The organism is Paragemmobacter kunshanensis, from assembly GCF_011059185.1.
In the GTDB taxonomy this organism is placed as follows: domain Bacteria; phylum Pseudomonadota; class Alphaproteobacteria; order Rhodobacterales; family Rhodobacteraceae; genus Paragemmobacter; species Paragemmobacter kunshanensis.
The window spans coordinates 1-56758 of sequence record NZ_JAALFE010000002.1 but is presented as its reverse complement, the minus strand read 5'-3'; the positions used below and the strand labels follow the sequence as shown (position 1 = coordinate 56758).

Genomic DNA, 56758 nt, shown 5'->3' with positions numbered 1-56758 from the left:
TGCAGGAGATCTGGCCCGATGTGAAGGTGACCATCGGCCCCGTCCGCGATTACGGCTGGTTCTACGATTTCGACCGGGCGGAGCCCTTCACGCCCGATGACCTTGGCCAGATCGAGGCCAAGATGAAGCAGATCATCAACGCCCGCGATCCCGTGCGGACGGAAATCTGGGCCCGCGCCGACGCGCTGGCCTATTACGAAAGCCGGGGCGAGCCCTACAAGGTGGAACTGGTCCACAAGATCCCCGAGGATCAGGACCTGCGGATGTATTGGCATGGCGACTGGCAGGACCTCTGCCGTGGCCCGCATTTCCAGCATACGGGGCAGGTTCCGGCGGATGCCTTCAAGCTGACGCATGTGGCGGGGGCCTATTGGCTGGGCGACAGCACGCGCCCCATGCTGCAGCGCATCTATGGCGTGGCCTTCAAGAACCGCGACGATCTGAAGGCCCATATGACCATGCTGGAGGAAGCAGCCAAACGCGACCACCGCAAGCTGGGCCGCGAGATGGGCCTCTTCCACATGCAGGAAGAGGCGCCCGGTCAGGTCTTCTGGCACCCGAACGGCTGGACCATCTACACCACGCTGCAGGATTACATGCGCCGCCAGCAGCGCCGCGATGGCTATGTGGAGGTGAACACGCCGCAGGTGGTGAACCGCAAGCTGTGGGAAGCCTCGGGCCATTGGGAAAACTACCGCGAGAACATGTTCATCGTGGAAGTGGACGAAGAAGGCGCGCGCGAAAAGGTCGTCAATGCGCTGAAACCCATGAACTGCCCCTGCCATGTGCAGATCTTCAACGTGGGCCTGAAATCCTATCGCGACCTGCCGATCCGCATGGCCGAATTCGGCTCCTGCGCGCGCTATGAACCGTCCGGCGCGCTGCATGGGATCATGCGGGTGCGCGGCTTCACGCAGGATGACGCGCATATCTTCTGCACGCTGGATCAGGTGGAAGCGGAATCGAAGAAATTCATCGAATTTCTGGCGAAGATCTATTCCGACCTCGGCTTCGACAAATGGCGCGTGAAGCTGTCCACCCGCCCGGAAAAGCGCGTGGGGTCTGACGAGATCTGGGACAAGATGGAAGCGGCACTCGCCAATGCCTGCATGGCCGCCGGATACCCCTATGAACTCTTCCCCGGCGAAGGCGCCTTCTATGCGCCGAAGCTGGAATTCGTGCTGACCGACGCCATCGGCCGCGACTGGCAATGCGGCACCCTGCAACTCGACCCGAACCTGCCGGAGCGTCTGGATGCCAGCTATATCGGCGAGGATGGGGCCAAGCACCGCCCATTCATGCTGCACCGCGCCTGCCTTGGCTCCTTCGAACGCTTCATCGGCATCCTGATCGAAAACCACGCCGGGAAACTGCCCTTCTGGCTCGCCCCGCGGCAGGTGGTCGTCGCCTCCATCGTGTCGGATGCCGATCCCTTCGTCGAAGAGGTGGTGACGGCGCTGACCCTTGCCGGGGTGCGGGCCGAGGCGGACATGCGCAACGAAAAGATCAACTACAAGGTGCGCGAACATTCCGTGGGCAAGGTGCCGGTCATCCTTGCCATCGGGATGAAGGAGGTGGAAGAACGCACGGTTTCCGTCCGCCGCCTGGGCGAGACGCGGACCGAGACCATGTCGCTTGACGCGATCGTGCAGGAAATGGCCGCCGCCGCCCTGCCGCCCGACATGCGCTGACCCTTGGGGAAAAAGCTGCCCAAGGGTGGCTTTTTCCCTTGCCCGCCTGATTCGCGCGAGGGGCCACAAACCGCCCGCGGGACAATTATCCCCTTGTTTCATTGGGTTGCGGCCCGCCCCTGCCGGTCGCAAGGGGGGTTGATTTTATAATGCGCTTTGGCATGATTTTCCCAGTGACGACAGACTTTCGACCGCCTCCTGCAACGCACAGGCCGGACCTAGGAAGACATGGGCGCACGGCCTGACGGCAATTCCGCCGCAGGGGGTTTTGAAATGGAGAAGCGGAATGCCGACCGGCACCGTTAAATGGTTCAACACGACAAAGGGCTATGGCTTCATCGCCCCGGATGATGGCGGCAAGGATGTTTTCGTCCATATTTCGGCGGTGGAACGGGCCGGGCTCAAGGGGCTGAACGACAACCAGAAGATCGGTTACGAATTGCAGTCCGGCCGCGACGGGCGGGCCTCGGCTTCCGACCTGAAACTTCTCTGATCCCGCAAGCCATTGAAATCAAAGGGCCCGCTTCAGCGGGCCTTTTGCCCTAAAGCAGCTTTGCCTGCACCGCATCGTCCCAGCCGAGGTGCCACTCCGCCCCGTTGCGAAGGATGGGGCGTTTCATCACCGTGGGCTGGGCGGCGATCTGCGCCTCTGGCTCCGACGCTTTCAGGAAATCGTTGAAGGCGCGGTAGGTGGTGGAGGATCGGTTGATCACCCGGTCGCCGAATTCCGTAACGATTTCAGCAATTTCCGCATCGCTCAACGGCTGTGCCCGCACATCGCGGAAGGTCACCTCATGGCCCGCCGCCTGCAGCGCCTTCTGCGCCTTCTTGCAGGTATCGCAGGTCGGAATGCCGTAAAGGATCATGTGCCTTGCCCCCTTCAAACCCCGTGCCACAGCCGGTGCAGACGGCCAGTGCAGCAGCCCGTGCATACGCCGCGCACGCCCGATTTGCCAGTGGTTAACCCAAACTTACCCCACAACCGCCCGCGTGATCGCCACCCCGCCCCAGGCCGACAGCGCCGTCAGCACCGTGCCCCAGAGCGTGTCGGTCGCCACCATCTGCCAGTGCCAATCCTTCATGATGGCATAGGAGGTGAATTCATAGGTGCCATAGGCCATGGCCCCGATGATCGCCGCCGGGATCAGCACCGGCGCCCCCGTCCGCAGCGCGGGGAGGGAGACGAGGTAGAGAAGCCCCGCCACATAGGCGAGGTAGAAGGCCGCCGCCGGAAGCGCGCGGATGTTCTCCAGCATCAGCGGGCCGATATGGCGCGAGAAGAGCGGCTTCATCACGAGGGTCAGCATGATCGCGTCGAGGATCAGGAAGATCGCGGCGGTGGAGAGGTAGAGGACGGCAATCTGCATGGGGCGGCTCCTTGTGGAGCGGATAGGTAGCGCGGCGGGCTGTGGGGGGAAGGCTTCGCAATCGTTTGTTAACCAACGACTGTCATCCTGGCTGGACAGATGGGTTGTTCATATGGGATACGTATAGCGTATGATTCTGGGTTTCGCGGACCGCGACACGGAGCGGTTGTTCCGATTGGAGCGGGTGGTGCGCTTTCAGGCGGTGGAACGCGTGGCGCTGCGCAAGCTGGCCATGCTGGATGCCGCCACGCGGATCGAGGATTTGCGCGCCCCTCCCGGCAACCGGCTGGAGGCGCTGCGGGGCGACAGGGCGGGCCAATGGTCCATCCGCGTCAATGATCAATGGCGGCTCTGCTTCCGCTGGAGGGATGGGAATGCTTCAGACGTTGAACTCACCGACTACCACTGACGCGCTGGAGCCTGTCCACCCCGGCGAGGTGTTGGCCGAGGAATTCCTTGTCCCCAAAGGCCTCAGCGCGGCGGCGCTGGCGCGGCATATCGGCGTGCCTGCGAACCGCGTGTCGGAAATCATCGCGGGGCGGCGCAACATCACGGGCGACACGGCGCTACGGTTGGCGGCGGCCTTCGGGACGTCGGCGGAGTTCTGGATGGGCTTGCAGATGCGATGGGAATTGGCTGTGGCCGCGCGGCGGGGGTTGGGGGACCTGCGGCCTTTGTGACTGCGCGGCGGCGCGGTTTGGACCGCGATCCGCCCTACAGCCTTAATCCTTTGTGAAGGCTTATGCGCGATGCAGGGGCATGCCGTTCTATCTTCGCCCCCGCCTGCCCGGCGCCACCATCTTCTTCACCGTTACGCTGCAACAGCGAGGCAGCGATTTGCTGTTGCGTCACATCGATGATCTTCGGGACGCGGTCCGCGTGACACGGAGGGAACGGCCCTTTGATGTCGATGCCTGGGTGGTTCTACCGGACCACATGCATTGCATCTGGCGCCTGCCGGAAGGGGACAGCAGCTATTCCGTCCGCATGGGTGCGATCAAGGCGCGCTTCTCGATGGCGGTTCGTAGGGCGGGGTTCACCCCGCCACTGCCTCAGGTCATGCACGATGGCGGGGTAAACCCCGCCTTGCGCAAGGGGCAGGTCGGGATCTGGCAAAAGCGGTTCTGGGAGCATCACATCCGCAATCCGGCGGATTGGGAGGCGCATATGCAATATTGCTGGATGAACTCGGTGAAGCACGGCCTTGCCGCCGAGCCGGAGGATTGGGCTTTTTCTTCCTTTGCCAAACCGGGCGCGGCCTTGTCGGGCCATCGGCGGGGTGAACCCCGCCCTACAGGCGATTTGCAAAGGCGGGGTGAACCCCGCCCTACCTGACCCACTCCCTGACCACACAGCCCGGCCCGTCCTCCCGCAACCGGCGTTCCCAGATCACCCGCCACGCCCCCTCGTCGAAGGCGGGAAAGAAGGTATCCGCCCCTTCCACCTCCATATCCACCTCGGTCACCAGCAGCCGATGCGCGAGCGGCAGGAGCGCGTCATAGATTGCCTGCCCGCCGATCCCGTAGATGCGGGCATAGCCCGCCTCTGCCGCCATCGCGACTGCCGCCTGCGGGGTGGGGGCTACCGTCTCCCACACCGATGCATCGCGGGAGACGACGATGTTCAGCCGGTTCTTCAAGGGCTTGAAGGGCAGGCTTTCCCATGTCCGCCGCCCCATGATGACCGCGCCCCCGGTTGTTTCGCGCTGGAAGGCGGCGAGGTCTTCGGGCGCGTGCCAGGGGATCGTGTTCCCCTTGCCGATGGCCCCATTGCGGGCGCGGGCGACGATGAGGGTGATCATGCCGCCCCCCTCATACCGCCACGGCCGCCTTGATCGCGGGATGGGGGTCGTAGCCCGTGATCTCGAAATCCTCATACCGGAAATCGAAGAGAGAGGTGACGGGGCGGGTGATGCGCAGGGTGGGCAGCGGGCGGGGATCGCGGGCGAGTTGGGTGGCCACCTGCTCCATATGGTTGGAATAGATATGCGCGTCGCCGATGGAATGGATGAAATCGCCCGGCTCATAGCCCGTGACATGGGCGAGCATGACGAGGAGGAGGGCGTAGGAGGCGATGTTGAAGGGCACGCCGAGGAACATGTCGGCGCTGCGCTGGTAGAGTTGCAGGTGGAGTTTGCCGCCGAGGATGCGGACCTGCCACATCGTATGGCAGGGGGGCAGCGCCATCTGCGGCACGTCGGGCGGGTTCCAGGCCGAGACGATCAGGCGGCGGGAGTCGGGGCTGCGGCGGATCATGTCGAGCAGCGTTTCGATCTGGTCCACCCCGCCGAAATCGCGCCACTGGCGGCCATAGACGGGGCCGAGATCGCCGTTCTCATCGGCCCATTCGTCCCAGATCGTGACGCCATTGTCGTTGAGGTAGCGGATGTTGGTATCGCCCTGCAGGAACCAGAGGAGTTCGTGGATGATCGACTTGATGTGGAGTTTCTTGGTGGTGACGAGGGGGAAGCCGTCGGCGAGGGGATAGCGGGATTGCAGGCCGAAATGGCTGATCGTGCCCGTTCCGGTGCGGTCGGAGGAGGGGATGCCCTGGGCAAGGACGGTGCGGAGCGCGTCGTGATATTGCTGCATCGGGTCTGATCGGGCCTGTCTGGGGTGGATGAGTCGCGCGCCCACTATATCTTGCGGTGGCACTGGGCGCGACCGGCTGTGTAATGTGGCGGAAGGAAAAGGAGGGATGCGATGGGCATTCGGTATCTGCATACGATGGTGAGGGTGAAGGATCTGGAGGCGTCGATCGCCTTCTACCGGCTGTTGGGGCTGGAGGAGACGCGGCGTTATGACAATGAGGGGGGGCGGTTCACGCTGGTGTTCATGGCGCCTCCGGGGCAGCCGGATTGCCCGGTGGAGCTGACCTATAACTGGGACGGGGATGAGGGGCTGCCGAGCGACAGCCGCCATTTCGGGCATCTGGCCTATGAGGTGGATGACATCCACGCGATCTGCGCGCATCTGCAGGCCAATGGCGTGGTGATCAACCGCCCGCCGCGGGATGGACGGATGGCCTTTGTGCGGAGCCCGGACAATATCTCGATCGAGTTGTTGCAGAAGGGTGGCGCGCTGGAGCCGGTGGAGCCGTGGAAGAGCATGGCGAGCGTCGGGCATTGGTGAGGCCGTGGCGGGGGGACGGGCGTCCCCCCGCCCCCCCCTTGGCGCCCATGTTCTCCGGCGGGGCGTGAGAGGGTGAAGGGGTTTTGGGTATTTGGGCCGAGACGAAGGGGCGGTCAGAAGGTCCAGCGGGTGAGGATGTCGGGGCCGCAGGGGATGGTTTCGGCGAGGATCGGGCGGGGGGCATCTGCCAGGGCGTGAAGGCCGAGGGGGCCGAGGACCGGGGTGCCTTCGGCGCCGATCAGGCAGCCCGCCTGGAAGAGGGCGAGGTCATCGACAAGGCGGGCGCGGATGAGGGCGGCGGCGAATTGGCCGCCGGCCTCGATCAGGATGCGGGTGAGGCCTTCGGCGGCGAGAAGGCGGAAGGTTTCGGTGAGGTTCAGGTGCGCACCGTCCGTCGGGCAGGCGATCAGCCTTGCGCCGGTGGCGGCCCATGCGGCGCGGGCGGGTTCGGGGGCGGCGGGGCCGTGGAGGACCCAGACGGGGTGATCCTTGGCGCTGCGGGCGAGGCGGCTGTGGGGCGGGGTCTTGAGGGCGCTGTCGGCCAGCAGGCGCAGGGGTTGGTGGGTAGCACCCATATCGCGGGCGGTGAGATCGGGGTCATCGGCCAGCGCCGTGGCGGAGGAGGTCAGCACCGCGTCATGGGTCATGCGCATCAGGTGGACGCGGCGGCGCGCCTGTGGCCCGGTGATCCAGCGGCTTTCGCCGGTGGCGGTGGCGATGCGCCCGTCCAGCGTGGCGGCGAGTTTCAGGGTGACGACGGGCAGGCCTTGGGTGATGCGCTTGAGGAAGCCTGCCTGAAGCGCGCGGGCGCGGGGTTCGAGCAGGCCTTCGGTCACCGCGATCCCGGCCGCGCGCAGGATCGCGTGGCCGCGGCCTGCCACGCGGGGGTCGGGGTCGGTTTGGGCGGTGACGACGCGGGCGATGCCCGCGGCGACAAGGGCCTCGGCGCAGGGTGGCGTCTTGCCGTGATGCGCGCAGGGTTCCAGCGTCACATAGGCCGTGGCCCCGCGCGCCGCGGCGCCCGCCTGATCCAGTGCCATGCGTTCGGCATGGGGGCGGCCGCCCGGCTGTGTCCAGCCGCGGCCGATGATGCGGCCCTCCTTGACCAGAACGCAGCCGACCGCCGGATTGGGCCATGTGCGCCCAAGCCCCCGCGCCGCCAGCGCGAGGGCATGGGACATATGGGCGTCGTCGGTCACTCGTCCGGGGTTGCGCCGGGGCGCAGTTCGCTGACGAATTTGTCGAAATCGTCGGCGGCCTGGAAGTTCTTGTAGACCGACGCAAAGCGCACATAGGCGACCGTGTCGATCCGGGCGAGGCTCTCCATCACGATCTCGCCGATCACCTTGGAGGAGATGTCGGTCTCGCCAAGGGATTCCAGCCGCCGCACGATGCCCGAGATCATCTGGTCGATGCGTTCGGGGTCGATGGGGCGCTTCTGCATGGCGATGCGGATGGAGCGTTCCAGCTTTGCCCTGTCGAAATCCTCGCGCTTGCCGGAGGATTTGATGACGACGAGATCGCGCAGCTGCACGCGTTCATAGGTGGTGAAACGCCCCCCGCAGGCCGGGCAGAAGCGCCGGCGGCGGATGGAGACGTGATCCTCGGCCGGGCGCGAGTCCTTCACCTGGGTGTCGATATTGCCGCAGAATGGGCAGCGCATGGCCCCCTCCTTGCTTGTTATGGTTTATGCCTGCCTCATGCCGGGGTGTTTCCCCCGGTTCGGCCCAAACTATAGGGGCGGGGGCGAGGTTTCGGCTAGGGGGAAGTTGATGGCCCCATATGCAGGGGGCGCGATGTGTGGCGGCGGGGACTCAGGGGGGGCAAACGTAAGGCGGGGTTCACCCCGCCATGCCGTTCAATAGTGATACCGGCACTGGAGGATGACCAGCGTCTCACCCTCCACCCGGTAGACCAGCCGATGTTCACGGTCGATGCGGCGCGACCAGAAGCCGGAATAGTCGCCACGCAAGGGCTCAGGCTTGCCAGTCCCCTCAAACGGATGCCGCTGGCATTCGCGGATCAGGCGGTTGAGTTTCGCCAGCATGGCGCGGTCACGCTCCTGCCAGTGGACGTATTGCTCGAACGCGTCGGGGAGGAAGAGGACCTTCACTCTTTCTCGAATGCCTCAAGCTCTTCCATCGTCTTGACGATGCCCGGAACGCTGGCCTTGAAGTCCGCAATCGCCCGGTCGAGCGCCGCCTTGTTGGCGGGCGAGGCGGTCAGGTAGGTGGTTTCGTCCATGCTGGACCAGTCTTCCAGACTGACCATGACCACGGGCTTCCCGCCGGCACGGGTGACGATGACGGGTTCATGGTCATCATTCACGCGGTCCATGACGGCAGAGAGATTGGCGCGGAGTTCGGTGGAGGTGAGGGTTTTCATGGGAAGAATGTACGTGATGGCGTACGTTTTTGCAAGAGAAGGGCATCAGCCTGGACGGGAAACCCTATGGCGCGGCGCAACTGCCCTTTTGCCAGCTGAAACTGGTCAGATCGTAACACCAGCCGCGCATGGCCATCGCATCTTCGAGGACGAAGGCCGGGGTGGTGACCGTGCCGGAGGCGCATTCCAGCCTTGCGACGATCTCTTCTCCCTTCAGCACAATGACACCGCCTGATGGGTTTATGTCATCCGGGTTTCGATCGACGGACGCCCAGACCTCGTAAAGATATCCCGCGTTCGGAAAGCCGACCGAGGACCAGATCGACCCGCCCACACCGGGCCAAGGGGTGACGGTTCCGGCAGAGATGGGAACGGAGAGTTCCAACTCCCACGACCCCGGTTGGCCAAGGCGGTAGGTGAAATCCTCCGCGCCGATACAGGCCTCGATGCGGCGGCCATCCGTGGTGGGGCAGTCGAGATAGGTTTCGCCGATGCAGGCGGCATGGCTGGCCATGGGGAAGAGGGCGATCAGGACGGGCAGAAGATGCATGGAGCGACCTGTGAAACCGACGTCATGCGTGCAGACCTTCCGCGGTCTTCCCTTGAGGGACAGGGCGCCCGGTGGGGCGCCTTGTGTTTTCGCGGCGGTGGCGGGGTGAACCCCGCCCTACTGGTCGAGGAAGCTGCGCAGCTTCCGGCTTCTGGACGGATGTTTCAGCTTCCTGAGCGCCTTCGCCTCGATCTGGCGGATGCGTTCGCGGGTCACGCTGAACTGCTGGCCCACTTCCTCCAGCGTGTGGTCGGTGTTCATCCCGATGCCGAAGCGCATGCGCAGGACGCGTTCCTCGCGCGGGGTGAGGGAGGCGAGGACGCGCGTCGTGGTTTCCTTCAGGTTTTCCTGAATGGCGCTGTCCAAGGGCAGGATCGCGTTCTTGTCTTCGATGAAATCGCCAAGCTGGCTGTCTTCCTCATCCCCGATGGGGGTTTCCAGGGAAATCGGCTCCTTGGCGATCTTCATCACCTTGCGGACCTTTTCCAAGGGCATCTGGAGCTTTTCGGCCAGCTCCTCGGGCGTGGGTTCGCGGCCGATCTCGTGCAGCATCTGGCGGCCGGTGCGCACCAGCTTGTTGATCGTTTCGATCATGTGGACCGGGATGCGGATCGTGCGCGCCTGATCGGCGATGGAGCGGGTGATGGCCTGACGGATCCACCAAGTTGCGTAGGTGGAGAATTTGTAGCCGCGGCGGTATTCGAATTTGTCCACGGCCTTCATCAGGCCGATATTGCCTTCCTGAATGAGGTCAAGGAATTGCAGCCCGCGGTTGGTGTATTTCTTGGCGATGGAGATCACGAGGCGGAGGTTCGCCTCGACCATTTCCTTCTTGGCCTGACGCGCCTCTTTCTCGCCCTTCTGCACCTGGTTCACGATGCGGCGGAATTCGGAGATGTCGACGCCGATATACTGGCCCACCTGCGCCATCTCGGCGCGCAGGTCTTCCACCTTGTCGCGGGATTTCTCCAACAGCGCCTGCCAGCCGCGCCCGGCCTTGTTGGCCATGCGGTCCAGCCATGTGGGATCAAGCTCGTATCCCTGATATTCGTCGATGAATTCGCGGCGGTTGATGCGGGCGGCATCGGCCAGCTTCACCATGTTGGAATTGATCGCCATGATCTTGCGGTTGATGCCGTAAAGCTGATCAATCAGCGCCTCGATCCGGTTGTTGTGCAGATGCAGCGCGTTGACCAGCGTGACGATTTCCGAGCGCAGCTTCTGATAGGCGGCCTCGTCCGAGGCCGAATAGCTGGCGGTTTCCGACAGGGTGGCCGACATGCGCAGATCCTGCATTTCGGCCAGCCGCGCGTAATCGCGGGCGATGATTTCCAGCGTTTCCAGGACCTTGGGCTTCAGCGCGGCTTCCATCGCGGCCAGCGACATGTTGGAAGCCTCGTCATCCTCATCCTCTTCCTCGGCGCGCATGATGGGATTGCCATCGGCATCGAGTTCGGGTTCGGACGAGGCCGCGCGGCGCGGGGCGGCGCTGGCGGTGACATCGACATCCTCGAGCGCGGGGCCTTCCATATCGTCATCGCCATCAAGCGAGCGGCCGAAGGTGGCCTCGAGGTCGATCACGTCGCGCAGGAGGATGTCTTCGTTCAGAAGTTCGTCGCGCCAGATGGTGATGGCCTGAAAGGTGAGCGGGCTTTCGCAAAGCCCGGCGATCATCGTGTTGCGGCCCGCCTCGATCCGCTTGGCGATGGCAATCTCGCCCTCGCGCGACAGAAGTTCGACCGAGCCCATCTCGCGCAGATACATGCGGACCGGATCATCGGTGCGGTCCAGCGTTTCGGTCGTGGCCCCCACGACGGCCACTTCGCGCGAGGTGGAGGTTTCCACCAGTTCGCCCGCAACCTCGCCTTCCTCGGCCTCGTCATCCTCGATGACGTTGATGCCCATTTCCGACAGCATCGACATGACGTCTTCGATCTGTTCGGACGAGACCTGTTCCGGCGGAAGCACAGTGTTGAGCTGTTCGTAGGTGATGTAGCCACGCTCCCGCGCGTCGGCGATCATCTTCTTCACGGCGGCCTGGCTCATGTCGAGCGAGACATCGGCCTCCTGCTCTTCGGGCTTCGCGTCGTCAGTGTCTTTGAGTGCCATGTGGTCTCCTCGGGCGCGGGGCGGATGCGAATCGACTCGCCTGAGGACGAATCAATAACGCGAATCACGCTGGGTAAAAGGGTGCGGACGGTGATTCTTTCGCTTTCCGCCCCTGTCTTGCGGATTAATGGCGCCGTGACGGGCGGTCGAAGCGGATGCTGTCGAACACCTTGCGGGCCTCTTCGAGTTCCTCCTTGTCGAGCGCGACCCCGTTAGCAGAGATCACGGATTCGCCTGTCTTGTCCTGCGGGCCGCGATGCGCCTCGGCCCGGGCCTCATTGGCCTTGGCGATGCGCCATGTCAGGCCCTCGTCGACCACCCCTTCGATATCCAGCGCGGCCTCTTCGATTTCCCGACGCCGGCCGCGTTCGGCCTGCAGGATGAAGAAATCCTGTGCCAGAGCGAATTCCGCCTTCTCCCGATCCGAGATGTTCAGGATGGCGGGGGCATTGCGGACATGGGGATGGGACAGCAGGAGATCAAGCGCCGCGGGCGCGGCTGCGGCGATTTCGGCGCGGGGATCGGACGCATCGGCATGGGAGAGGAGGAGGTTGCGCAGAAGCGCGTGATCCTCGCCCGTGCAGTCGAGCGTTTCCAGCGCGGATTCGAACTGCCGGATCAGGCCGGGATGGATGACCAGCGTGGCAAGGATGACCGCCTCGCGCAGGCGTTCCTCGACCGGGGCGGTGGCGGAGCCAAGCAGCGAGGCGCGCGTGCTGGGCATGGGCGCGATGGGCTGGAGGGGCGCGAAGCGCCCCCCTGCCCTGCCCTGCCCGCGCGGCACATAGGGGCGGAAGGGCTGGGCGTTCTGGCCGAAAAGCTCCAGCCGCAGGCGCTTGATATCCTCGCCGTAATGGGCGCGGATCGAAGGATCGGCGATCTTCTTCAGCGCGGCGCGCAGCACCTTGTCGAGGGCCGCCTTGCGTTCGGGGCTGTCGAAGACCTTTCCCTCTGTCTCGCGCCGCCAGAGCAGGTTGACCATGGGCTGGGCCGCATCCAGCACCTTCTGCATGGCGGGGGCCCCCTGCGCCTTGATCAGATCGTCGGGGTCCATCCCCTGCGGCAGGATGGCGAAGCGCAGGCCCTTTCCGGCCTCCAGCAGCGGCAGGGCAAGGTCGATCACCCGAAGTGCTGCGCGGAAGCCCGCGGTATCGCCATCCAGCGCGATGATGGGTTCGTCATGGATACGCCAGAGAAGGCGCAGCTGATCTTCGGTCACCGCCGTGCCAAGGGGGGCCACCGTGGCGCGGAACCCGGCCTCGGAGAGCGCGATCACATCCATATAGCCTTCGGCCACGATCAGCGGCAGGCCCTTTCCCGCCGCCTCGCGCGCGGGGGCCTGGTTATAGAGGTTGCGGCCCTTGTCGAAGAGATCCGTCTCGGGCCCGTTGAGGTATTTGGCCCGGGCATTCGGATCCATCGCCCGCCCGCCAAGGCTGATGGCGCGGCCGCGCGCATCGCGGATGGGAAAGATGATGCGGCCACGGAAGCGGTCATAGGGCGCGCCGCCGTCATCGGGGCGCGCGCAGAGGCCCGCATCGACGATCAGGTCGGGCGCGATGCCCTTTTGCGTAAGGGCCTGGAACAGGCCCTGCCTCTGGTCGGGCGCAAAGCCGATATCCCAGCGGTCCTGCGCAGGCGGCGGCAGGCGGCGCTTTTCCAGATAGGCGCGCGCCTCGGCGGCGGCGGTGGTCTTCAATTGCAGGCGGAACCATTTCACCGCCTCTTCCATCACCTGCGAAAGCTGGGTCCGGCGGTCGGCCTTTTCGGCGGCCCTGGGATCGCGGGCGGGCATCTGCATGCCGGCCTCGCGCGCGAGGATCTCGACCGCTTCCATGAAGGAGACATTGTCATTCTCCTTGATGAAGGTGACGGCATCGCCCTTCGCATGGCAGCCGAAGCAGTAGTAGAAGCCCTTCCTGTCATCGACATGGAAGGAGGCGGATTTTTCCTGATGGAAAGGGCAAGGCGCCCACCAGTCGCCCTTGGCCATGTTGGACTTGCGCATGTCCCATGTGACCTTGCGCCCCACGACCTGGCTGAGGGACACACGGGTGCGGAGTTCGTCGAGGAATCCGGGCGGCAGGGACATGGTCCCTATATCGGGCGGGCGGGGGCGGCTGTCCAGTGATCATGCGGACGGCGCGTGCCGCGCCGAAGCCTTTTCTCCCCACCCCCGGCTGCGCCGGGTGCGGGGCCCGTTCAGGGGGCGTTCCGCCCCCTCTTGTCGCGTGCCGCGCCAATTCACCCCCTGAGGATTTTTTTGCCAAGATGAAAGGGCGGGTCTTCATCTTGGCCCAAATACCCATCTTGCGACGTCACATGCAGGCGCGACGTCAGGAAAGCTTGGCGCGTGCCTCAAGAACCGCCAGCGCCTCGGTCAGTTCGGCCCAGGCGGTGCGGGCCATGGAGCGGAAGACCATCACCTCGAAGGCCTGATCGTCCGTGCGGGTCAGGATGGCCTGCATGTGGTTGAGCGGCGCGCGGGCGGTGCGGCCCACGGGGAAGGCCGCCAGCCGAAGATCCAGCGGGACGGGGCGCATCAGCGCCGCCTCGGCCAGGGGGCCGGAGAGGCCGAGGATGGCCCAGCCATCGGTCTGGTCGGTGAGGGAAGCGTGATCGGCAAGGGCAGCGGGGGTCTCGGCCCCGATCAGGAAGGCCATGTCGCGCCCGGCCCAGAGCAGGCGGGCCGTGCCGCTGGCCGATTGGCCGTTCGGCGCGGGAAAAGACAGGCCCAGCGGCGCGAGGGCTGCATCGACCTGTGCCGCGCGGCCCGGATAGGGCGCGATGGAGGTGATGGGCGCGGCCGCGCACTCGGCCAGGCGGGTGCCGGCCCGGACCAGCGGGGCATGGCCCGCGAGGGCGGATTTGGCGATGAGGTCAGGCACGGAGCTTCACTCCTTCCTTGTCGTGGAAGACGGGATCGGTGACTTCGGCCAGGATGTCGATCTTGCGCAGGTGATCGACGACGCGGATCGTCTCGCCATGGCGGGCGCGGCCGTTCCTGAGGAAGGCCAGCGCCAGATGGGCATCAAGCGTCGGGCTGTAGCAGACCGAGGTGACATAGCCCTGATCGGTTTCGCGATGCACACGGTCGCCCGGGGTGAAGAGATGCGCCCCTGCCCCCATCGGGGACGTGGCCTTCAGCCCGACCAGCTGATCCCGTTCCGGCCCCGTCATGCCGGGGCGGGCGGCGGCGGCCTTGCCGATGCAGTCCTTCTTCGCGCTGACCATCCTTTCCATGCCGATGTCGAAGGCGGTGGTCCGGCCGTGGATCTCGGCATGGGTGATGAAGCCCTTTTCGATGCGGAGGACGTTCAGCGCCTCCATCCCGTAGGGGCCGCCGCCGAGGATCTCGGCCCGTGCCACAAGATCGCGGAACAGCGCCTCGCCAAAGCGGGTGGGGATGGCGATTTCATATCCGTGTTCGCCCGAGAAGGAGATGCGGAAGAGCCGCGCCCGCACCTTGCCGAGGGTGACATCGGCAACCCCCATGAAGGGCAGATCGGGCATCTCGCCCAGCAGCGTGGCGAGAAGATCGCGCGCCTTGGGACCGGCGACCGCGAATTGCGCCCAGGATTCGGTGACGGAGGTGAAGCGGACGTCCCAGCCCGCGCAGAAGGCCTGATGCACGAAGTCGAGATGCCGCATGACAAGGCCCGCCGCGGCGGTGGTGGTGGTCATCAGGAAGTGATGTTCCCCCAGCCGCGCGCTGGTGCCGTCATCCAGCACATGGCCATCCTCGCGCAGCATCAGCCCGTAACGCACGCGCCCCACGGGCAGGGTGGAGAAGGTGTTCGTATAGACCAGGTCGAGGAAGCGCGCGGCGTCCCTGCCCTGAATGTCTATCTTGCCCAGGGTGGAGACATCGGCCACGCCGACGCTGTCGCGCAGCATGCGGGTTTCGCGGTTGCAGGCTTCAAGCCATGTCGTCTCGCCGGGTTTGGGGAAATAGCTGGGGCGATACCAGAGCCCGGCCTCGATCATCGGGGCGCCGCGGTCGCGGCTGGCCTGATCGGAGGTCAGGAAGCGCTGCGGCGCAAAGCCCGCGCCGCGCCCGCCCGCGCCCATCGCAGCGATGGAGGTGGGGACGTATGGCGGGCGGAAGGTGGTGGTGCCGGTCTGGGGGATGCCGCGCCCGGTGGCATCGGCCAGCACGGCCAGCGCGCCCACGTTGGAGTTCTTGCCCTGATCGGGGGCCATGCCCTGCGTCGTGTAACGCTTCATGTGTTCGACCGAGCGGAAATTCTCTTGCGCGGAGAGCTTCACATCCTTGGTCGTCACGTCATTGGCGAAGTCGAGCCATTGCCGACCCTCCACCCCCGGGGTTTCCCAGTAGGCGGCAAGGGCATAAGGCGCGTCCTCGGCCTGCGGCAGGGCCAGATCGGGCGCGCTGCGGCCCAGCGCGGCCAGAGCGCGGCGCGCGGCATCCTGGCCTTCGCGGAAGGCACCGGCGGTGGAAAAGGTGCCGTTGCAGGCCCCGGCAGGGGTCAGGCGGGGCACGGCATCCGGGGCGGGGACGAAGGCCGCGATATCCTCGCGCCAGAGGGGGCGGCCGTTCATGTGGCAGGTCAGATGCAGCGTCGGGTTCCAGCCGCCCGACATGGCAAGCGTGTCCACCTCCAGCGTCGCGCTGCCGCCCGCGTGGCGGAAGGTGATCGAGGTCAGGCCCAGACGGCCCGCCGTGCCGGTGATCTGGGCGTTCACATAGACGGGGCAATCCTCCACCACGCTGGCATCAGGCCGGGTGTCGAGGATCGCGGCCACCTTGACCCCGGCTGCCATCAGGTCGCGCGCGGTGGCGCGGGCGGCGTCGTTGTTGGCGATCAGCGCGATGCGGTGGCCCGGCACCACGCCATAACGGTGCAGATAGCTGCGCACGGCCGAGGCGAGCATGATGCCCGGGCGATCATTGTCGGGGAAGGCCAGCGGGCGTTCCAGCGCGCCCGCGGCCAGCACCGACTGCCCGGCCACGATCCGCCAGAAACATTCGCGCGGCAGATGCGGGGCGGGGCCGCAGTGCAGGCCCACGCGTTCCAGAGCGCCAAAGGTGCCGTCATCATAGGCGCCGGTCACGGTGGTGCGGGTCATCAGGCGGACATTGGGCAAGGCGCGCAGTTCGGCCAGCGTGCCCTCGACCCAGTCCACCCCCGGCTGGCCATCGACGCGCAGGTTGTCCGAGACCAGCCGCCCGCCCATCCGCGCCTCTTCCTCGGCCAGGATCACATCGGCCCCGGCCCGCGCCGCCGTCAGCGCGGCCATCAGACCCGCAGGCCCCGATCCGATCACCAGCACATCGCAGAAGGCCCAGGCCTTTTCATACTGCGCCTCGTCATGCTGGCGCGACAGGCTGCCCAGGCCCGCGGCGCGGCGGATCAGCGGTTCGTAAAGCTTTTCCCAGAAGGGGCGCGGCCACATGAAGGTCTTGTAATAAAACCCTGCCGACAGGAAGGGCGACAGGCGGTCATTGATCCCCAGGAGGTCGAATTTCAGCGAGGGGAAGCGGTTCTGGCTGCGCGCGGCCAGCCCGTCGAAAACCTCTTGCACCGTGGCGCGGACATTCGGGGTCTGCTGGTTGCCCTCGAGGATCTCGACCATCGCGTTCGGCTCTTCCGACCCGGCGGTCAGGATGCCGCGCGGGCGGTGATACTTGAAGCTGCGCCCGACAAGGCGGACATCATTGGCCAGCAGCGCCGAGGCGAGCGTATCGCCCCGGAACCCCTGATAGGTGCTGCCATCGAAGGTGAAGGTGACGGGCTGGCCGCGGTCGATCAGCCCCTTTCCGGCCAGCCTCATGCGGCACCGCCTTTCCTGTCGGCCACCGCCTCGACGGCGAGGATCTCATGCGTGACGGTGTTCCGCGTGACCAGAAGCCAGCTTGAACAGCCCATGTCGTGATACCACAGGTCGCGCGTCACCCCGGCGGGGTTGTCGCGGTTGTGCAGGTAATCGTCCCATGCCTGCGGCGGGGCGTCGGGCGCGGGGCGGTTCAGGTAGTCCTCGGCCCCGTAATAGGTGAATTCGCGGCGGTCACGCGCGCCGCAGAGCGGGCAGGTCAGGCGCATCGGCGGGTCTTTCCTTCAGGGCGTTGGTCCCGGCTGCAGGCCTGGCAAAGGGGCGCTGCCCCTCGGCCTTCGGCCTCACCCCGGGGTATTTTCACCAAGATGAAGGATGCGGTCTTCATCTTGGCCCAAATACCCTCGCCGAAGGCGGCGACGGTGGGGGCCGGGTGCGAGGCGGGAATGGAGAACATGGTCAATGCAGGTTGTGCTGCGACCCGGTGCCTTCCTCGTCGAGGATATGGCCGGTCGCGAAACGGTTCAGGGTGAAGCGGGCGGCGACGGGGTGGGACTCGCCTGTCGCCATCAGATGCGCCATGCAGAAGCCCGAGGCGGGCACGGCCTTGAAACCCCCGTAATTCCAGCCGCAATCGACGAAGAGGCCGTCGATATGGGTCTTGTCGATGATGGGCGATCCGTCGGGCGACATGTCCATGATGCCCCCCCAGGACCGCAGCACCTTGGCCCGCCCGATCATCGGCATCAACGTCATGCCCGCTTCCATCACATGCTCCACCATCGGCAGGTTGCCGCGCGAGGCATAGCTTGCGTAGAAATCCAGATCGCCGCCAAAGACCAGACCGCCCTTGTCGGACTGGCTGATGTAGAAATGCCCCATGCCGAAGCTGACGACATGGTCGATCACTGGCTTCAGCCCCTCGGTCACGAAGGCCTGAAGGATGTGGCTTTCGATGGGCAGCCGCATCCCGGCCATCGCGGCGACCTGTGACGACCGCCCGGCGACGACCATCCCCACCTTCTTCGCCTTGATCGCGCCGCGTGTCGTCTGAACGCCCGTCACGCGGCCGCCTTCGATGTCGATCCCCGTCACTTCGCAATTCTGGATCAGGTCCACGCCGCGCCGGTCCGCCCCGCGCGCATAGCCCCATGCCACCGCATCATGCCGCGCCGTGCCGCCGCGCGGGTGGTAGAGGCCGCCATAGATCGGGAACCGCGTCTGTTCGAAATCGAGATAGGGCAGCATCTCGCGCACGCCCTCGCGGTCCAGCAGGATCGCGTCATCGCCCTGGTTGATCATCGAATTGCCGCGCCGGACGAAGGCATCGCGCTGGCCGTCGGAATGGAAGAGGTTGATGAGGCCGCGCTGCGAATGCATCACGTTGTAGTTGAGGTCGAGTTCCAACCCCTCCCACAGCTTCATCGAGTGGGAGTAGAATTCCGAATTTCCCGGCAGGAAGTAGTTGGCGCGCACGATGGTCGTGTTGCGCCCGATATTGCCCGAGCCGAGATAGCCCTTCTCCAGCACGGCGATGTTGGTCATGCCGTGGTTCTTGGCAAGGTAATAGGCAGTCGAAAGCCCATGCCCGCCGCCGCCGATGATGATCGCGTCATATTCGGCCTTGGGGGCAGGGTCGCGCCAGGCCGGTTTCCAGCCCTTGTTCCCGAAAAGCCCTTCGGTGATGACCCTTAGCCCAGAATAGCGCATCCCATCCGTCCCGTTGGCAGCAGCCTGCCCAGCAAAGCGTTGCGGGGCGGAGGATGCAACCCCCGCCCCGCAAAGCCATTGCCGCCCGCGACAGGATCGTGTCGCTTTTCGGAAGCGCCCCCTTGGCTGTGCGGTTCCGCGCCATGGCGCGGGTTCGCGCAGCCCCTGGTCAGAGCCCCTTGGACCGATAGGTCTGCGCCACCCGCCCGATGGACACGAGATAGGCCGCGACGCGCAGATCCTCGACATCGGCGCGGCTGTGCCAGACCTCGCGCATCGCCTGATAGGCCGTGCGCATCGTGTCATCGAGGCCCGACCGCACCAGCGCCAGTTCGTCCGACCCGGTCAGGAATTTTTCCTTGAAATCGGGCGCCAGCGTCCAGCCAAGGCCCTTGTCCGCGCTGAGGCGTTCCAGTTCTTCGACCATCAGGCGCGAGCGCGCCTCTTCGGCGCGGCGCTGCATGCGGCCGAAACGGATATGCGACAGGTTCTTGACCCATTCGAAATAGGAGACCGTCACACCGCCCGCATTGGCATACATGTCGGGGATGATGACCGTGCCCTTCTGGCGCAGGATTTCATCCGCGCCAAAGGTGATGGGGCCATTGGCCGCCTCGATGATCAGGGGGGCCGTGATGCGCGGGGCGTTGCCCTTGTGGATCACCCCCTCCATCGCGGCGGGGATCAGGATGTCGCAGGCCTGTTCCAGGACGGCGGCGCCCGCCTCGGTGAACTGCGCCCCGGCAAAGCCCTTCAGCCCGCCGGTCGCCGAAAGGTGCTGGCGCACGGCCTCGACATCGAGGCCCGCCTCGGAGATCAGGGCGCCGTCGCGTTCGATGATGGCGGTGATCTTCACCCCGTCCTCTTCCGACAGGAATTTCGCGGCGTGATAGCCCACATTGCCCAGGCCCTGCACCACGGCGCGCTTGCCGTCGAGCGTGCCGGACAGCCCGGCCTTGGCCACATCCTCGGCATGGCGGAAGAATTCGCGCAGGGCGAATTGCACGCCGCGGCCCGTCGCCTCGACCCGGCCCTGGATGCCGCCCGCATGGGGCGGCTTGCCGGTGACGCAGGCCTTGGCGTTGATGTCGGTGGTGTTCATCCGGGCATATTGGTCGGCGATCCAGGCCATTTCCCGTTCGCCCGTGCCCATGTCAGGGGCGGGCACGTTCTGCGCCGGATGGATCAGGTCGCGCTTGATCAGTTCATAGGCGAAGCGGCGCGTGATCTGTTCCAGTTCGTGTTCGTCCCAGGCGCGCGGGTCGATGCAGAGCCCGCCCTTCGATCCGCCGAAGGGCGTTTCGACCAGCGCGCATTTGTAGGTCATCAGCGCGGCCAGCGCCTCTACCTCGTCCTGGTTGACCGACAGCGCATAGCGGATGCCACCCTTCACGGGTTCCATATGTTCCGAATGGACCGAGCGATAGCCGGTGAAGGTTTCGATCTTGCCCCGCAACCTGACCCCGAAGCGGACGGTATAGGTCGAGTTGCAGACGCGGATCTTCTGTTCCAGCCCCGGCGACAGATCCATCAGGCGGACCGCGCGGTTGAACATCAGATCGACGGATTCCCGAAAGCTCGGTTCCCCGGAATGGTGCATGTCATCCTCCCTTTCGCGCCGCAGAGGGGCGGCGCGTCCCCGGCCATGAGGGTAACATGACCTGAACCCTTGCAGGCAGGTCTAGAACGGCCGCGTTTCAAACCCTTTAATTCCGGCCCGCAAATGCGCCCCGAGGCGCCCTCGCCCCGGCGCGGATCTTGGCAGAAGCTTTCTTAATGGCGCCGCAATGCTGCCCAGCATTCCGGCTAGAAACCCAGACTTATGGACGGGTGGAGAGCCACCGCAGGCATCCCTGAAAGGGCCGAGAATGACGATTTCACATGTGAAACGCCGAACGGATGCGATTCTGGGCCGATCGCTGCGCTGCGAATCGCCTGGGCCCTCGCTCAGGAGCCTGCGGAAAGCACTGTCTGCTGCGCCGCCACAATCATGGCGGATTTCGGCCGACCGTTTCATTCGCCCTGCGGAAGATTCCTCGCCCCACACGCAACCCTTGCAGGACCCCGCCGCTTTCCGCACCTTCCCCGACCGGGGGCAAGAACATGCGGGATCGCCGGTGACCGGCCTGCCGTGCAACGATCTTGGGAACGCCAGCCATGCGTAACTTCGCCCTGTCCTTCCTTGTTCGCCCGTTCCGGCGCTTTCGCCGCAATGAAGAGGGCTCGCTGCTCGTCTTCGGGCTTTTCCTCTTCGCCACCTTCTTCCTGATGAGCGGCATGGCCGTCGATCTGATGCGGACGGAGAACCGCCGGGCGGCGCTGGCCCAGACGCTGGACCGCTGCGCGCTGAACGCCGCCGCCCTGCGCCAGACGCTGGACCCCACGGCCGTGGTCAACGACTGCGTCGACCGCGAGGGGCTGCTGTCCTATCTGACCAAGGTCGCCGTCACCAATGGCACCGGGCAGCGCTCGGTCGAGGTGGAGGGGAAGATCCCGGTCGAGACGATGTTCATGCATGCCTCGGGCGTGGATGTGATTGATGTGAAGGGCCGCTCCGTCGCCGAACAGCGCGCGACGAATATCGAGGTCGTCCTCGTGCTTGACGTGTCGGGCTCCATGGCCGGGTCGAAGCTGTCTTCGCTGAAATCGGCGGCGAAGAATTTCGTCAGCACGGTTCTGGCCAATGACAACAACAAGATCTCCATCGCCATCGTGCCCTATAACGGGCAGGTGAACCTTGGCGCATCGCTGCGCACCAAGTTCAACGTCACCCATGTGCCGGGTCTTGCCGCGACGGCGAATGTCAACTGCGTGGACATGCCGACCTCGGTCTATTCGTCGACCGGGATCTCGCGAACGCTGGAAATGCCCGCCACCGGCTGGGCGGATGCCTATACCACGCTGAGTTCCTTCCCGACATCGCATTCCACCACCGGGCGCTCGCCGACGGCCGCCAACGTCTGGTGCCCGCCTTCGGCGGTGAACGTCGTGCGCCTGCCCGATGACGATATCAACGACCTGCATGACTATATCGACGATCTGACGGCAATCGGCGCCACCTCGACCAATGCCGGAATGAAGTGGGGCGGTGCGCTGCTGGATCCGCAGTTCCGCTCTGTCCTGAACGAATATGTCGATGCGGGCGTGGTGCCGACCGAATTCCGCGACCGCCCTTTCGACTACTCCAAGCGTGACGCGCTGAAGATCGTCGTCCTGATGACGGATGGTGAGAACTTCGGCGATGTGCGCCTGAATGACGACTATCGCACCGGCCTGTCGCCGATCTTCAAGGGCACGGATGGCAACTATTCGATCCGTCATCAGACCGGGCGTCCGGCGACCGCCGGCACCAACCAGTTCTGGGTGCCCCATCGCAACAGCAACGCCGGCGAATGGCGCGCCACATCCTGGGGCGGCACCACCGGCACGCAGGGCACGCAGCTGACCTGGCAGCAGGCCTGGCAGGAACTGAACGTCAGCTGGACGGCCTGGCACCTTTATGCCCGGGCGCTGGGCACGTCCAGCAGCACGCGGACCGCGCGCTACAACGAATGGTTCGGCAATTTCCGCAGCCAGCGCGGCACCAGCTCCTCGACCCCCGAGATGGATGAGGAACTGCAGGACATCTGCAACGTGACGAAGCAGGAGGGCGTTCTGGTCTATGGCATCGCCTTCTCGGCGCCGACGCGCGGCATCAACGCGGTGAAGGGTTGCTCCTCTTCCGAAGGGCACTTCTTCCATTCGACCAGCACCGCCCAACTGAACGCCGCCTTCCAGGCGATCGCCACCAACATCACCCAGCTGAGGCTTGTGAACTGATGCGCGCGCTTTCCCTTTTCCGACGCTTCCTGCGGCGCGAGGACGGCACCGCCACGGTGGAATTCGCGATCCTGGTGCCGCTCTTGTTCACCATCTTCATCGCCACGCTGGAAAGCGGGATGATGATGTCGCGCTGGGCCAGCATCGACCGCGCCGCCGACATGGTGATCCGGTCGCTGCGCCTGGGCCAGTATACCAATCCCGATGCGGAATTCCTGCGCCAGGAAATCTGCGACCGCGTCTTCCTGGTGGAGAACTGTTACGAGAACACCGCCGTCGACATTCGCCGGATCAGCCGCACCACCTTTCTTCTGCCCGATCAGAACGATCCCTGCGTGACCCGCGATGACGAGATCATTCAGCCGGTGACCGAAGTCGTGCCGGGCCAGCAGAACGACCTGATGCTGATCCGTGTCTGCGTGACAGTGGATGCGATCTTCCCGACATCCGCCTATGCCATCCCGATCGAGCTTGACGCGCAGGGCGGCTATGCCCTGTCGGTGGCCTCGGTCTATGTGAACGAACCGAGTTGAGGGGGTGATGACCATGCGCTTGCTGTCTTCCCTGAAATCCGGCCTTGGCCGCGCGATCCGCCGCTTCGGCACCGATACGTCAGGCACCCTGCTGGCCGAGGCGATGTTCATCGTCCCGGTCATGGCGATGGGCATGACGGGTTTCTTCGCCTTCTGGCATGTCTACCAGACCCAGAACCTGATCCAGAAAGGCACCTATGCCGTGGCAGACATGCTGTCGCGCGAGATGGTGCCTGCCACCCCGGCCTTCCTGACCGGGCTGGAACGCACGCTGGAATACCTGATCGAGGGCGAGGATGCCCGCGTCCGCATCACCAGCATCCGCCGCACCTCGGACGGGCCGCTGGGCCTGCAGGGGCTGGATGTGCTGTGGTCCTATTCGCCGGGCAACGTGATGCTGCCGCTGACCGAGGGCACGCTGACCCAGGTCGAGGCAGATATCCCGATGATGGCCGTCGGATCGAACATGATCGTCTTCGAGGTGGTCGTGCCCTATTCGCCGGTGACCGACATCCTGGATGTGACGACGATCAACGAAACCATCGCCCTGCGGCCGCGTTTCCTGCCCACGCTCTGCATGACCGGTGTTCAGTGCTGATCTGATCCGCACCCCCGGCCTGCCATTGTGCGCCGGGGCACAGCGATTTCGCGCGGGGCGGCATTGTCCGCCCCGCCTGCACATCCTAGCTTGCAGTGCTGCATCACAGGGAGTGCGCCCATGTCCATCCGCCCCGTCACCCACGAAGACCGCGCCCAGCCCACCTATGAAGGCGCGGGCGTGCATCTGCACCGTGCCTTCGGCTTTGGCGATCCCGAACGGATGGATCCCTTCCTGCTGTTCGACGATTTCCGCAACGAGGATCCGCGCGACTACATGCGCGGCTTTCCCTGGCACCCGCATCGCGGGATCGAGACGATCACCTATGTCCTTGCCGGTGCCGTGGAACATGGCGACAGCCTGGGCAATCATGGCCTCCTGAAGGGCGGCGACGTGCAGTGGATGACGGCAGGGTCGGGCATCCTGCATCAGGAAATGCCGCGCGGGAATGCCAAGGGGCAGATGCATGGCTTCCAGCTTTGGGCGAACCTGCCCTCCAGCCTGAAGATGACCGCGCCGCGCTATCAGGATGTGAAGGGCCGCGACATCCCCGAGATCATGGATGATGACGGCACCATCGTGAAGGTGATCGTCGGCAGCTTCTGGGGCAAGACCGGCCCGGTCGATGGCATCGCCGCCGATCCGCAATACCTCGACATCTACGTTCCGCCGGGCCGGAAGAAGAGCTTCAAGGTGGATACCTACCGCCGCGCCTTTGCCTATGTCTTCGAAGGCCGCGGCAGTTTCCGCGATGCCAGCCGCCCCCGCGGCGTCTTGCTGGAGAAGGAGGTGATGGGCGAGGAGGTGAACATCCGCGACATGTCGGGCGACCGGACGCTGGTGCAGTTCGGCACCGGCGACGAGGTGACGGTGCAGGCCGGCCCCGACGGCATCCGCTTCCTGCTGATCTCGGGCGCGCCGATCCAGGAACCCGTGGCCTGGCATGGGCCCATCGTGATGAATACCCAGGCGGAAATCCGGCAGGCCATGGCCGAGTTGAAGAACGGTACCTTCATCCGCCCCGCGCATTGATCTTTCCCCCGGCGGGGCGGGCGTCTAACATGCCCCCACCCTGCCGGAGCCGCCCATGCGCCTGATCCCTGCCCTGTTCCTCCCCTTCGCGCTGGCCGCCTGCGCAGAGCCGGGCTTTCTGGATGCAGGCGCGCCCGCCGCGCCCCCGGCCCTGCTGCCGATCGAGGATATCCTCGCCGCCGACAGCCCGACGCTGGACGCCGAGGCCGCCGCCGCCATGGCCGCGCGCGGCGATGCGCTGCGGGGCCGCGCGGGGGCCTCCGGCTGACCCAGCCCCGCGGGCCGTGCGCGGGCATGCGCCCTGCGTTGCAAGCCCTGCCACGAACGGCTAACAGGGCGGGGTCTGATCCATGATGGAGTCTCTCATGCCCACGCCCCTCCGCCTCGGTCTTGCCGGTCTGGGAACCGTTGGCATCGGCGTCGTCAGGATCGTGCAGAAACATGCCGACCTGATCGCCGCGCGGGCCGGTCGCCCCGTCGTCATCACCGCCGTCTCGGCCCGCGACCGCACGAAGAACCGCGATGCCGACCTGTCCGGTTACGCCTGGGAGGACGATCCCGTGGCCCTGGCGCAGCGCGATGACGTGGATGTCTTCGTCGAGGTGATGGGCGGCCATGACGGCCCCGCGAAGGCGGCGACCGAGGCCGCGCTGGCGGCGGACAAGGACATCGTGACCGCCAACAAGGCGCTGCTTGCCCATCATGGCCAGAACCTTGCCGAAACCGCCGAGGCCGCGGGCCGCGTCATCCGCTTCGAAGCCGCCGTCGCAGGCGGCATTCCGGTGATCAAGGCCCTGACCGAAGGGCTCGCCGCCAATCAGATGCGGCGCGTCATGGGCGTGATGAACGGCACCTGCAACTATATCCTCACCCGCATGCAGAATGCGGGCCTGCCCTACGAGACAGTCTTCGAAGAGGCCCGCCAGCTGGGCTATCTGGAAGCCGACCCCAACCTCGATGTGGGCGGGATCGATGCGGGCCACAAGCTTTCGCTGCTTGCCGCCATCGCCTTTGGCACGAAAGTCAGCTTCGACAAGGTGGAACTGGAAGGCATCGGCAATGTCTCGATCGAGGACATCCGCATGGCCGACGAGATGGGCTATCACATCAAGCTGCTGGGCGTGGCGCAGATGACCGGCCGCGGGCTGGAACAGCGCATGACGCCCTGCCTTGTGCCGGCCGAAAGCCCGCTGGGGCAGTTGCAGGGCGGCACCAACATGGTGGTTCTGGAAGGCGACAGCGTGGGCCAGATCGTGCTGCGCGGCCCCGGCGCGGGCGAAGGCCCGACGGCCAGCGCGGTGATGGCCGATGTGATCGACATCGCGCGCGGCCTGCGACTTCCCACATTCGGACGTCCCGCGGCTTCGCTGGTCGAGGCGGTCCCGGCCCGTTCGGCCACGCCCGCGCCCTATTACCTGCGGATGACACTGCTCGACAAACCCGGCGCGCTGGCCAAGGTCGCCACCTGCATCGGCGAGGCGGGCATTTCCATCGACCAGATGCGCCAGATCAACCAGCCCGGAGAGGCCGATGACAAGGCCATCGTGCTGATCGTCACTCACAAGGCCGCACCGGCCGATATTGCCCATGCACTGGCGTCCTTCCCGGCCACTGGCGTGGTTGTCGGCAGCCCGGTGGCGATCCGGATCGAAGAAGTCTGAGCGGGGACGAAAACTTTTCCCTGAAAAGTTTTCGCAGCAGCAAATTTTTCATGCGAAAAATTTGCCCCCCGCCCGCAGGGCGGGGCCGGGAAAATTCTTCGGAAGAAGAATTTTCCCCCTCGGGCCCCCGTCGCGCCGCAATCCTGCCCGCCGTTAGCGTCACCATGCTTGCCGCGCCCCCCGCCGGGCGCTAAGCGGGCGAAAAGCCATTGGGAGAGAGACGCATGGCCGACAAGGAAGAATTTCAGGACCGTCTGCTTTCGCTGGGCCTTGCCCGCGTCTCCGAGGCGGCGGCGCTGGCTTCGGCCGCACTGATCGGGCGCGGCGATGAGAAGGCCGCCGATCAGGCCGCGGTCAATGCCATGCGCAACCAGTTGAACCTGCTTGACATTGCAGGGGTCGTGGTGATCGGCGAAGGGGAACGGGACGAGGCGCCGATGCTCTATATCGGCGAAGAGGTGGGCACCGGAAAGGGCCCCGCCGTGGACATCGCGCTGGATCCGCTGGAAGGCACGACGCTGACCGCGAAGGACATGCCCAACGCGCTGACCGTGATTGCCATGGCACCGCGCGGCACGCTGCTGCATGCGCCCGATGTCTATATGGAAAAGCTGGCCATCGGCCCCGGCTACAAGCCCGGCACCGTGACCATGACGATGACGCCGTCGGAACGCGTCTCGGCCCTTGCCGCCGCCAAGGGCTGCTCGACCGAGAACATCACCGTCTGCGTGCTGGAACGCCCCCGGCATGAAGAGATGATCAAGGAGATTCGCTCCACCGGGGCGGCGATCCGGCTGATCACCGATGGCGATGTGGCGGGTGTCATGCATTGCGCCGAACCCGATGTGACGGGGATCGACATGTATATGGGATCGGGCGGGGCGCCCGAAGGGGTGCTGGCGGCGGCCGCGCTGAAATGCATGGGCGGCCAGTTCTTCGGCAAGCTCCTGTTCCGCAACGATGACGAACGCGCCCGGGCGCGCAAGGCCGGGATCAGCAATTTCGATCGCGTCTATACGCGTGACGATCTGGTGCGCGGCGATGTGATCTTTGCCGCGACGGGCGTCACCAGTGGCTCGCTCCTGTCGGGGATCAAGCGCGAACCGACCGCCGTGACGACGGAGACGATCCTGATGCGGTCGAAGACAGGATCCGTGCGCCGGATGACCTATCGCAGCCCGCTGAAATAGCGCGGCCACAGCCACCCGCGCGCCCCGCGCCGGCCCGCGGATCGGGCGGCGCGCGGGGCGCGGGATCCGGCATCGCCTCTTGCGCCCTTGCGGGCTTTGCGGCACTTCCTCGGGCATGACCGCACGCGCATTCCTGAATGTCGAAACCTCGCTCACCGGGCGGCGCTGGATCGGCCCCTCGGCCGAAGAGGACCGGCTAGCCGAGGCCATGGCGCAGCAGACGCATCTGCCGCTGGCCCTGTGCCATACGCTGGTCAAGCGGGGCGTCCCCCCGGACGAGGCCGCGGCCTATCTGCAGCCCGCCCTGCGCGACCTTCTTCCCGATCCCCTGACGCTGCGCGACATGGGCCCGGCGGCGGCGCGGTTCCTGAAGGCGCTGAAGGGGCGCGAGGCGATTGCCGTCTTTGCGGATTACGATGTCGATGGCGGCGCATCGGCGGCGTTGCTGCTGGTCTGGCTGCGGGCGATGGGGCATCAGGCCACACTCTATATCCCCGACCGGATCGACGAAGGCTATGGCCCGAACGTGCCGGCGATGCAGGCGCTTGCCGAAAGGCACCGGCTGATCATCTGCGTGGATTGCGGAACCCTGTCGCATGAGCCGATCGCGGCGGCCGTGGCCGCGGGGGCGGATGTGATCGTGCTGGATCATCACCTGGGCGCGGAAACCCTGCCGCCAGCGCTGGCCGTGGTGAACCCCAACCGGCAGGATGAGGATGGCGGGCTTGGCCATCTCTGCGCGGCTTCGGTCGTCTTCCTGATGCTGGTCGAGGCGAACCGCCAGTTGCGCGCCGATGCCGTGCAGGGGCCGGATCTGATGGCCCTGCTTGATCTGGTGGCGCTGGCCACTGTCGCCGATGTGGCCCCGCTGATCGGGGTCAACCGTGCGCTGGTCCGGCAGGGCCTGAAGATCATGGCGCAGCGCAGGCGGCCGGGCCTGCGGGCGCTTGCCGATGTGGCGCGGATGGATCAGGCCCCCAATACATACAGCCTTGGCTTCCTGCTGGGCCCCCGGGTCAATGCGGGCGGGCGGATCGGCGCGGCCGATCTGGGCGCGCGGCTTCTGATCACCGAGGACGAGGCCGAGGCCCGCGCCCTGGCCGACAGGCTGGACGAGTTGAACACCGAACGGCGCGAGATCGAGATGCGCGTGCGCGAGGCCGCCATGGCCCAGGCCGAGGCGCGCGGTCTGGACGCGCCGCTGGTCTGGGCGGCGGGCGAGGGGTGGCATCCCGGCGTGGTGGGGATCGTCGCCAGCCGCCTGAAGGAGGCGACCAACCGCCCCGCCGTGGTGATCGGGCTGGATGGCGGCATCGGCAAGGGATCGGGGCGGTCGATCTCGGGCGTCGATCTGGGCGCTTCGGTGCATCGGCTGGCGGATGAGGGGCTTTTGATCAAGGGCGGCGGGCATCGCATGGCGGCTGGCCTGACGGTCGATGCGGCGCAGCTTGAGGCCGCGATGGCGCGCCTGTCGGACCTGCTGGCGCGACAGGGGGCAGGCAGCGCAGGGCCGGCCGATCTGCGGCTGGACGGGTTGCTGATGCCGGGCGCCGCGGATCGCGATCTGGTGGAGCGGCTGGAAGAGGCGGGGCCCTTCGGGGCCTCTTCCCCTGCCCCGCGCTTTGCCTTTGCCGCCATGGCGACCAGCGCCCGGCGCATCGGCGAAAGCCATCTGCGCCTGTCCTTCGGCGACGGGATGGGACCCAAGCTCGACGCGGTGGCCTTCGGGGCCTTCGAAGGCCCGCTCGGCCCCGCCCTGCTGGAGGGCGGCCACCAGCGCTTTCACCTTGCGGGCAAGCTGGAACTGAACCAGTGGAATGGCCGGACAAAGGTGCAGTTGCGGCTGGAGGATGCCGCCCGCGCGTGATGCGTCCGCAGGGGGCGGTGGGGGTCTGCGCGAACTGGCGCGCATTTTCCCTCTTGCGAGTCGGCGGTCCCGGCTTTAGACAGCGCCGCACTGATCGTGGCCCGTTCGTCTATCGGTTAGGACACCAGGTTTTCAACCTGGGAAGAGGGGTTCGACTCCCCTACGGGCTGCCACTTTCCCCTGCATCACCAAGGCGATACCCACGCTGCGCGGCGGGTTGCGCTTGGCCTTGGGCGATGCCAGCATGGCCCGGAGCGCGCGGCGACCAGGCGCGCAAGGGGTGCAGCGCAGGAAGGAAGCGGTAAGATGTCGATCCGGGTCACCGTCTGGGGCGAGAATGTCCATGAACAGAAGAACAAGGTGGTGGCGCAGGTCTATCCCGACACGATGCACGGCACCATCGCCGCCGCGCTGAACCGGGCGGGGGGCATCACGGCGCGCACGGCCACCCTTCAGGAGCCGGAGCATGGGCTGACGCCGGAAACCCTTGCCGCGACGGATGTGCTGATCTGGTGGGGCCATGCCGCCCATGGCGAGGTGGCCGATGCCGTGGTCGACCGGGTCTGCGAGGCGGTCTGGGGCGGGATGGGCATGATCTTCCTGCATTCGGCCCATTTCGCCAAACCCTTCAAGCGCCTGATGGGCGCGCCCTGCAACCTGACATGGCGCGAGGCGGGCGAACGCGAAAGGCTGTGGGTCACCAGCCGCCAGCACCCGATCGCGGCGGGCCTGCCGGATCATTTCGAACTGGAACACGAAGAGATGTATGGCGAACCCTTTGGCGTGCCGGAACCGCTGGAGACGGTCTTCATCTCGTGGTTCGCGGGGGGCGAGGTGTTCCGCTCGGGGCTGACCTATCGGCGCGGGGCGGGCAATCTGTTCTACTTCCGGCCGGGGCATGAAACCTATCCCACCTATCACGATGCCAATGTGCAGCGCGTGATCGCCAATGCGGTGCGCTGGGCCCATAATCCGGCGGCGCGCATCGCCGATCCCGGGGCCGCGCCCAACCGCCCCGTGGATGCGGCGCTGGAGCCGATCACCGAACGCGGGCCGCGCCTGCATCACGACGGCGAGGAAGGGTATCGCTGAGATGGCGCAACCGATCCGCCTGCTGATCATCGGGACCGGCGGCATGGCAGCCAACCATGCCCAGAGCTTTGCCGCCATTCCCGGGGTGGAACTGGTGGCCGGGGTCGATCCCCGCCCCGAGGCGCTGGCCGCCTTCCGGCAGGCCCACGGCATCCCCCATGGCTTTGCCACCCTGGACGAGGCATTGGCCTGGGGCCGGTTCGATGCCGTGACCAATGTCACCCCCGATGCCGCCCATCACGCCACCACCCTGCCCGTGCTGGCCGCGGGCAAGCATGTCCTGTGCGAAAAGCCGCTGGCCACCAGCGCCGCCCATGCCGCCGAGATGGCCGATCTGGCCGCCCGGGCCGGTGTGGTGAACATGGTCAACCTGACCTATCGCAATGTCCCCGCCCTGCAGGAGGCAGCACGCCTTGTGCGTGCCGGGCGCATCGGTGCCGTCCGGCATTTCGAGGCCAGCTATCTGCAAAGCTGGCTGGTGCAGGATGCCTGGGGCGCCTGGAACAAGGAGAGCCAGTGGCTCTGGCGGTTGTCGCAGGCGCATGGATCGAAGGGCGTGCTGGGCGATGTGGGGATCCATATCCTCGATTTCGCGACCTTCGCCGCCGGGCTGCCGGTGGCCGAGATGTCCTGCCGGCTGGCCACCTTCGACAAGGCCCCGGGCGGGCGGATCGGCGACTATGTCCTCGATGCCAATGACAGTGCCACGATGCAGGTGGTGCTGGCCAATGGCGCGCTGGGCACCGTGGCCGCGACGCGCTTTGCCAGTGGTCATCTGAACGACCTGCGCCTGCGGATCTATGGCGACAAGGGCGGCCTCGACCTGCGCTTCGAAGGCGGGCAAAGCCAGCTCTTCGCCTGCCTGGAACCGGACCTGAAAGCCGCGCTCTGGCAGGAACTGCCCTGCCCCATTCTGCCCACGGTCTATGAACGATTCATCGCGGCGATTCGCGGCGAAGGCCCGGCCGAGCCTGATTTTGCCCGGGGGGCAGAGCTTCAGGCCCTGCTGGACCTGGCAGAGGATTCGGCCGCGCGACGTGGCGAAGGCCTGCCCGCCTGATCGGGCGGGATCCCCATCAAGCCGTTGTAAGTGAATGATTTTATAAGGTCCGCGGAGAAATCTGGGGCGGCCGTGATGCCTGCTTTGATTTGAGTTTGAAATTTCTGTTGACAGAATCCCCCCCTCACAGAAACCTTAACCCAAGAGTTAAGATTTCGCATCGAAGCGAATCGCACAACAGGGATGGTGGGGATGCTTCAGGAACGCATCGAAGGCAAATGGCTTGCCGCCTTTCGGCGCGTCCTCGCGCTGAACGGGATCGGCAAGGGGACGCAGGTGGCGATCCTGTCGGAAACGCAGTCGCGGCCGGTGCTGGTGCATCTGTGCGAACTCGCGGCCTATGACCTCGGCGCGGATTTCTGCATGATCCAGATGCCCACCCCGGCGCAATCGGCCCCGGTCCCGGTGAAATCCACCGGAACAAGCTGGGCGATCCAGGGCAACCGCGCGGTGATCGAGGCGCTGAAACGTGTCGACATCATCGTCGATTGCACGGTCGAGGGGCTGATCCACGCCCCCGAATGGCCGGAGATCGAAGAGGCGGGGCGCACCCGCCTTCTGGTCATCACCAACGAACATCCCGAAATCCTGGAACGCACCGAACCCAGGGCCGAGGACGCGATCAAGCTTCAGATCGGCATCCAGATGCTGCGCGAGGCGTCCGAGATGCGCGTCACCTCTGCCGCCGGAACCGACCTGACGGTCGATCTGCGCGGCGCGCCCTGCGGCGGGACCGCGGGCTTCGGCACCACCCCCGGCGCTGTGGCGCATTGGCCGGGTGGCCTCTGCCTTGCCTTCCCCGGCAAGGAGGCGGTGAACGGGCGCATCGTCATGGACGTGGGCGACATGAACCTGACGTTCAAGACCTTCCTCACCAGCCGGATCGACTTCACCATCGAGAAGGACTTCGTCACCGCGATCAAGGGCGACGGCATAGATGCCCTGCACCTGCGCGAATACATGGAGGCGTGGGAGGACCGGAACGCCTATGGCCTTTCGCATGTCGGCTGGGGGATGAACCACGGCGCGAAATGGGTCTCGGCCGCCATGTATGACAAGCGCGACATGCAGGCCGTGGAATTCCGCGCCATTGCGGGGTCGTTCCTGTGGTCCACGGGCGCCAATCAATATGCCGGGCGCTACACGCTCGGCCATTTCGACCTTCCGATGAGGAATTGCACCATCGCCCTCGACGGGCGCGTCGTCGTCCGCGATGGCGTTTTGCAGGGAGAGCTTGCCTGATGACCGAACAGCGCCCGATCACCGCCGCCATGCCCATGAGCAGCCCCGGCGATTACTATGACCTATCGCGCATCCGCCCCGAGGTGCTGGCCATGCTGGACAAGGTCAACGCCATGGGCGCGACCTTCGCCGCCCGCGCCAAGGCCGTGGATGACGAGGCATCGTTCCCCGTCGACAATTACCGCGATCTGGCCGAGGCGGGGTTCCTGACGCTCTGCATCCCGGAAGAATATGGCGGCATGGGCTTCACCATGTGGGAATATGCCATGGTGGGGGCGGAAATCGCCAAATATTGCGGGGCGACCGCGCTCACCTTCAACATGCACAATTCCTCGATGGCATGGTCGCGCTTCATGTTCGACATGCCCAACCTGACGGATGCGGAACGCGCCGAATTCGCCCCCCTGCGCGAACGGCAGTTCAAGCGGGCGATTGCGGAAAAGGCGATCTATTCGCAGCCCATCTCGGAAGGCGGGCAGAACTGGACGTCGAAACCGAACCAGACCCAGTGCCGCGCCGTCGAAGGCGGCTGGAAGATCAACGGGTTCAAGAAATTCGCCTCGCTTGCGGGGTACTGCGATTACTACACCATCGTCTGCACCGAGGTCTTCGAAGGCGTGGAGCCCCGGCATGAGGACACGATGCTCTTCGTCGTCCACAAGGATGCGCCGGGGCTGACGGTCAAGGGCGAATGGGATCCGCTGGGGATGCGCGGCACGAACAGCCGCGACCTGATCCTGAAAGATGTCTTCGTCACGGCCGAAGACATGCTGATGCCGCGCGGCATCTTCGGCAAGACCCTGCCCAACTGGCCGCATATGATGGCAACGCTCTCGCCCACCTATATGGGCGTGGCGCAGGGGGCGTTTGATTTCACCGTGGCCTATCTCAAGGGTCAGGTCCCCGGTCAGCCCCCCATCGACCGCCGCATGTATGCAACGAAACGCATCGCCGTGGGCAAGATGTATGCCCGCCTTGCCAATATGCGCGCGCTCTGGTGGCAGGCCTTCTCCGAGGCGAAGGGGTTCCCGACAAAGGCCGAGGTGATGCGCATGTATGCCGCGCAGTACAACGTCATGGAAGGCGCGGCGGAAATGACCAGCATGGCCATCCGCACCTGCGGCGGGCAGTCCATGCTGCGCTCTCTGCCCTTGGAACGGATGTATCGCGACAGCCGCTGCGGCGCGCTGATGCTGCCCTATACGTCGGAAATCATGGAAGATTACCTGTCGATCCTGACGCTTTACGACATGGACGAAATCGACACCGCGCCGGGGGACGAGGGCGGCGCGCGCAACTCGCTCTGGCGCGGGGATGCCGGATCGCTCAAGGGGCTGCGCTAGGGCCATGGGGCGCGACCGCGTTCACGTCCACGCCCATGTCGCCGCCGACCCGGCCCAGGTCTGGGCCGTGGCGCGGGATTTCGGCGGGGCATGGCATCCCTGGATCGCCACGATCCGCACCGAACGTGATGGACGCGGCCACCTGATCCGCGCCTTCACCGTGACGGGCGAGGATACGCTCTACCGCGAACAGCAGACCTATTTCTCCGACAGCGACCGGGTGCTGGCCTATACCCACCTGGACGGCATCGCGGGGGCCGAAAGCTATGACGCGCGGCTGACTGTTTCGCCCTCTGATGCGGGCGGGTCGGTGGTGACATGGACCGCCACCATCGCCGCCCCCGCCGCCCGCCTGACCCAGATCTGCGACGGCACCCGCGCAGTATTTGAGGCCGGGATCGAGGCACTGAGGGGGGCCGGGGGGGTGCAGGGCACCCCCCCGCACCCCCCCGCACCAGCCCCGCAGCCGATCACCGGATTGACGATCGACGCCCTGCCCCGCCTTGGCCTTTCCGCCACGCCCGATCGCGGCGATGGCAGGCTCTGCCTCTTCCTCCACGGCATCGGCGGCAACCGCGGCAACTGGCGCGCGCAGCTGGGCGCGGCAGGCCATCACATCCGCGCCGCCGCGCTGGACCTGCGCGGTTATGGCGACAGCACGCTCGGCCCCCGCGGTTCGACCGTCGATGACTACTGCGCCGATATCCTGCGCGTGGCCGAAACCTTCGGCGCGCGCCGCCTTGTTCTTGTGGGCCTTTCCTACGGCTCATGGATCGCCACCTCCTTCGCCATGCGCCACCCCGAGATGCTGGACGGCCTCGTCCTGTCGGGCGGCTGCACCGGCATGTCCGAGGCCGGGCCGGAAGAGCGTGAGGCCTTCCGCCTGTCGCGCGAGGTGCCGCTGAACGCGGGTCAGGTCCCGGCCGATTTCGCCCCCGCCGTGGTGAAGGTGCTGGCAGGACCAGATGCCTCTGACGGGGTGAAGGCCGATCTCCTGGCCTCCATGGCCGCGATTCCCGCCTCGACCTATCGCGATGCGCTGGTCTGTTTCACCAACCCGCTGGAACGCTTCGACTTTTCGCGCCTTACGATGCCCGTCCTGATGATGACCGGCGAGCATGACCGCCTCGCCCCGCCGGCCGAGATCCGCGCCGTGGCGGGCCGCATCTGGGACAGCGCCCCCCGCCCCGACGTGCGGTTCGAGGTGATCCCCGGCGCGGGCCATGTCTGCAATGTCGAGGCACCGGATGCCTATAACCGCCACCTGACCGATTTCCTGCAGGGCCTGCCCGCATGACCGCCCCCTCCCGCCGCGCCCAGAACCGGATTGATCGTGAGCGGCGCATTCTGGAGGCCGCTCTGAAGGTGTTTTCCGAACAGGGCTATTCCGGCACCACCATGGATGCCGTGGCCGCCGAGGCGGGCCTGTCGAAGCCCACGCTCTACCAGTATTTCGACAGCAAGGAGGCGCTCTTTCAGGCCATGATGCACGGCAAGGGCGATGTCATGCTGACGGTCTTCGAACATCCCTCGCCCGGGGGAATGGTGGCGGATCTTCTGGGTTTTGCCTGGGCCTATGCCGATACGGTGATGCGCCCCGACATGCTGTCGCTGGCCCGGCTGATCATCGGCGAGGTGCAGCGCTTTCCCGAGATCGGCCGCGCCTACCAATCCTCGGGCCCGGATGAACTGCTGCGCGGGATCATGGCCTATCTGACCGGCCAGCGCGCGGCGGGGCGGCTGTCCTTCGACGATGCCGAACTTGCCGCGCAGGATCTTTGGGGCCTGATCCTTTCGGCCCCGCGCACCCAGGCGCTTTACCTGCCCGACAGCCAGCCCACGCGGGCGCAGCTGGGCCGCTACATCATGAACGGGCTGCGCGTCTTCCTGCGCGCCTATTCCACCCATCCGATGCACGATCTCGAACAGCTAGAGGCGCTTGAAAGCGCCCGTTTGACAGGGAACAGGGAATGACACTCGACGACTTCCTCGCCGATCCGGCCAGCCGTTTCGCAACCGTGGCCATGGCAGATACCAACGGCCTTCTGCGCGGGCAGATGGTTTCCGTCTCAAGCCTGAAGGGCATTGCCCGCAACGGCATGGGCATGGCCCCCGCGCAACTGGCGCTGGATCCGACCGATGCCATGCTGACGATTCCGGGCGTGAATGACGACAGCGGCGATTTCCATGACGATCCGCTGGAACTCGACCCTACCACCGTGCGGCAGATGCCCTGGTCGAAGCCCGGGCATGATCTGCTGGTCCTGTCCAACTACACCGGGGCCTCGGCCCAGATCTGCCCCCGGTCGATCCTGAAATCGGTGCTGGCGCGGGCAGGCGCGGCCGGGTTCATCCCGAAATACGGCATGGAGCTGGAATACACGCTGTTCGACGAAACCGCCGAAAGCGCGCGCGCCAAGGGCTATCGCAATCTGAAACCCGCGACCCAGCATGCAAGCCATGACCTGATCCTTTATCAGGCCGTGCAGACGGAATGGTACGAAGCCATCTCTGCCATCTGCGAACCGCTGAAGATCAACCTTGCCAAGATGCACGAGGAGATCGGCGCAGGCTTCATGGAGGCCTGCATCGGCGCGGGCGAGGGGCTGGAACCGGCCGACCAACTGGTGCTTCTGAAGAACTTCATCCGCGCGCTGGCCCTGCGTCAGGGCCGATCCGTCACCTTCATGCCGCGCTGGAACGAACAGGCCGACAGCCAGTCGATCCACCTGCATGTCAGCCTGAAGGACAAGGCGGGCAAGCCGCTTTTCTGGGACGAGGGCGGCAAGAACGGCGTCAGCCAGACCTTCCGGCACTTCCTCGGCGGCCTGCAGAAATACATCGGCGACATGACGCTGATCTTCCAGCCCACGGTGAACAGCTATCGCCGTTTCGCGCCGGGCACCTTTGCCCCCCCCGGCCTGACCTGGGGATATGAGAACCGCACCACCTGCTTCCGCCTCGTGGGCCATGACGCGGGCAGCCTGCGGGTGGAAAACCGCCTGCCGGGGGCCGATACCAACCCCTACCTCACCGCCGCCGCCACCATCGCCGCAGGCGTGGCGGGCATCCTCGAGGCCGTGGAACCCGATCCTGAAACCATCGGCTCGGGCTATGCCCAGACCCCGCCCCGCGATTTCGCCCGGTCCATGCCCGAGGCGATCGACCGCCTGCGGGGATCGGACTTCGCCAAGGACTGGCTCGGTCCCCGCTTCGTCGAGGCCTTCACCGCCACCCGCGAATGCCAGCATGACGAATTCCGCCGCCGGGTGCCGGATGTGGAACTCGAACGCTTCTTCGATCTGGGCTGAGGCGGATGGAAACCCTTCGCGCCCGCTTTCTGGAAGGCATGAGCCGCGCCGCCACCTTCGTTTCCGTCGCCACGACCGATGGGCCGGGGGGGCTGGCGGGGGTGACGATCTCCTCGCTCACCTCGGTTTCGGCGGATGGGGAACAGCCCTCGCTTCTGGCCTGCATCCACCACCAGAGCCCCGCCGCCGCGGCCATCCTGGCCAACCGGGCCTTTTGCGCCAATCTTCTGGCCGAAGATCAGCAAGAGATATCGAACCTCTTTGCCGGCCGTGCGGGGGGCGATCATGCCCAGCGCTTTGCCCAGGCGGACTGGACGCATGGCCCCCTGGGCCAGCCCCTTCTGGCCGGGGCCACCGCCGTTTTCGAATGCCGTCTTGCCACGGCCCTCTTGTGGGAGACGCATCACATCATCGTCGGACAGGTCCATTCCGTGCGCCTGTCCGACACCCCCTCGGCCCTGCTTTACGGCCAGCGCGCCTATCGCCGGGCCGTCCATCTGCCCAAGGGGGACTGACATCCTCCGGGGCGGGCCCGCTCGCCCCGGAAAGAACCGGCAACCGGCAGCAAGACCGGCCTCGCCAACCAACAAGGAGTGGACAATGACCGAGATTTCGCAGGGCGGGGCCAACCAGCTTCGCCGCAATTCGCTGGGGCTGCTGGCCGTCACCTTCATGGTGATCTCGGCCGCGGCCCCGCTGACGGGGGTGGCGGGGGCGGTGCCCATCGCCTTTCTGATCGGCAACGGGACGGGCGTCCCCGCGACCTTCCTCTTCATGACGCTGGTGATGCTGGCCTTCGCGGTGGGCTATGTCGCCATGTCGCGTTACGTGAAGAACGCGGGCGCCTTCTATGCCTATGCCGCGCGCGGGCTTGGCGGGCGCTGGGCCGGGGCCACGGCCTTTACCGCGCTGGCCGCCTATAACGCCATGCAATTCGGCCTGATCGGCCTTCTGGGCGGCATCGCCGCAGGCGTCTTCGGCAGTTTCGGCATCAACCTGCCCTGGTGGGGCTGGAGCCTGATCGCCATCCTGCTGGTGGGCATCCTGGGCTATCGGCAGGTGGACCTGTCGGCCAAGGTGCTGATCGTGCTGGTGGCGCTGGAATACCTCATCGTGCTGATCGTCGATTTCGCCATCCTCGGCGCGGGCGGGGCGGCGGATGCGGGCGGGCTTTCGGTGAACCTCTTCGACACCAATGCCATCTTCTCGGGGTCGCTGACCGCGGCCATCCTTTTCTGCCTTGGCTCCTTCATCGGGTTCGAGGCGACCACGATCTATGCCGAAGAGGCGCGTGATCCCGAAAAGACCATCCCGCGCGCGACCTATCTGTCGGTCCTGATGATCGGTCTGTTCTTCGTCTTTACCACCTGGCTGATGATCGCGGGCGTCGGGGCAGAGAACCTGATCCCGACCATCGGCGGACTGGCTGACCCGACCGAGTATTTCTTCATGCTGGCCGACATCTATGTGGGCGGCCCGGTGCCGCCGATCGCGGGGATCCTGCTGGTTTCCAGCCTTTTTGCCGCGCTTTCGGCCTTTCACAACTACATCGCCCGCTACAGCTATGTCGCCGGGCGCGAGGGGCTTCTGCCCGCAGCCTTTGGCCGCACCCATGACGCGCATTCCAGCCCGCATGTCGGATCTGTGGTGCAGACCATCGGCGCGCTGGTGATCCTGGCGGTCTTTGCCGGGCTGGGGCTGGACCCGATCCTGAACATGTTCACCTGGATCAGCCAGGTGGGCACGCTGGGCGTGCTGGGGATGATGACGGTGACATCGCTTGCCGTGATCGCCTTCTTCCGGTCGAACGCCAAGGGCGAAGGCCCGCTTGCCACCCTGATCCTGCCCGCCGTTTCCGGGCTGATCATGGCGGCGCTTTTCGTCTATATCTTCCTGAACTTCGGCGACCTGACCGGCACCACCGGCGGCGCGCTGGGCTGGATCCTGCCCGCCATCATCCCGGCGGCGGCGCTGATCGGCTGGCTGGCCGCGCTGCGGCTGGAAAAGGCGGATCCTGCCGGTTTCGCCCGGATGGGCGAGAACCGGTCCTGATCCCACCCGCGCGGGGGGCGGCGTCCCGCCCCCCGCACCCCCCACCCTTCCCCATTCCACCCGTTCCGCGAAGGCCCGCCATGCACAGCCTCTCCCTCGGCCCGTCAGGCCATGTCGACAGCTTCACCCGCGACAACCTGCCCCCGGCGGATCAATGGCCCGACCTGATGCTTGACGGCTTTGCCTATCCCGAATGGCTGAACGCCGCCGTCGAACTGACCGACCGCATGGTGGAGCGCGGCTTTGGCGACCACACCGCCCTGATCGGCAATGGCCGCAGCCGCACCTACAAGGAACTGACCGACTGGACCAACCGCATCGCCCATGCGCTGGTCGACGATTACGGCGTCAAACCCGGCAACCGCGTCCTGATCCGATCCGCCAACAACCCCGCCATGGTCGCCTGCTGGCTGGCCGCCACCAAGGCGGGCGCGGTGGTGGTGAACACCATGCCCATGCTGCGCGCGGGCGAGTTGGCCAAGATCGTCGACAAGGCCGAGATCACCCACGCCCTCTGCGACACCCGCCTGATGGAGGACCTCGTCACCTGCCAGAAGGAGAGCGCCTTCCTGCACACGGTGATCGGCTTTGACGGCACCGCCAACCACGATGCCGAACTTGACCGCATCGCGCTGAGAAAATCCGTCCGCTTCACCCCGCCCCCCACGGGGCGCGACGACGTGGCGCTCTTGGGCTTCACCTCCGGCACCACGGGCGAACCCAAGGCCACGATGCATTTCCACCGCGACCTTCTGATCATCGCCGACGGCTATGCGCGGGAAGTCCTGGGCGTCACCCCCGACGACGTCTTCGTCGGCTCTCCACCCCTTGCCTTCACATTCGGCCTCGGTGGCCTTGCCATCTTCCCCCTGCGCTTCGGCGCGGCGGCGGCGCTTCTGGAACAGGCAAGCCCGCCCAACATGATCGACATCATCACCGAACACCGCGCCACCATCTGCTTCACCGCCCCCACCGCCTATCGCGTGATGCTCAAGGCGATGGACGAAGGCGCCGACCTGTCGTCGCTACGCGCCGCCGTCAGCGCGGGCGAAACCCTTCCCGCCCCGGTCTATGAGGAATGGCAGGCCAAGACGGGCAAGCCCATGCTTGACGGGATCGGCGCGACCGAGATGCTGCACATCTTCCTGACCAACCGCTTCGATGACCACCGCCCCGGCTGCACCGGCCGCCCCGTCACTGGGTATCAGGCGCGCATCGTCGGCCCCGACATGGAGGAACTGCCAAGGGGAGAGGTCGGCCGCCTTGCCGTGCGCGGCCCCACCGGGTGCCGCTACATGGCCGACAGACGCCAGACCGCCTATGTGAGGGACGGCTGGAACCTGACGGGAGACAGTTTCTGGCAGGATGACGAGGGGCGCTTCCACTTCGCCGCCCGCTCCGACGACATGATCATCTCCGCAGGCTACAACATCGCCGGGCCGGAGGTGGAGGCCGCCCTCCTCTCCCATCCCGCCGTCCTCGAATGCGCCGTTATCGGTGCGCCCGACGCGGACCGCGGTCAGGTGGTGGAGGCGCATGTGGTGCTGGCCCCCGGCCATGCGGGCGATGCGCTGATGGTGAAACTCCTGCAGGACCACGCGAAGAAGGTCATCGCGCCCTACAAATACCCCCGCCGCGTGATCTTCACCGAAGCGCTGCCGAAAACCCAGACCGGCAAGATCCAGCGCTTCCGCCTGCGCGGCTAGCTGACGCTCAGGCGGGAATCACCGCCGTCGCCTCGATCTCCACCTTGGCGCGGTCCTCGACCAGCGCCACCACCTGCACCAGCGCCATCGCCGGGTAATGCCGCCCGATCACCGCCTTGTAGACGCGGCCCAACTCCTTCAGCGAACCCAGATATTCCCGCTTGTCGGTGACATACCATGTCAGCCGCACCAGATGCTCCGGCCCCGCACCAGCACAGGCCAGCACCTCGACGATGGATTTCAGGGCCTGTTCCACCTGCCCCACGAAATCATCGGTTTCAAAAACCTGATCGGCATTCCAGCCGATGATCCCCCCGGTAAAGACCATCCGCCCCGTGGCGGCGACCCCGTTGGAATAGCCGATGGCGGGCTTCCAATGCGACGGATGCAGGAATTGCAGCGTGCTGTCGGTCATTCTTTCGTCTCCAGATGCGCGGTCAGCACCGCGCGAATACGATCCGGCCAGCGGGCGGGCCGATGCTCGGGCGACATCCACACCAGCACCAGCCGCGTGATCAGCCGCAGTTCCGCGCCACTGCGCGCCTCCAGCCGGAAGGTGGCCGATGATCCGCCCACCGCCTCGACCACCATCCCCCAATCCAGCACATCGCCAAGGCGCGAGGGCGCGCGGAAATCCGTCTCCACCCGCGCGGTCGGCACGCCGATCCCGTCATCCATCATGGCGTGATAGGAATAGCCCACCACCTCGCGGAAGAAATTCTCCATCACGGAATTCGTCATCTCGAAATAGCGGGGATAGAAGACGATCCCCGCCGGATCGCAATGGTTGAACTCCACCCGGATCGTGCGCTGATACATGACCGATCAGTCGTTGGCTTCGGGTGGCAGGAAATCCACGTCATGCGCCGCCGAGGCGGCGACGATGGCGGGGATATCCGTCATGTCATGCAGCGTGTCGAACAGCGCCTCCAGCTTGCCTGCGGGCGATACCCAGAACAGCGCGCGACAGGGCTTGTCGGACTTGTTGAAATAGCCATGCGGCACGCCCCGCGGCATCCGCACCAGATCGCCCGCGCGGGCGGTCTGCCAGACACCATCCAGCTTCAGCTCCAACTGCCCCTCCTGCACAAGGATGAACTCATCCTGCGTGGGATGGACATGGACCGGCACGTATTGCCCCGGCTCGCTGTTGGTCTCGAAGGCGAAGCTCGCCTCGCAACTGGCCTTGGGGAAATAGCGCTGCCCCAGAATGTTCAGCTCGCGCCCGTGATAGGCCGTGCCATCGCGGGTGATACCGCCGTCAAGTGCCTTGGTCATGTCCTGTCCCTCCCGTTGTTCAATTCAGGATGCTGCGGGCGATCACCACCCGCTGCACATCCGACGCCCCCTCATAGATCCGCAGCGCGCGGATTTCGCGATAGAGGCTTTCCACCACCGACCCGTGCCGCACGCCATCTCCACCATGCAACTGCACCGCCATGTCGATCACCTCCTGCGCGGCCTCGGTGGCATAGAGCTTCGCCATCGCCGCCTCGCGCGTCACCCGCGCCGCGCCATTGTCCTTCTTCCATGCCGCCCGATAGACCAGCAGCGCCGCGGCGTCGATCTTCACCGCCATATCCGCCAGATGCCCCTGCACCATCTGCAATTCCGCCAGCGCCTGCCCCTGTATCCGCCGCGCCTTCACGCGCGCCAGCGCCTCGTCCAGCGCCCGCCGCGCAAAGCCCAGCGCCGCCGCCCCCACGGTGGACCGGAACACATCCAGCACCGACATGGCGATCTTGAACCCCGCCCCCGCCTCGCCGATCAGCGCCTCCTCCGGCAGCACCAGCCCCTTCATCCGCAGCGTGGCCAAGGGATGCGGCGCGATCACCTCCAACCGCTCCACCACCTCCAGCCCCGGCGTGTCAGCGGGCATCAGGAAGGCCGACAACCCCTTCGCCCCCGGCCCCTCACCCGTCCGCGCGAAGAGGACATAGACATCGGCAATCCCGCCATTGGAAATCCAGGTCTTCTCGCCCTCGATCAACCAGCCGCCCTGCACCCGCGTGGCCTTGGTCGACGTCGCCGCCACATCCGACCCCGATCCGGGTTCTGTCAGCGCAAAGGCCGAAATCGCCGCCCCCACCCGCGTCCGCGCCAGCCACTCCTGCTGCGCGGGCGTGCCGAACAGGCTCACCGCCCCCATCCCCAGCCCCTGCATGGCAAAGGCGAAATCCGCCAACCCGTCATGCCGTGCCAGCGTCTCGCGGATCAGGCAGAGCGTGCGCACATCCAGCCGCTCGCCCGCCCCCGCCCCGGAATGGCGCAGCCACCCCCCGGCCCCCAGCATCGCCACCAGCCCGCGGCAGGCCGCATCCACATCGCCATGATCCACCGGCAGATGCGCCGCACACCATTCCTCCAGCGCCACCGCCAACTCGCGATGCCGCGCCTCGAAGAAGGGCCAGTCCAGAAAGGTTCTATCGCTCATGTCATCTTCATCTTGGCAAAAATACCCTCAGGGGGTGAGGAGCGTCAGCGACGAGGGGGCGGAACGCCCCCTGATTTTTCGCAGAAAAATCGCCCTGCGACATCTCAATCCCCGCGAAACACCGGCGTCTCCTTGGCGACGAAAGCCCGATAGGCCCGCTCGAAATCCCGCGTCTGCATGCAGATCGCCTGCGCCTGCGCCTCGGCCTCGATCGCCTGTTCCAGCCCCATGTTCCATTCCTGGTTAAGCTGCGTCTTGGTGATCCCATGCGCGAAGACAGGCCCCGCCGCCAAGGCCCGCGCAAGCGTCATCGCCGCCGCCTCCAACTCTTCCGCCGCATGCAGCGCGTTCCAGAAGCCCCACCGCTCCCCCTCCTCCGCCCGCATCACGCGGCCCGTGTACAGCAGTTCCGCCGCCCGCCCCTGCCCGATGATGCGCGGCAGCATCGCGCAGGCCCCCATGTCACACCCTGCCAGCCCCACACGCGTGAACAGGAAGGCGCATTTCGCCCCAGGGCTGGCCAGCCGCAGGTCCGACGCCATCGCCATGATCGCCCCCGCCCCCACGCAGACGCCATCCACCGCCGCGATGATGGGCTTGCCGCAGCCGATCATGGCCTTGACCAGATCCCCCGTCATCCGGGTAAAGGCCAAGAGCTCCTTCATCTCCATCCCCACCAGCGGGCCGATGATGTCATGCACATCCCCGCCGGAACAGAAATTCCCCCCGTTCGGCGCGATCACCACCACATCCACATCCGTGGCATAGACCAGCGCGCGGAAGGTATCCCGCAACTCGGCATAGCTCTCGAAGGTCAGCGGATTCTTCCGCTCCGGCCGGTTCAGCCGCACCACGGCCACCCGGTCCACCACCTCCCACAGGAAATGTTCGGGCTTCAGCCCCGCCATCGCGCCCATCACGCCCCCATCCGCTTCAGGATATCCGTCAGCGCGTCCAGATCGGCCTCCGACAGGCCCCCGAACATCCGCGCCACTTCCGCCTCATGCCCCGCCGCCAGCCCCTCGAACTGCGCCAGCCCCTCTGCCGTCAAGGCGACAAAGACCGTCCGCCGATCCGTCTCGCTTGGCGTCCGCCGCACCAGACCATCCGACTCCAGCCGGTCCACCACTGTCGTCGCATTCCCGTTCGATACCAGCAGCATCCGGGAAAGCTCGCTCATCGTCACGCCCTCCCGCCGCCGGTACAGCGCCGCCATCACGTCGAACCGCGGCAGGGTCGTCCCATGCTGCACCCGCAGGAATTCGCGCAACTCCCCCTCCGCCGCGCGCGTCACGCCCAGCAGCCGGATCCACATCTTCAACCGCCGTTTCGAAAGCGAGTCGCTCACACCTCACCTCCCGAAATCACGATCCCCTGCCCGTTCACGCCCGCCGCCCCCTCCGAACACAGCCACAAGGCCGCCGACGTCACCTCATCGGGACGGTAAAGCCGCCCCTGAGGCGACATCCCCTCCAGCGCCGCCCGCGCCTGATCGGCCGTCCGCCCCGTCTTTTCCGAAATCACCCGGATCGACTGTTCCGTCATCTCGGTATCCAGAAACCCCGGACAGATCGCATTCGCCGTCACCGGCCCCCGCGCCACCTCCAAGGCGACGGACCGCACCAATCCCATCACCCCATGCTTCGCCGCCGCATAAGGCGCGACCTTCGCATAGCCCTTCACCCCGGCGGTGGATGCCACCGCAATCAACCGCCCCCAGCCATCGAACTGCCTGAGGCCTTCACGGAAGGTCAGGAAAACCCCCGTCAGGTTCACCGCAATCATCGCGTTCCACTGCGCCAGCGTGGTCTTGGCCAGCACTGCACTATCCGCCGCGCCTGCATTGGCGATCACCACATCCACCCGCCCCGCCTGCGCGAACAGCGCCTGAACCGACGCCTCATCCGTCACATCGCAGGGCAGCGCCCGGATACGCTCATGCTGCGCGGCGACCGAAGCCAAGGCCTCCACCCGCCGCCCGCAGATCACCACTTCGGCGGCGCCCGCACGGGCAAAGCCCAGCGCAAGGTCCGCCCCCGCGCCCGACCCGCCGCCCGTCACCAGAACCCGCCGCCCTGCCACGCTCATGCCCGGATCACCTCGACCGCCTTCTGTGCCAACCGCCGCGCCTGATCGCGCCCTGCCAGATAGGGCAGCGGCCATTCCGTCGCAGCATCCCCCATCGCCACCGCCGCATGCAATGTCCAGTAGGGATCGGCCAGATGCGGCCGCGCAAGGCAGACCAGATCCGCCCGCCCCGCCAGCAGGATGGAATTCACATGGTCAGGCTCGGTAATGTTCCCCACCGCCATCGTCGCCAACCCCGCCTCGTTGCGGATACGGTCGCTGAACGGCGTCTGGAACATCCGCCCATAGACAGGCCGCGCATCGACCGACGTCTGCCCCGCCGAGACGTCGATGATATCCGCCCCCGCGCCCGCAAACATCCGCGCGATCTCCACCGCCTCATCCGGCGTCACGCCCTCATCCCCCACCCAATCCGTGGCCGAGATACGGACCGACAGCGGCTTCTCCTCACCCCAGGCCGCCCGCATCGCCCGCAGCACCTCCAGCGGCCAGCGCATCCGGTTCTCCAGCGATCCGCCATATTCATCCGACCGCCTGTTCGATTTCGGAGAGATGAAGGACGAAATCAGATAGCCATGCGCCGCATGAAGTTCGATCATGTCAAACCCCGCGCGCTTCGCCATCTCCACCGACGCCACGAATTCCGCCGTCACCGCCTCCATATCCGCCCGCGTCATCTCGCGCGGAACGGCGTTCTTCGGCGACCACGGCAAAGCCGAAGGCGCAATGATCTCCCAATTCCCAGAAGGCAGAGGTGCATCCCCCTCCTCCCACCCGATCTGCGTCGAAGCCTTCCGCCCCGCATGGCCGATCTGGCAGCAGATCTTTGCTTCCGTCTCGGCATGGACGAAATCCACGATCCGCGTCCACGCCGCCTCATGCTCCGGCGCATAAAGCCCGGGACAGCCGGGCGTGATGCGGCCCTGCGCGGATGTGCAGGTCATCTCCGTATAGACCAGCCCCGCCCCACCCTTGGCGCGTTCGCCGTAATGGACAAGATGCCAATCCGTGGGGCAGCCCTCCACCGCCTTGTATTGCGCCATCGGCGACACCACGACGCGGTTCTTCAACGCCATGTCGCGCAGCCGGAAGGGCGCGAACATCGGCGCGCGGCCGGGCTGCCCCCCGGCCTGTTCCTGGAACCAGTCCTCCGCCCGCCGCAACCACGCCGGATCGCGCAGCCGCAGGTTTTCGTGGCTGATCCGCTGGCTGCGTGTCAGCAGGGAATAGGCGAACTGCTCCGGCGGCAGGTCCAGATAGCGCTCCACCTGTTCGAACCATTCCAGAGAATTCCGTGCCGCCGATTGCAGACGCAACACCTCCACCCGCCGCTCGTCCTGATAGCGCTGGAACGCGCCCTCCATCGTCGGTTCGGAATGCAGATACTCGGCCAGCGCAATCGCACTATCAAAGGCCAGCCGCGTCCCCGACCCGATGGAGAAATGCCCCGTCGCCGCCGCATCCCCCATCAGCACCACGTTCTGGTGATACCACGTCCCGCAGATCACGCGGGGGAAGTTCATCCAAACCGCCGACCCGCGCAGATGCGCCGCGTTGGAAATCAACGCGTGACCGCCCAGATGCCGCGCGAAAATCTTGCGGCACGTCTCCACCGTGTCCTCCTTGGACATGTCGGCAAAGCCCCACCTGTCCCACGTCTCTTGCGCGCATTCGACGATGAAGGTCGCGGTATTGTCGTCGAACTGATAGGCATGCGCCCAGACCCAGCCATGCTCGGTCTTCTCGAAGATGAAGGTGAAGGCGTCGTCGAATTTCTGATGCGTGCCCAGCCAGACGAACTTGCACAGGCGCATGTCGATATCGGGCTGGAAGACGTCCGCATATTCCCGCCGCACCGCCGAATTGATCCCGTCCGACGCCACCACCAGATCGTAATCGCGGCGATACTCCTCGGCCGTCTTGAACTCGGTTTCGAACCGCAGATCGACGCCCAATTCCCGCGCCCGCGCCTGCAGCAGGATCAGCATCTGCTTGCGCCCGATCCCCGCGAACCCATGCCCCCCGGAAACCGTCCGCACCCCGTCATGCACGACAGCGATATCGTCCCAATAGGCGAAATGATCCCGGATCGCCTGCGTCGACACGGGGTCGTTCTTCGCCATCCGCCCCAGCGCATCGTCCGACAGCACCACCCCCCAGCCGAAGGTGTCATTCGCACGGTTCCGCTCCAGCACCGTCACCTGATGCGACGGATCGCGCAGTTTCATCGAAATCGCGAAGTAAAGGCCCGCAGGCCCGCCCCCAAGGCAGAGAATCTTCATCGCCCGAAATCCCGTCATCCGGCGCGGAATGCGCCCATCTGGCGAAAAGGCTGACACCATCGCAAAACAATTTCAAGTTTGAAATTTTCGGGCTTGAAATTTTGTCGCAGCCCGCGAAGATGGCCGCATGGACCTGCTGACCGAACGCCATGACGGGTGGGTGACGCTCACCCTCAACCGCCCCGCACAGAAGAACGCGCTGAACACCGCGCTTCTGGGCGCGCTGGCCGATGCGCTGACGACACTCGCCGCCGATCCCGCGATCCGCGCCGTCGTGCTGCGGGGGGCGGAGGGCAACTTCGCCGCCGGGGCCGACATTGGCGAAATCGAACACAAGACCAGTGCCGAAGGCGCCACGGACCCAAGGAAAACCCATTGGGCCACCATCCGCGCCTTTCCCAAGCCGATCATCGCGCTGGTCGAAGGCTTCGCCCTGGGCGGCGGCTTCGAACTCGCCCTCATGGCCGACATCATGGTGCTGTCTCCCAGCGCCCGCCTCGGCCTGCCGGAAACCAATCTCGGCCTCATCCCCGGCGCGGGGGGCGGTCAACGCCTCATGGCGCTGGCCGGACGCGCCCGCGCCATGCGGATGGTGCTGACGGGCGAAATCATCGACGCGCAGACCGCGCATGGCTGGGGCATCGCCGCCCATCTGGAAGAGGACGCCGCCACCTTCTCCACCCAACTCGCCGCGCGCCTTGCCACCCGCGCCCCCCTCGCCCTCATGGCCGCCAAGGCCGCGCTGATCGCAGGCGAAGACCGCGCGCTGGCCCTGACGGAAGAACGCGCCGCCTTCGAAACCCTCCTCGACACCGCCGACAAGGCCGAAGGCATCCGTGCCTTCCGCGCCCGCGAAAAGCCAAGGTTCATGGGCCAATGACCGCCGCCAGACCCACCATCGGCATCATCGGCCTTGGCGCCATGGGCCTTGGCATCGCGCAGGTCTTCGCCGCCGCAGGCCACCCCGTCCGCGCCACCGATGCCAGCCCCGACAGCCGCGCCACGGCCCTGTCGCGCCTCTCGGCCAGCCTGCAACCCCGCATCGACAAGAGCGCGATGACCGAAGGCGACCGCGCCGCCCTCCTCTCCCGCCTCACCGTCACCGACCGGGTGGAGGATATCGCCCCCGCCGAGATGGTGGTCGAGGCGATCGTGGAACGCCTTCCCGCCAAGCAATCCGTCTTCACCCTGCTGGAAGACCACCTTTCCCCCCATGCGGTGCTGGCGACCAACACCTCCTCCCTCTCCGTCGCGGCCATCGCGCGCGGCCTTGCCCATCCCGAACGCCTGCTGGGGCTGCATTTCTTCAACCCCGCCCCGGTGATGCGCCTTGTCGAACTGATCCCGCACGCAGGCACCACCCCGCAGGCCCTCTCCACCGCCCGCACCCTGACCGAAGCCGCAGGCAAGACCGTCATCCAATGCGCCGACCGCCCCGGCTTCATCGTCAACCGCTGCGCCCGCCCCTATTACGGTGAGGCGCTTGCGCTGCTGGAGGAAGGCCGCAGCCCGCAGGACATAGACGCCGCCATGCGCGCCGCAGGCTATCGCCTCGGCCCCTTCGCGCTGATCGACCTGATCGGGGCCGACATCAACCTTGCCGCCACCGAAAGCCTCTCTGCCGCGATGGGCAACCACCCGCGCTACCACGTCTTCACTGCACTCAAGGCGCAGGTGGAGCGGGGCGCGCTGGGGCGCAAGACCGGCACGGGCTTCACCCTGCCCGCCATTGATGCGCCCCCGCCACCCGATGCCGCATCCATCGCGCTGCGGATCGAAGCCACCCTCGCCAACGAAGGCGCGTGGCTTTTGTCCGAAGGCGGCACGACCGCCGAAGGCATCGACACCGCCCTGAAACTCGGTCTCAACTTCCCGCGCGGCCCGTTCGAGATCGTCCAGACCCACGGCCGCGACACGATCCTGAACACCCTCGCCGCGCTGGAAGCCGCCGCCCCCGCGCATCTGAAATCCCGCTACCTCCCCGCCCCCGGACTGATCCCATGACCGACGTCTTCCTCTGCGCCCACCGCCGCACCCCCATCGGCCGCCACGGCGGCGCGCTGGCCACGGTCCGCCCCGACGACATGGCCGCCCATGTGATCGACGGCCTGCTGGACCTGCACCCCGACCTGGCCGTGGACGAGGTGATCATGGGCTGCGCCAATCAGGCGGGCGAGGATAACCGCAACGTCGCCCGCATGGCCGTCCTCCTCTCGCGCCTTCCCGAATCCACCCCCGCCCTGACCGTGAACCGCCTCTGCGCCTCGGGCCTAGACGCCGTCATCGCGGGCGCCCGCGCCATCCGCGACGGGGCCGATGTCATCATCGCGGGCGGGGTGGAAAGCATGACCCGCGCCCCCTTCGTCATGGCCAAGGCCGAAACCGCCTTCTCCCGCGCGGCGGAAATCCACGACACCACCATCGGCTGGCGCTTTGTCAACGACCGCATCGCCCGCGCCTATGGCACCGATTCCATGCCCGAAACGGCGGAAAACGTGGCCGCCGAACATGCCATCCCGCGCGCGGATCAGGACGCCTTCGCCTTCCGCTCGCAATCCCGCTACAGCGCCGACTGGCACGCCGCCGACATCCTTCCCGTGACGATCCGCTCCCGCAAGGGCGACACCGTGGTCGCGCAGGACGAACACCCCCGCGCCACGACGATGGAGAAACTGGCCGCCCTCCCCGCCCCCTTCCGCACGGGCGGCACGGTGACCGCAGGCAATGCCGCAGGCATCAATGACGGCGCTTGCGCCCTCATCCTCGCCTCTGCCGCCGGGGTGAAGCGCCACCGCCTCACCCCCCTTGCCCGTGTCGGCGCGGCGGCCTCTGCCGGTGTCGCGCCGCGCGTGATGGGCATCGGCCCCGTCGCCGCAGCCGAAAGGCTGACCGCCCGCACCGGCAGGCAGCCCGGCGATTACAGCGTGATCGAGTTGAACGAGGCCTTCGCCGCCCAGACCCTCGCCTGCCTGCGCGCCTGGGGCATTCCCGACGACGCCGCGCAGGTGAACGCCTATGGCGGCGGGATCAGCATGGGCCATCCCTTGGGCATGTCGGGCGCGCGCATCGCTGGCACCGCCGCCCGCCGCCTGCATGAAACGGGCGGCAAAAGCGCCCTCGTCACGCTCTGCGTTGGCGTGGGTCAGGGCGTCGCGCTGGAATTGCTGGCCGTCTGACCCATCCCGGCGACCCCTCCCCCAACCCCTCCCCGCCCGCGGGGAGGGGAGTCACCCCCCCGCCCGCAGCGCATCCCGCGGGCAAAGCCCGTAGCGCGCGCGATACATCTCGGAAAACCGTCCGAAATGGGTGAACCCCCAGCGCAGCGCGACATCCGTCACCCTGGTTCCCGGACCTGCCGCCATCAGATCCGCATGCGCCCGCGCCAGCCGCGCCTCGCGCCAGAAGCCCAGCGGCGTGGTCCCCCGAAACTCGCGGAAGGCCAATTGCAGCCCGCGCGGCGAAATCCCCGCCGCCTGCGCCACCTCCTCCAGCGTGATGGGCTGGTCCAGATGCGCCTCGATATACCCTTCCGCCAGCCGCAGATGACGCGGGCGCGGCGCCGCCTTCTGCCGCGCGATCTGCGCCGCGTGATCGTGCCGCGCCTCCAGCAACCCCGACAGCACCGTCCCCTCGATCTGCCGCGCCATCAGCCCCGTCCCGATGGGCGGGCTGCCCGCATCCGCCTCGGCCACCAGCCACATCACGAGCCGCCGAAGCGCCGCCCCCGGCCCGGCGGTCAGATCGAGCGGCCCCTCGAATGTCAGCGGCCGGTCCGACGCGCCGCCCAGCACGCCGGCCAGATGATCCTGCATCGCCTTGCGCGACACCTGCACCAGCACCTGCCGCGTCCCCTCTTCCCAGGTCATCCGCGTCGGCAGATGCGGGTTGAGGATCGCCGCCCGCTCTGGCGTGGACGCATAGCTTCCCATCCCGTTGCTGATCTCGGCCCCGCCTTCCAGCGGGATCTGCAAGAGGTAGAACCCGCCCAGCTCCCCCGGCGCGATCAGCGTCTTCGCCCCGTATTCGATATAGTTCAGCGACAGCCGCTGCCCGGGCAGATGGTGGTGGCAGGCGTCGAACAGGCTCCGCGCCCCCAGCGTTTCCAGCCGGTGGGGGCAGAAAACCGCCGCCACCCGCTCCCGCGCCTCGTCAAGGTCGCGGGATCGGAACAGCGCATGATCCTTCAGAAGCGGCAGACCCATCGGCGCACCTTTATTTTCCACGGCAAAGCGTAACACGCCCTGCGGCAATCCGACCCCGGCGAGTCACGTTTTTTTCGTTTTCCGGATAATCCCCGCGCCCCCCGGATAGCCCGCCGGACCCATCGGCGCACAATCCCTTCAAACCTAAAGAATAATCAGGGAGTGTCGGAATGCGCGGATTGTCAGGCAAGGTGGCCATCATCCCCGGCGGCTGCACCAAGATCGGTCGCGCCGTGGTCGATGCCTTCGTGGCGGCGGGAACAAAGGTCATGGTGGCCGACATCGCCGAAGGCGGGGGATTCGCCGAAGGCGTCGCCTTCCACCGCTGCGACCTGCGCGAAGATGCCGACATCACCGCCCTCGTCGCCGCCACCAAGGCGAAATTCGGCCGCATCGACTTTCTCGTGAACGTCGCCTGCTCCTACCTCGACAATGGCGCGGCCTCCTCGCGCGCGGACTGGCTGGAAAGCCTGAACGTCAACATCGTGGGTTCCGTCATGCTGATGCAGGCGGCCGAAGAGGAACTGGCCCGCAACAAGGGCGCCATCGTCAACTTCGGCTCCATCTCCTCGCGCGTGGCGCAGACGGGGCGCTGGCTCTACCCGGTATCCAAGGCCGCGATCCTGCAACTGACCCGCAATCAGGCGATGGACCTTGCGCCCAAGGGCATCCGCGTCAACGCCGTCAGCCCCGGCTGGACATGGTCGAACATCATGGACCAGCTGACGAACGGCAACCGCGCCAAGACCGATGCCGTGGCCGCCCCCTTCCACCTGCTGGGCCGCGTGGCGAACCCCGAAGAGGTGGCCTCTGCCGTCCTCTTCCTCTGCTCGGACGAGGCCTCCTTCATCACCGGCACCGATATCCGCGTCGATGGCGGCTACACCGCGATGGGGCCGGAACGCGCCGAACCGGCCATCCCGCTCCTGATGTCCTGACATATGGGCGAAGGGGCCGCAGAACGCCCCCGCCCCCAACCAACGGGGAATACACATGAAAATCGCCATCATCGGCGCCGGTTTCGCCGGCCTCACCACCGCCCGCCACCTGCGCGACTTCGGCCATGACGTGACCGTCTTCGAAAAGGTGCATGACGTGGGCGGCGTCTGGTCCACGACCCGCCTCTATCCCGGCGTGTCCACCCAGAACGGCAAGGACACCTACTGCCTCTCCGACTTCCCGATGCCGAAGCACTATCCCGAATGGCCCTCGGGCCAGCAGGTGCAGGCCTATCTGAACGACTATGCCGAAACCTTCGGCCTGAAACCCCTGATCCGCCTGTCCACCCCCGTCACCCGCGCGACCCAAGGCGCGGACGGGCGCTGGACCGTCACCTTCCAACCAAAGGGTGCGGCGGAGCAGACCGACAGCTTCGATTTCCTGACCATCTGCAACGGCATCTTCTCGGCCCCCGCCATCCCCGATTTCCCCGGCGCGGCAGAGTTCAGGCAGGCTGGCGGCACGATCTGCCATTCCTCGGAATTCCTGAACGAAGCCGAGGCGCGCGGCAAACATGTCGTCGTCATCGGCTACGGCAAATCCTCTTGCGACGTGGCCGTGGGCCTTGTCGATGCCGCAGCCTCCATGACCGTCGTCGCCCGCGAACTGATCTGGAAGATGCCCAAGAAACTGGCAGGGGTGCTGAATTACAAATACCTCTTCCTTACCCGCATGGGCGAAGGGCTGTTCCCCTATATCCGCCTTCAGGGGGTGGAGAAGTTCCTGCACGGCGCAGGCAGGCCTGTCCGCAATTCCATGCTCGGCTCTGTCCAGTCGGTCATCACGAAACAGCTGAAGCTGAAAAAGCTGAACGCCCTGCCGCGCGGGTCCTTCGAACGCATCGCGCGCTCTACCGTCTCGCTTGTCACCGACGGGTTCTTCGGGCTGGTGGAAAAAGGGCGCATCGCCATCAAGCGCGATACCGCCATCGCCCAACTCCTCGTCGAAGGCGGGCGCCGCTATGCCCTGCTGAAATCGGGGGAAAAGATCCCCGCCGACATCGTCATCTGCGGCACCGGCTGGCGGCAAGAGGTTCCCTTCCTCGACCCCGCGCTGCAGGCCCGCATCATGGACGATCGCGGCAACTTCCGCCTCTACCGCTGCATCCTGCCCACGGGGGTGCGGAACCTCGCCTTCAACGGCTACAACTCCTCCTTCTTCTCGCCGCTCTCGGCGGAAATGGGCGCGCTCTGGATCGCGGCGCTGCTGGGCGATGCGCTGAACCTGCCCTCCGACCGCGACCAGCTGGCCGCCACCGACGCCCGCCTCCGCTGGATGGAGGCGCGGACCGAAGGCAAGCACGCGCGCGGCACCAACATCATCCCCTTCTCCATGCACCAGATCGACGAATTGCTGGGCGACATGGGCCTGGGCATCGGGGCGATGCAGCGCTTCATGGAATGGCAGATGCCCGTCAAACCCGGCAGCTATGCCCGCGTGGCCAGGGAACTGCACCGCAGGCTGGACCGCCCGCAAGCCAGCCTCGGCAAGCCCGCGCTGGCCTGACCCCCTCACCCCGACCCTCTCCCCGGGGGGGAGAGGGGGCGCGCAACGGCACGGCCATCGCCACGATCCAGAACCGGGCACCCTTCCCTCTCCCCCCGGGGGAGAGGGTCAGGGAGAGGGGGCGGGGTGAGACGTTCCGCGCAGGGGGTGCCCCTCATCCGCGCCGATGCGTCGCCGCCACGCGCGAGATCTCTTCATAGATCCCCGACAGAAGGTTCAGCGTCCGCGTCGCCTCCGCCAGGCGGTCGCCAAAGCCCGGCACATTCGCCACCGCCTGGATCAGCAACCGCCGCCGCAGCGCGCCATAGTCATCGGTCACCCGGCGGCCTTCCTCCGTCACCTCATAGGTCACGCCGGACCGGCCCGATCCCTTGCGCAGCACCAGCCCTGCCCCGATCAGCTTGCGCAGCGAATACTGGATGTTCGGCACGTCATCCCGGTTCGTCAGCCGCGCCAGATCCTTGATCGTCTTGGGCCGTTCATTCATCCGGATGATGTGCAACAGCGCATTCTCCGGCCCCGTCGCCGCCAGGTCGCAGACCGACGCCAGGCATTCCGACTGCCAGCGCCCGAATCCCTCGAAGGTCCGCATCAGGGCGAATTCCAGCTCGGTCGTGTCCACCTCGGCCGGGCCTTCCGCCAGATGCCAATGCCAGTCGAGCCCCCGCAAAGGTGCATCCTTTTGAGTTTGAATATTTTTCTCGGCCATCGCTTTCGCTCCCCCTGCCCCCGACCATCCCAGCACAGCCCCGTTGACGCAAATGGATTTTACGATAGACTTTCAAACATAAAATACTTTCAAAACTCCACTGAGATAGCCAAGATCACGCAGGACGGTCTCGCGCTCGAGCCGTTGTGCCTGCCCCGTCTGGCCAATTCGGCGTAGTTCCTTGTGTCGCCACCACCAGGCAGCGGTCGCGCGCAACACGCGCAAAACACCTGTTTGCATCGGAATGCCCTTCATCAGGAAAGACAGACCGGAATCCGGCCCGGACCCATCTGAGGGACCCCAAAGGCCCTCATCCGTCAGTCACAAAACCCGAAGGACACTTTCACTTTTCTCGAGCATTGACGCTGTCCTGGCCAATTTCAGCGGGTCCTCACCACACCGCGCCATGCCTGCGTTTTTGTCGAAGCCATTGATTTGGAACAGCAGAGGTATCTGCGGACGCAAAATCCGCAACGGGAATCGGCAAAATCTTGCACAAGGTGCTAAATTATCGTTATTTGGCAGATAGTTAGCATATTCAGCAGATCGGCAAGATATTTTCTACAGCCCTGCCTACACCTGCGGATGCGTAACATCTTTTAATCTTACCCTCTTACGCCGCTTGCCCGCTGAGCCTGCCATAAAAGCTACGCTCAAGATGCAGCTCCCCTGCCCCGGCTTTCTCGACCATGCCGCGCAGATATCCGCCTGGTGAGGCAACCTCGCCCGCGCTGTGCTTCTCGAACACAAGTGCAAACGCAGCCGTGGCCACCTGAGTGCCCATTCGGTCCTGAGCCACGTTCCAAGCATGCTCCGAAATCCCGATCATCGGCCTGAGTTGCCCGGCAACCCGATGCAGATCGCCCCAATCCTTCAGGAATCCGCCCATATTACGCGCCCAGGACGCGAACTCTGGACAGGCCTGCATGATTGTTGGCAGGTCAAGCGCGGTTCGCTTCTTGCGCACCTCTGCAACCCAGTCTTCCAGTTCCCCATCAACCCGCTCCTCGGGTCGTGCATTGGGCACGACATCCGCCGCTTCCTCTTTTTCAGAGGAATTACTAGTTACAGGAATAAGTTGATTTGTAATTAGTATATGAGGTTCAGAAATGACCTCCCTGGGGTTCATTTCTTGAGTCTTCTTTATCCGACATTCCCCAAGTGGCCTGCCGCTTGACTTCAAGATCGCCTGATTTTGCTCGCTGGGCAAGCGTTCTTCGCCCCGAGCGGTGTCTGTCGTCGCGCAAACGGCCGAAGTCGGGTGGATCAAGCCTCGAACCCGCAGCATTCTGG

Annotated in this window: 57 protein-coding genes and 1 tRNA gene (1 of these 58 cut by a window edge); 30 read left to right on the top strand and 28 right to left on the bottom strand. The window is 66.0% G+C overall.

The features are described 5' to 3' along the window. Together thrS and G5V65_RS02645 are read left to right on the top strand one after the other, a co-directional pair. Positions 1-1691, top strand: the 3' portion of a protein-coding gene (gene thrS / locus G5V65_RS02650) for a threonine--tRNA ligase (protein ID WP_165046888.1). It extends 256 nt beyond the left edge of the window; the window shows 1691 of its 1947 coding nt (coding positions 257-1947); its start codon lies beyond the left edge, outside the window; it ends in the stop codon at positions 1689-1691. A 286-nt stretch (positions 1692-1977) separates the two neighbouring features. Beyond that, positions 1978-2184, top strand: coding sequence for a cold-shock protein (locus G5V65_RS02645; protein ID WP_161760801.1), 207 nt, complete (start codon positions 1978-1980; stop codon positions 2182-2184). 49 nt (positions 2185-2233) lie between these two features. Here the strand turns inward: G5V65_RS02645 and G5V65_RS02640 are convergent, their stop codons facing one another. Both G5V65_RS02640 and G5V65_RS02635 read right to left on the bottom strand, forming a co-directional pair. Then, positions 2234-2557 (bottom strand): arsenate reductase family protein, encoded by a 324-nt coding sequence (locus G5V65_RS02640; protein WP_165046887.1) that lies wholly within the window; start codon positions 2555-2557, stop codon positions 2234-2236. 105 nt (positions 2558-2662) lie between these two features. Beyond that, positions 2663-3058, bottom strand: a complete 396-nt coding sequence (locus G5V65_RS02635; protein WP_165046886.1) for a DUF2177 family protein — start codon at positions 3056-3058, stop codon at positions 2663-2665. 130 nt (positions 3059-3188) lie between these two features. Between G5V65_RS02635 and G5V65_RS02630 the strand changes: the two genes are divergently transcribed. From G5V65_RS02630 to G5V65_RS02620, 3 genes are all read left to right on the top strand, one after another. Continuing rightward, entirely contained in the window at positions 3189-3467 is a 279-nt protein-coding gene (locus tag G5V65_RS02630; RefSeq protein ID WP_165046885.1) for a type II toxin-antitoxin system RelE/ParE family toxin, read from the top strand. After that, positions 3433-3738: a HigA family addiction module antitoxin gene (locus G5V65_RS02625; RefSeq protein ID WP_165046884.1), complete on the top strand. Its 306-nt coding sequence runs from the start codon at positions 3433-3435 to the stop codon at positions 3736-3738. Before G5V65_RS02630 ends, G5V65_RS02625 begins: the two co-directional genes overlap by 35 nt. Before the next feature lie 79 nt (positions 3739-3817). Next, positions 3818-4393, top strand: a complete 576-nt coding sequence (locus G5V65_RS02620) for an REP-associated tyrosine transposase (RefSeq protein ID WP_165046883.1) — start codon at positions 3818-3820, stop codon at positions 4391-4393. Here G5V65_RS02620 and G5V65_RS02615 read toward each other — a convergent pair. Beyond that, complete coding sequence (locus G5V65_RS02615) at positions 4386-4859, bottom strand: dihydrofolate reductase (RefSeq protein ID WP_165046882.1); 474 nt, start codon at positions 4857-4859, stop codon at positions 4386-4388. The genes G5V65_RS02620 and G5V65_RS02615 overlap by 8 nt on opposite strands. A 10-nt stretch (positions 4860-4869) precedes the next feature. Continuing rightward, positions 4870-5649, bottom strand: a complete 780-nt coding sequence (locus G5V65_RS02610; protein WP_165046881.1) for a thymidylate synthase — start codon at positions 5647-5649, stop codon at positions 4870-4872. A gap of 111 nt (positions 5650-5760) precedes the next feature. Between G5V65_RS02610 and G5V65_RS02605 the strand changes: the two genes are divergently transcribed. Continuing rightward, complete coding sequence (locus G5V65_RS02605) at positions 5761-6189, top strand: VOC family protein (protein ID WP_165046880.1); 429 nt, start codon at positions 5761-5763, stop codon at positions 6187-6189. 113 nt (positions 6190-6302) lie between these two features. Here the strand turns inward: G5V65_RS02605 and ribD are convergent, their stop codons facing one another. From ribD to G5V65_RS02545, 12 genes are all read right to left on the bottom strand, one after another. Next, positions 6303-7388 (bottom strand): bifunctional diaminohydroxyphosphoribosylaminopyrimidine deaminase/5-amino-6-(5-phosphoribosylamino)uracil reductase RibD, encoded by a 1086-nt coding sequence (gene ribD / locus G5V65_RS02600; RefSeq protein WP_343162810.1) that lies wholly within the window; start codon positions 7386-7388, stop codon positions 6303-6305. After that, positions 7385-7852, bottom strand: coding sequence for a transcriptional regulator NrdR (gene nrdR / locus G5V65_RS02595; RefSeq protein WP_165046878.1), 468 nt, complete (start codon positions 7850-7852; stop codon positions 7385-7387). Before nrdR ends, ribD begins: the two co-directional genes overlap by 4 nt. A 195-nt stretch (positions 7853-8047) precedes the next feature. Beyond that, on the bottom strand, positions 8048-8302 hold the full coding sequence (locus G5V65_RS02590) for a Txe/YoeB family addiction module toxin (RefSeq protein ID WP_165046877.1): 255 nt from the start codon (positions 8300-8302) through the stop codon (positions 8048-8050). After that, on the bottom strand, positions 8299-8574 hold the full coding sequence (locus G5V65_RS02585) for a type II toxin-antitoxin system Phd/YefM family antitoxin (RefSeq protein ID WP_165046876.1): 276 nt from the start codon (positions 8572-8574) through the stop codon (positions 8299-8301). The genes G5V65_RS02590 and G5V65_RS02585 overlap by 4 nt, the downstream gene beginning before the upstream one ends. Before the next feature lie 64 nt (positions 8575-8638). Beyond that, positions 8639-9124 carry a hypothetical protein gene (locus G5V65_RS02580; protein WP_165046875.1) on the bottom strand — a complete coding sequence of 162 codons (486 nt, stop codon included), beginning with the start codon at positions 9122-9124 and terminating at the stop codon, positions 8639-8641. 117 nt (positions 9125-9241) lie between these two features. Next, complete coding sequence (gene rpoD / locus G5V65_RS02575; protein ID WP_165046874.1) at positions 9242-11233, bottom strand: RNA polymerase sigma factor RpoD; 1992 nt, start codon at positions 11231-11233, stop codon at positions 9242-9244. A gap of 124 nt (positions 11234-11357) precedes the next feature. Then, on the bottom strand, positions 11358-13325 hold the full coding sequence (gene dnaG / locus G5V65_RS02570) for a DNA primase (RefSeq protein WP_165046873.1): 1968 nt from the start codon (positions 13323-13325) through the stop codon (positions 11358-11360). 244 nt (positions 13326-13569) lie between these two features. Continuing rightward, positions 13570-14121 (bottom strand): sarcosine oxidase subunit gamma family protein, encoded by a 552-nt coding sequence (locus tag G5V65_RS22250; protein ID WP_165046872.1) that lies wholly within the window; start codon positions 14119-14121, stop codon positions 13570-13572. Then, the gene (locus tag G5V65_RS02560; RefSeq protein WP_165046871.1) at positions 14114-17029 is read right to left on the bottom strand and encodes a sarcosine oxidase subunit alpha family protein; all 2916 of its coding nucleotides are present in this window, start codon (positions 17027-17029) and stop codon (positions 14114-14116) included. Before G5V65_RS02560 ends, G5V65_RS22250 begins: the two co-directional genes overlap by 8 nt. Continuing rightward, positions 17026-17298, bottom strand: a complete 273-nt coding sequence (locus G5V65_RS02555) for a sarcosine oxidase subunit delta (protein WP_165046870.1) — start codon at positions 17296-17298, stop codon at positions 17026-17028. Before G5V65_RS02555 ends, G5V65_RS02560 begins: the two co-directional genes overlap by 4 nt. A gap of 190 nt (positions 17299-17488) precedes the next feature. Further along, positions 17489-18739, bottom strand: a complete 1251-nt coding sequence (locus G5V65_RS02550) for a sarcosine oxidase subunit beta family protein (RefSeq protein ID WP_165046869.1) — start codon at positions 18737-18739, stop codon at positions 17489-17491. A gap of 169 nt (positions 18740-18908) precedes the next feature. Continuing rightward, entirely contained in the window at positions 18909-20339 is a 1431-nt protein-coding gene (locus G5V65_RS02545) for a Glu/Leu/Phe/Val family dehydrogenase (RefSeq protein WP_165046868.1), read from the bottom strand. A 557-nt stretch (positions 20340-20896) separates the two neighbouring features. On the opposite strand from G5V65_RS02545, the gene G5V65_RS02540 reads away from it, so the two are divergent. From G5V65_RS02540 to G5V65_RS02450, 19 genes are all read left to right on the top strand, one after another. Next, complete coding sequence (locus G5V65_RS02540) at positions 20897-22558, top strand: VWA domain-containing protein (protein ID WP_165046867.1); 1662 nt, start codon at positions 20897-20899, stop codon at positions 22556-22558. Continuing rightward, positions 22558-23091 carry a TadE/TadG family type IV pilus assembly protein gene (locus G5V65_RS02535; RefSeq protein WP_165046866.1) on the top strand — a complete coding sequence of 178 codons (534 nt, stop codon included), beginning with the start codon at positions 22558-22560 and terminating at the stop codon, positions 23089-23091. Before G5V65_RS02540 ends, G5V65_RS02535 begins: the two co-directional genes overlap by 1 nt. Before the next feature lie 7 nt (positions 23092-23098). After that, positions 23099-23689: a TadE/TadG family type IV pilus assembly protein gene (locus G5V65_RS02530; protein ID WP_165046865.1), complete on the top strand. Its 591-nt coding sequence runs from the start codon at positions 23099-23101 to the stop codon at positions 23687-23689. A 120-nt stretch (positions 23690-23809) separates the two neighbouring features. Continuing rightward, on the top strand, positions 23810-24721 hold the full coding sequence (locus tag G5V65_RS02525; protein ID WP_165046864.1) for a pirin family protein: 912 nt from the start codon (positions 23810-23812) through the stop codon (positions 24719-24721). Between the two features lie 55 nt (positions 24722-24776). Continuing rightward, complete coding sequence (locus G5V65_RS02520; protein ID WP_165046863.1) at positions 24777-24989, top strand: hypothetical protein; 213 nt, start codon at positions 24777-24779, stop codon at positions 24987-24989. A 97-nt stretch (positions 24990-25086) separates the two neighbouring features. Then, entirely contained in the window at positions 25087-26382 is a 1296-nt protein-coding gene (locus G5V65_RS02515; protein ID WP_165046862.1) for a homoserine dehydrogenase, read from the top strand. A 224-nt stretch (positions 26383-26606) separates the two neighbouring features. Beyond that, positions 26607-27572, top strand: a complete 966-nt coding sequence (gene glpX / locus G5V65_RS02510; RefSeq protein WP_165046861.1) for a class II fructose-bisphosphatase — start codon at positions 26607-26609, stop codon at positions 27570-27572. A 115-nt stretch (positions 27573-27687) separates the two neighbouring features. Then, positions 27688-29439 (top strand): single-stranded-DNA-specific exonuclease RecJ, encoded by a 1752-nt coding sequence (recJ, locus tag G5V65_RS02505; RefSeq protein WP_165046860.1) that lies wholly within the window; start codon positions 27688-27690, stop codon positions 29437-29439. A gap of 98 nt (positions 29440-29537) precedes the next feature. After that, positions 29538-29612: transfer RNA gene (locus G5V65_RS02500), tRNA-Glu, on the top strand. Between the two features lie 133 nt (positions 29613-29745). After that, positions 29746-30531, top strand: coding sequence for a ThuA domain-containing protein (locus tag G5V65_RS02495; protein WP_165046859.1), 786 nt, complete (start codon positions 29746-29748; stop codon positions 30529-30531). Between the two features lies 1 nt (position 30532). After that, positions 30533-31591: a Gfo/Idh/MocA family protein gene (locus G5V65_RS02490; RefSeq protein ID WP_165046858.1), complete on the top strand. Its 1059-nt coding sequence runs from the start codon at positions 30533-30535 to the stop codon at positions 31589-31591. Between the two features lie 192 nt (positions 31592-31783). Further along, positions 31784-32833, top strand: a complete 1050-nt coding sequence (locus tag G5V65_RS02485; RefSeq protein ID WP_165046857.1) for a peptidase M29 — start codon at positions 31784-31786, stop codon at positions 32831-32833. Next, entirely contained in the window at positions 32833-34176 is a 1344-nt protein-coding gene (locus tag G5V65_RS02480; RefSeq protein WP_241250420.1) for an acyl-CoA dehydrogenase family protein, read from the top strand. The genes G5V65_RS02485 and G5V65_RS02480 overlap by 1 nt, the downstream gene beginning before the upstream one ends. Positions 34177-34180: 4 nt before the next feature. Beyond that, complete coding sequence (locus G5V65_RS02475) at positions 34181-35473, top strand: alpha/beta fold hydrolase (protein ID WP_165046856.1); 1293 nt, start codon at positions 34181-34183, stop codon at positions 35471-35473. Beyond that, positions 35470-36150 carry a TetR/AcrR family transcriptional regulator gene (locus G5V65_RS02470; RefSeq protein ID WP_165046855.1) on the top strand — a complete coding sequence of 227 codons (681 nt, stop codon included), beginning with the start codon at positions 35470-35472 and terminating at the stop codon, positions 36148-36150. Before G5V65_RS02475 ends, G5V65_RS02470 begins: the two co-directional genes overlap by 4 nt. Then, positions 36147-37487, top strand: coding sequence for a glutamine synthetase family protein (locus G5V65_RS02465; protein ID WP_165046854.1), 1341 nt, complete (start codon positions 36147-36149; stop codon positions 37485-37487). The genes G5V65_RS02470 and G5V65_RS02465 overlap by 4 nt, the downstream gene beginning before the upstream one ends. Before the next feature lie 5 nt (positions 37488-37492). Continuing rightward, the gene (locus tag G5V65_RS02460; RefSeq protein WP_165046853.1) at positions 37493-38002 is read left to right on the top strand and encodes a flavin reductase family protein; all 510 of its coding nucleotides are present in this window, start codon (positions 37493-37495) and stop codon (positions 38000-38002) included. A gap of 85 nt (positions 38003-38087) precedes the next feature. After that, complete coding sequence (locus G5V65_RS02455; protein ID WP_165046852.1) at positions 38088-39539, top strand: APC family permease; 1452 nt, start codon at positions 38088-38090, stop codon at positions 39537-39539. Positions 39540-39619: 80 nt separating this feature from the next. Next, positions 39620-41245 (top strand): AMP-binding protein, encoded by a 1626-nt coding sequence (locus tag G5V65_RS02450; RefSeq protein ID WP_165046851.1) that lies wholly within the window; start codon positions 39620-39622, stop codon positions 41243-41245. Between the two features lie 7 nt (positions 41246-41252). Here the strand turns inward: G5V65_RS02450 and G5V65_RS02445 are convergent, their stop codons facing one another. The 8 genes from G5V65_RS02445 to G5V65_RS02410 all read right to left on the bottom strand — a co-directional run bounded on the left by G5V65_RS02445 (position 41253) and on the right by G5V65_RS02410 (position 48049). Continuing rightward, positions 41253-41660, bottom strand: a complete 408-nt coding sequence (locus tag G5V65_RS02445; protein ID WP_165046850.1) for a RidA family protein — start codon at positions 41658-41660, stop codon at positions 41253-41255. After that, a complete protein-coding gene (locus G5V65_RS02440; RefSeq protein ID WP_165046849.1) occupies positions 41657-42064 on the bottom strand; it encodes an acyl-CoA thioesterase in 408 nt (135 codons plus the stop codon). The genes G5V65_RS02445 and G5V65_RS02440 overlap by 4 nt, the downstream gene beginning before the upstream one ends. Before the next feature lie 6 nt (positions 42065-42070). Further along, positions 42071-42523, bottom strand: a complete 453-nt coding sequence (locus tag G5V65_RS02435; RefSeq protein WP_165046848.1) for a cupin domain-containing protein — start codon at positions 42521-42523, stop codon at positions 42071-42073. 19 nt (positions 42524-42542) lie between these two features. Continuing rightward, complete coding sequence (locus tag G5V65_RS02430) at positions 42543-43679, bottom strand: acyl-CoA dehydrogenase family protein (protein WP_165046847.1); 1137 nt, start codon at positions 43677-43679, stop codon at positions 42543-42545. 104 nt (positions 43680-43783) lie between these two features. Then, positions 43784-44596, bottom strand: coding sequence for an enoyl-CoA hydratase family protein (locus tag G5V65_RS02425; RefSeq protein ID WP_165046846.1), 813 nt, complete (start codon positions 44594-44596; stop codon positions 43784-43786). Next, entirely contained in the window at positions 44596-45027 is a 432-nt protein-coding gene (locus G5V65_RS02420; protein WP_165046845.1) for a MarR family transcriptional regulator, read from the bottom strand. The genes G5V65_RS02425 and G5V65_RS02420 overlap by 1 nt, the downstream gene beginning before the upstream one ends. Beyond that, the gene (locus G5V65_RS02415; RefSeq protein ID WP_165046844.1) at positions 45024-45767 is read right to left on the bottom strand and encodes an SDR family NAD(P)-dependent oxidoreductase; all 744 of its coding nucleotides are present in this window, start codon (positions 45765-45767) and stop codon (positions 45024-45026) included. Before G5V65_RS02415 ends, G5V65_RS02420 begins: the two co-directional genes overlap by 4 nt. Further along, positions 45764-48049: a bifunctional salicylyl-CoA 5-hydroxylase/oxidoreductase gene (locus G5V65_RS02410; RefSeq protein ID WP_165046843.1), complete on the bottom strand. Its 2286-nt coding sequence runs from the start codon at positions 48047-48049 to the stop codon at positions 45764-45766. Before G5V65_RS02410 ends, G5V65_RS02415 begins: the two co-directional genes overlap by 4 nt. Positions 48050-48176: 127 nt before the next feature. Here G5V65_RS02410 and G5V65_RS02405 point away from each other — a divergent pair, with 127 nt between their 5' ends. From G5V65_RS02405 to G5V65_RS02395, 3 genes are read left to right on the top strand one after another with little or no spacing between them, the layout of a single operon-like run. Continuing rightward, positions 48177-48929 carry an enoyl-CoA hydratase-related protein gene (locus tag G5V65_RS02405; protein ID WP_165046842.1) on the top strand — a complete coding sequence of 251 codons (753 nt, stop codon included), beginning with the start codon at positions 48177-48179 and terminating at the stop codon, positions 48927-48929. Beyond that, on the top strand, positions 48926-50053 hold the full coding sequence (locus tag G5V65_RS02400) for a 3-hydroxyacyl-CoA dehydrogenase (protein WP_165046841.1): 1128 nt from the start codon (positions 48926-48928) through the stop codon (positions 50051-50053). Before G5V65_RS02405 ends, G5V65_RS02400 begins: the two co-directional genes overlap by 4 nt. Next, a complete protein-coding gene (locus G5V65_RS02395) occupies positions 50050-51225 on the top strand; it encodes an acetyl-CoA C-acyltransferase (RefSeq protein ID WP_165046840.1) in 1176 nt (391 codons plus the stop codon). The genes G5V65_RS02400 and G5V65_RS02395 overlap by 4 nt, the downstream gene beginning before the upstream one ends. Before the next feature lie 51 nt (positions 51226-51276). On the opposite strand, the gene G5V65_RS02390 is transcribed toward G5V65_RS02395, so the two are convergent. Next, complete coding sequence (locus G5V65_RS02390; RefSeq protein ID WP_165046839.1) at positions 51277-52251, bottom strand: AraC family transcriptional regulator; 975 nt, start codon at positions 52249-52251, stop codon at positions 51277-51279. A gap of 170 nt (positions 52252-52421) precedes the next feature. Here G5V65_RS02390 and G5V65_RS02385 point away from each other — a divergent pair, with 170 nt between their 5' ends. Then, positions 52422-53189, top strand: coding sequence for an SDR family oxidoreductase (locus tag G5V65_RS02385; protein WP_165046838.1), 768 nt, complete (start codon positions 52422-52424; stop codon positions 53187-53189). A 55-nt stretch (positions 53190-53244) separates the two neighbouring features. After that, positions 53245-54756: a flavin-containing monooxygenase gene (locus G5V65_RS02380; protein ID WP_165046837.1), complete on the top strand. Its 1512-nt coding sequence runs from the start codon at positions 53245-53247 to the stop codon at positions 54754-54756. Positions 54757-54910: 154 nt separating this feature from the next. Here the strand turns inward: G5V65_RS02380 and G5V65_RS02375 are convergent, their stop codons facing one another. From G5V65_RS02375 to repC, 3 genes are all read right to left on the bottom strand, one after another. After that, complete coding sequence (locus G5V65_RS02375; protein ID WP_241250419.1) at positions 54911-55426, bottom strand: winged helix DNA-binding protein; 516 nt, start codon at positions 55424-55426, stop codon at positions 54911-54913. A gap of 111 nt (positions 55427-55537) precedes the next feature. Next, entirely contained in the window at positions 55538-55720 is a 183-nt protein-coding gene (locus G5V65_RS02370) for a hypothetical protein (RefSeq protein WP_165046834.1), read from the bottom strand. 358 nt (positions 55721-56078) lie between these two features. Beyond that, a partial coding sequence (gene repC, locus G5V65_RS02365; protein WP_241250418.1) for a replication initiation protein RepC occupies positions 56079-56758 on the bottom strand: 680 nt, incomplete at its 5' end.

Coding starts and splice junctions, on each gene's coding strand:
- rpoD (WP_165046874.1), bottom strand. CDS start 11,233: ATGGCACTCAAAGACACTGACGACGCGAAGCCCGAAGAGCAGGAGGCC.
- G5V65_RS02460 (WP_165046853.1), top strand. CDS start 37,493: ATGGAAACCCTTCGCGCCCGCTTTCTGGAAGGCATGAGCCGCGCCGCC.
- G5V65_RS02630 (WP_165046885.1), top strand. CDS start 3,189: ATGATTCTGGGTTTCGCGGACCGCGACACGGAGCGGTTGTTCCGATTG.
- G5V65_RS02615 (WP_165046882.1), bottom strand. CDS start 4,859: ATGATCACCCTCATCGTCGCCCGCGCCCGCAATGGGGCCATCGGCAAG.
- G5V65_RS02390 (WP_165046839.1), bottom strand. CDS start 52,251: ATGGGTCTGCCGCTTCTGAAGGATCATGCGCTGTTCCGATCCCGCGAC.
- G5V65_RS02370 (WP_165046834.1), bottom strand. CDS start 55,720: ATGAAGGGCATTCCGATGCAAACAGGTGTTTTGCGCGTGTTGCGCGCG.
- G5V65_RS02385 (WP_165046838.1), top strand. CDS start 52,422: ATGCGCGGATTGTCAGGCAAGGTGGCCATCATCCCCGGCGGCTGCACC.
- G5V65_RS02545 (WP_165046868.1), bottom strand. CDS start 20,339: ATGCACCATTCCGGGGAACCGAGCTTTCGGGAATCCGTCGATCTGATG.
- G5V65_RS02635 (WP_165046886.1), bottom strand. CDS start 3,058: ATGCAGATTGCCGTCCTCTACCTCTCCACCGCCGCGATCTTCCTGATC.
- G5V65_RS02645 (WP_161760801.1), top strand. CDS start 1,978: ATGCCGACCGGCACCGTTAAATGGTTCAACACGACAAAGGGCTATGGC.
- recJ (WP_165046860.1), top strand. CDS start 27,688: ATGACCGCACGCGCATTCCTGAATGTCGAAACCTCGCTCACCGGGCGG.
- G5V65_RS02435 (WP_165046848.1), bottom strand. CDS start 42,523: ATGACCAAGGCACTTGACGGCGGTATCACCCGCGATGGCACGGCCTAT.
- G5V65_RS02395 (WP_165046840.1), top strand. CDS start 50,050: ATGACCGACGTCTTCCTCTGCGCCCACCGCCGCACCCCCATCGGCCGC.
- G5V65_RS02440 (WP_165046849.1), bottom strand. CDS start 42,064: ATGTATCAGCGCACGATCCGGGTGGAGTTCAACCATTGCGATCCGGCG.
- G5V65_RS02525 (WP_165046864.1), top strand. CDS start 23,810: ATGTCCATCCGCCCCGTCACCCACGAAGACCGCGCCCAGCCCACCTAT.
- G5V65_RS02550 (WP_165046869.1), bottom strand. CDS start 18,739: ATGCGCTATTCTGGGCTAAGGGTCATCACCGAAGGGCTTTTCGGGAAC.
- G5V65_RS02465 (WP_165046854.1), top strand. CDS start 36,147: ATGACACTCGACGACTTCCTCGCCGATCCGGCCAGCCGTTTCGCAACC.
- G5V65_RS02415 (WP_165046844.1), bottom strand. CDS start 45,767: ATGAGCGTGGCAGGGCGGCGGGTTCTGGTGACGGGCGGCGGGTCGGGC.
- G5V65_RS02540 (WP_165046867.1), top strand. CDS start 20,897: ATGCGTAACTTCGCCCTGTCCTTCCTTGTTCGCCCGTTCCGGCGCTTT.
- G5V65_RS02475 (WP_165046856.1), top strand. CDS start 34,181: ATGGGGCGCGACCGCGTTCACGTCCACGCCCATGTCGCCGCCGACCCG.
- G5V65_RS02515 (WP_165046862.1), top strand. CDS start 25,087: ATGCCCACGCCCCTCCGCCTCGGTCTTGCCGGTCTGGGAACCGTTGGC.
- dnaG (WP_165046873.1), bottom strand. CDS start 13,325: ATGTCCCTGCCGCCCGGATTCCTCGACGAACTCCGCACCCGTGTGTCC.
- G5V65_RS02455 (WP_165046852.1), top strand. CDS start 38,088: ATGACCGAGATTTCGCAGGGCGGGGCCAACCAGCTTCGCCGCAATTCG.
- G5V65_RS02380 (WP_165046837.1), top strand. CDS start 53,245: ATGAAAATCGCCATCATCGGCGCCGGTTTCGCCGGCCTCACCACCGCC.
- G5V65_RS02620 (WP_165046883.1), top strand. CDS start 3,818: ATGCCGTTCTATCTTCGCCCCCGCCTGCCCGGCGCCACCATCTTCTTC.
- G5V65_RS02445 (WP_165046850.1), bottom strand. CDS start 41,660: ATGACCGACAGCACGCTGCAATTCCTGCATCCGTCGCATTGGAAGCCC.
- glpX (WP_165046861.1), top strand. CDS start 26,607: ATGGCCGACAAGGAAGAATTTCAGGACCGTCTGCTTTCGCTGGGCCTT.
- G5V65_RS02400 (WP_165046841.1), top strand. CDS start 48,926: ATGACCGCCGCCAGACCCACCATCGGCATCATCGGCCTTGGCGCCATG.
- G5V65_RS02580 (WP_165046875.1), bottom strand. CDS start 9,124: ATGCATCTTCTGCCCGTCCTGATCGCCCTCTTCCCCATGGCCAGCCAT.
- nrdR (WP_165046878.1), bottom strand. CDS start 7,852: ATGCGCTGCCCATTCTGCGGCAATATCGACACCCAGGTGAAGGACTCG.
- G5V65_RS02430 (WP_165046847.1), bottom strand. CDS start 43,679: ATGAGCGATAGAACCTTTCTGGACTGGCCCTTCTTCGAGGCGCGGCAT.
- G5V65_RS02405 (WP_165046842.1), top strand. CDS start 48,177: ATGGACCTGCTGACCGAACGCCATGACGGGTGGGTGACGCTCACCCTC.
- G5V65_RS02490 (WP_165046858.1), top strand. CDS start 30,533: ATGGCGCAACCGATCCGCCTGCTGATCATCGGGACCGGCGGCATGGCA.
- G5V65_RS02610 (WP_165046881.1), bottom strand. CDS start 5,649: ATGCAGCAATATCACGACGCGCTCCGCACCGTCCTTGCCCAGGGCATC.
- G5V65_RS02560 (WP_165046871.1), bottom strand. CDS start 17,029: ATGAGGCTGGCCGGAAAGGGGCTGATCGACCGCGGCCAGCCCGTCACC.
- G5V65_RS02640 (WP_165046887.1), bottom strand. CDS start 2,557: ATGATCCTTTACGGCATTCCGACCTGCGATACCTGCAAGAAGGCGCAG.
- G5V65_RS02480 (WP_241250420.1), top strand. CDS start 32,833: ATGACCGAACAGCGCCCGATCACCGCCGCCATGCCCATGAGCAGCCCC.
- G5V65_RS02520 (WP_165046863.1), top strand. CDS start 24,777: ATGCGCCTGATCCCTGCCCTGTTCCTCCCCTTCGCGCTGGCCGCCTGC.
- G5V65_RS02450 (WP_165046851.1), top strand. CDS start 39,620: ATGCACAGCCTCTCCCTCGGCCCGTCAGGCCATGTCGACAGCTTCACC.
- G5V65_RS02605 (WP_165046880.1), top strand. CDS start 5,761: ATGGGCATTCGGTATCTGCATACGATGGTGAGGGTGAAGGATCTGGAG.
- G5V65_RS02495 (WP_165046859.1), top strand. CDS start 29,746: ATGTCGATCCGGGTCACCGTCTGGGGCGAGAATGTCCATGAACAGAAG.
- G5V65_RS02410 (WP_165046843.1), bottom strand. CDS start 48,049: ATGAAGATTCTCTGCCTTGGGGGCGGGCCTGCGGGCCTTTACTTCGCG.
- G5V65_RS02535 (WP_165046866.1), top strand. CDS start 22,558: ATGCGCGCGCTTTCCCTTTTCCGACGCTTCCTGCGGCGCGAGGACGGC.
- G5V65_RS02485 (WP_165046857.1), top strand. CDS start 31,784: ATGCTTCAGGAACGCATCGAAGGCAAATGGCTTGCCGCCTTTCGGCGC.
- G5V65_RS02530 (WP_165046865.1), top strand. CDS start 23,099: ATGACCATGCGCTTGCTGTCTTCCCTGAAATCCGGCCTTGGCCGCGCG.
- G5V65_RS02555 (WP_165046870.1), bottom strand. CDS start 17,298: ATGCGCCTGACCTGCCCGCTCTGCGGCGCGCGTGACCGCCGCGAATTC.
- G5V65_RS02625 (WP_165046884.1), top strand. CDS start 3,433: ATGCTTCAGACGTTGAACTCACCGACTACCACTGACGCGCTGGAGCCT.
- G5V65_RS02425 (WP_165046846.1), bottom strand. CDS start 44,596: ATGGGCGCGATGGCGGGGCTGAAGCCCGAACATTTCCTGTGGGAGGTG.
- G5V65_RS02470 (WP_165046855.1), top strand. CDS start 35,470: ATGACCGCCCCCTCCCGCCGCGCCCAGAACCGGATTGATCGTGAGCGG.
- G5V65_RS02585 (WP_165046876.1), bottom strand. CDS start 8,574: ATGAAAACCCTCACCTCCACCGAACTCCGCGCCAATCTCTCTGCCGTC.